General features: G+C 71.8%; 59 protein-coding genes (1 of these 59 only partly in view). 17 read left to right on the top strand and 42 right to left on the bottom strand.

Translation table 11 applies throughout. From position 1 onward, the window contains the following. The 5 genes in view from ACFQ53_RS09980 to ACFQ53_RS09960 are tightly spaced (each overlapping or abutting the next) and all read left to right on the top strand, a layout consistent with a single transcriptional unit that may run on beyond the window. Window positions 1-6113 carry the 3' portion of an amino acid adenylation domain-containing protein gene (locus tag ACFQ53_RS09980; protein ID WP_377858912.1) on the top strand. Its footprint begins 4426 nt before the window's first position, so the window shows 6113 of its 10539 coding nt (coding positions 4427-10539); its start codon lies off the left edge, out of view; the stop codon is at window positions 6111-6113. After that, window positions 6110-6328 (top strand): MbtH family protein, encoded by a 219-nt coding sequence (locus ACFQ53_RS09975; protein ID WP_377858898.1) that lies wholly within the window; start codon window positions 6110-6112, stop codon window positions 6326-6328. Before ACFQ53_RS09980 ends, ACFQ53_RS09975 begins: the two co-directional genes overlap by 4 nt. Further along, window positions 6325-7308: an ATP-binding cassette domain-containing protein gene (locus tag ACFQ53_RS09970; protein WP_377858895.1), complete on the top strand. Its 984-nt coding sequence runs from the start codon at window positions 6325-6327 to the stop codon at window positions 7306-7308. The genes ACFQ53_RS09975 and ACFQ53_RS09970 overlap by 4 nt, the downstream gene beginning before the upstream one ends. Next, window positions 7305-8102, top strand: a complete 798-nt coding sequence (locus ACFQ53_RS09965) for an ABC transporter permease (RefSeq protein ID WP_377858892.1) — start codon at window positions 7305-7307, stop codon at window positions 8100-8102. Before ACFQ53_RS09970 ends, ACFQ53_RS09965 begins: the two co-directional genes overlap by 4 nt. After that, window positions 8099-8824, top strand: a complete 726-nt coding sequence (locus tag ACFQ53_RS09960; RefSeq protein WP_377858889.1) for a 4'-phosphopantetheinyl transferase family protein — start codon at window positions 8099-8101, stop codon at window positions 8822-8824. Before ACFQ53_RS09965 ends, ACFQ53_RS09960 begins: the two co-directional genes overlap by 4 nt. A 128-nt stretch (window positions 8825-8952) precedes the next feature. Here ACFQ53_RS09960 and rpsI read toward each other — a convergent pair whose 3' ends face one another. The 3 genes from rpsI to truA all read right to left on the bottom strand — a co-directional run bounded on the left by rpsI (window position 8953) and on the right by truA (window position 11188). Beyond that, window positions 8953-9444: a 30S ribosomal protein S9 gene (rpsI, locus tag ACFQ53_RS09955; protein WP_152351821.1), complete on the bottom strand. Its 492-nt coding sequence runs from the start codon at window positions 9442-9444 to the stop codon at window positions 8953-8955. A 51-nt stretch (window positions 9445-9495) separates the two neighbouring features. Next, the gene (gene rplM / locus ACFQ53_RS09950; RefSeq protein ID WP_200501839.1) at window positions 9496-9939 is read right to left on the bottom strand and encodes a 50S ribosomal protein L13; all 444 of its coding nucleotides are present in this window, start codon (window positions 9937-9939) and stop codon (window positions 9496-9498) included. Between the two features lie 394 nt (window positions 9940-10333). Beyond that, on the bottom strand, window positions 10334-11188 hold the full coding sequence (gene truA, locus ACFQ53_RS09945; RefSeq protein WP_377858886.1) for a tRNA pseudouridine(38-40) synthase TruA: 855 nt from the start codon (window positions 11186-11188) through the stop codon (window positions 10334-10336). 74 nt (window positions 11189-11262) lie between these two features. On the opposite strand from truA, the gene purD reads away from it, so the two are divergent. From purD to ACFQ53_RS09930, 3 genes are all read left to right on the top strand, one after another. Then, window positions 11263-12546, top strand: a complete 1284-nt coding sequence (purD, locus tag ACFQ53_RS09940) for a phosphoribosylamine--glycine ligase (RefSeq protein WP_377858882.1) — start codon at window positions 11263-11265, stop codon at window positions 12544-12546. After that, on the top strand, window positions 12543-13490 hold the full coding sequence (locus tag ACFQ53_RS09935) for a phosphoribosylaminoimidazolesuccinocarboxamide synthase (protein ID WP_377858879.1): 948 nt from the start codon (window positions 12543-12545) through the stop codon (window positions 13488-13490). The genes purD and ACFQ53_RS09935 overlap by 4 nt, the downstream gene beginning before the upstream one ends. Window positions 13491-13785: 295 nt before the next feature. After that, window positions 13786-15963 (top strand): DUF222 domain-containing protein, encoded by a 2178-nt coding sequence (locus ACFQ53_RS09930; protein WP_377858876.1) that lies wholly within the window; start codon window positions 13786-13788, stop codon window positions 15961-15963. Between the two features lie 58 nt (window positions 15964-16021). On the opposite strand, the gene ACFQ53_RS09925 is transcribed toward ACFQ53_RS09930, so the two are convergent. Further along, window positions 16022-16741: an MBL fold metallo-hydrolase gene (locus tag ACFQ53_RS09925; RefSeq protein WP_377858873.1), complete on the bottom strand. Its 720-nt coding sequence runs from the start codon at window positions 16739-16741 to the stop codon at window positions 16022-16024. Between the two features lie 154 nt (window positions 16742-16895). Between ACFQ53_RS09925 and purS the strand changes: the two genes are divergently transcribed. Then, window positions 16896-17153 (top strand): phosphoribosylformylglycinamidine synthase subunit PurS, encoded by a 258-nt coding sequence (purS, locus tag ACFQ53_RS09920; protein WP_152351815.1) that lies wholly within the window; start codon window positions 16896-16898, stop codon window positions 17151-17153. Continuing rightward, on the top strand, window positions 17153-17878 hold the full coding sequence (gene purQ / locus ACFQ53_RS09915) for a phosphoribosylformylglycinamidine synthase subunit PurQ (protein ID WP_377858870.1): 726 nt from the start codon (window positions 17153-17155) through the stop codon (window positions 17876-17878). The genes purS and purQ overlap by 1 nt, the downstream gene beginning before the upstream one ends. Window positions 17879-17997: 119 nt before the next feature. Here purQ and ACFQ53_RS09910 read toward each other — a convergent pair whose 3' ends face one another. Then, entirely contained in the window at window positions 17998-18315 is a 318-nt protein-coding gene (locus ACFQ53_RS09910; protein WP_377858868.1) for a winged helix-turn-helix domain-containing protein, read from the bottom strand. Beyond that, window positions 18312-18833 carry a hypothetical protein gene (locus tag ACFQ53_RS09905; protein ID WP_377858865.1) on the bottom strand — a complete coding sequence of 174 codons (522 nt, stop codon included), beginning with the start codon at window positions 18831-18833 and terminating at the stop codon, window positions 18312-18314. Before ACFQ53_RS09905 ends, ACFQ53_RS09910 begins: the two co-directional genes overlap by 4 nt. Window positions 18834-19046: 213 nt before the next feature. On the opposite strand from ACFQ53_RS09905, the gene ACFQ53_RS09900 reads away from it, so the two are divergent. After that, entirely contained in the window at window positions 19047-20009 is a 963-nt protein-coding gene (locus ACFQ53_RS09900; RefSeq protein WP_377858863.1) for a nucleoside hydrolase, read from the top strand. A gap of 92 nt (window positions 20010-20101) precedes the next feature. On the opposite strand, the gene ACFQ53_RS09895 is transcribed toward ACFQ53_RS09900, so the two are convergent. From ACFQ53_RS09895 to ACFQ53_RS09880, 4 genes are all read right to left on the bottom strand, one after another. Then, window positions 20102-21382 (bottom strand): class I SAM-dependent methyltransferase, encoded by a 1281-nt coding sequence (locus ACFQ53_RS09895; protein WP_377858860.1) that lies wholly within the window; start codon window positions 21380-21382, stop codon window positions 20102-20104. Between the two features lie 74 nt (window positions 21383-21456). Then, window positions 21457-22482: a MaoC/PaaZ C-terminal domain-containing protein gene (locus ACFQ53_RS09890; protein ID WP_377858857.1), complete on the bottom strand. Its 1026-nt coding sequence runs from the start codon at window positions 22480-22482 to the stop codon at window positions 21457-21459. Next, window positions 22479-23819: a 3-oxoacyl-ACP reductase gene (locus tag ACFQ53_RS09885; RefSeq protein ID WP_377858854.1), complete on the bottom strand. Its 1341-nt coding sequence runs from the start codon at window positions 23817-23819 to the stop codon at window positions 22479-22481. The genes ACFQ53_RS09890 and ACFQ53_RS09885 overlap by 4 nt, the downstream gene beginning before the upstream one ends. 28 nt (window positions 23820-23847) lie before the next feature. After that, complete coding sequence (locus ACFQ53_RS09880) at window positions 23848-25215, bottom strand: acetyl-CoA C-acetyltransferase (protein WP_377858851.1); 1368 nt, start codon at window positions 25213-25215, stop codon at window positions 23848-23850. A gap of 121 nt (window positions 25216-25336) precedes the next feature. On the opposite strand from ACFQ53_RS09880, the gene ACFQ53_RS09875 reads away from it, so the two are divergent. From ACFQ53_RS09875 to rbsK, 6 genes are all read left to right on the top strand, one after another. Beyond that, on the top strand, window positions 25337-26044 hold the full coding sequence (locus ACFQ53_RS09875) for a TetR/AcrR family transcriptional regulator (protein ID WP_377858848.1): 708 nt from the start codon (window positions 25337-25339) through the stop codon (window positions 26042-26044). Continuing rightward, the gene (locus tag ACFQ53_RS09870; protein ID WP_377858846.1) at window positions 26041-28269 is read left to right on the top strand and encodes an acyl-CoA dehydrogenase; all 2229 of its coding nucleotides are present in this window, start codon (window positions 26041-26043) and stop codon (window positions 28267-28269) included. The genes ACFQ53_RS09875 and ACFQ53_RS09870 overlap by 4 nt, the downstream gene beginning before the upstream one ends. 118 nt (window positions 28270-28387) lie before the next feature. Beyond that, a complete protein-coding gene (gene purL, locus ACFQ53_RS09865; protein WP_377858843.1) occupies window positions 28388-30742 on the top strand; it encodes a phosphoribosylformylglycinamidine synthase subunit PurL in 2355 nt (784 codons plus the stop codon). Between the two features lie 5 nt (window positions 30743-30747). Further along, window positions 30748-31773, top strand: a complete 1026-nt coding sequence (locus tag ACFQ53_RS09860) for a sugar-binding domain-containing protein (protein WP_377858840.1) — start codon at window positions 30748-30750, stop codon at window positions 31771-31773. A 105-nt stretch (window positions 31774-31878) separates the two neighbouring features. Then, entirely contained in the window at window positions 31879-33264 is a 1386-nt protein-coding gene (fucP, locus tag ACFQ53_RS09855) for an L-fucose:H+ symporter permease (RefSeq protein ID WP_249478979.1), read from the top strand. A 1-nt stretch (window position 33265) separates the two neighbouring features. Continuing rightward, window positions 33266-34162, top strand: a complete 897-nt coding sequence (rbsK, locus tag ACFQ53_RS09850; RefSeq protein WP_377858836.1) for a ribokinase — start codon at window positions 33266-33268, stop codon at window positions 34160-34162. A 69-nt stretch (window positions 34163-34231) separates the two neighbouring features. On the opposite strand, the gene ACFQ53_RS09845 is transcribed toward rbsK, so the two are convergent. The 32 genes from ACFQ53_RS09845 to rpsJ all read right to left on the bottom strand — a co-directional run bounded on the left by ACFQ53_RS09845 (window position 34232) and on the right by rpsJ (window position 54750). Next, complete coding sequence (locus ACFQ53_RS09845; RefSeq protein WP_377858833.1) at window positions 34232-35734, bottom strand: peptidoglycan recognition protein; 1503 nt, start codon at window positions 35732-35734, stop codon at window positions 34232-34234. Window positions 35735-35912: 178 nt separating this feature from the next. Next, on the bottom strand, window positions 35913-36578 hold the full coding sequence (gene rplQ / locus ACFQ53_RS09840) for a 50S ribosomal protein L17 (protein ID WP_249478976.1): 666 nt from the start codon (window positions 36576-36578) through the stop codon (window positions 35913-35915). 33 nt (window positions 36579-36611) lie between these two features. Further along, window positions 36612-37607 (bottom strand): DNA-directed RNA polymerase subunit alpha, encoded by a 996-nt coding sequence (locus ACFQ53_RS09835; protein WP_152351801.1) that lies wholly within the window; start codon window positions 37605-37607, stop codon window positions 36612-36614. Window positions 37608-37719: 112 nt separating this feature from the next. Then, window positions 37720-38124, bottom strand: coding sequence for a 30S ribosomal protein S11 (rpsK, locus tag ACFQ53_RS09830; RefSeq protein WP_109274700.1), 405 nt, complete (start codon window positions 38122-38124; stop codon window positions 37720-37722). Between the two features lie 86 nt (window positions 38125-38210). Further along, window positions 38211-38585: a 30S ribosomal protein S13 gene (gene rpsM / locus ACFQ53_RS09825; RefSeq protein ID WP_200501860.1), complete on the bottom strand. Its 375-nt coding sequence runs from the start codon at window positions 38583-38585 to the stop codon at window positions 38211-38213. 275 nt (window positions 38586-38860) lie between these two features. Continuing rightward, the gene (rpmJ, locus tag ACFQ53_RS09820; protein WP_087105259.1) at window positions 38861-38974 is read right to left on the bottom strand and encodes a 50S ribosomal protein L36; all 114 of its coding nucleotides are present in this window, start codon (window positions 38972-38974) and stop codon (window positions 38861-38863) included. A gap of 73 nt (window positions 38975-39047) precedes the next feature. Beyond that, window positions 39048-39269: a translation initiation factor IF-1 gene (gene infA / locus ACFQ53_RS09815; protein ID WP_109274698.1), complete on the bottom strand. Its 222-nt coding sequence runs from the start codon at window positions 39267-39269 to the stop codon at window positions 39048-39050. 236 nt (window positions 39270-39505) lie between these two features. Continuing rightward, entirely contained in the window at window positions 39506-40348 is an 843-nt protein-coding gene (gene map / locus ACFQ53_RS09810; RefSeq protein ID WP_377858817.1) for a type I methionyl aminopeptidase, read from the bottom strand. A 28-nt stretch (window positions 40349-40376) separates the two neighbouring features. Then, window positions 40377-41012: an adenylate kinase gene (locus ACFQ53_RS09805; protein ID WP_377858815.1), complete on the bottom strand. Its 636-nt coding sequence runs from the start codon at window positions 41010-41012 to the stop codon at window positions 40377-40379. Next, window positions 41009-42310: a preprotein translocase subunit SecY gene (secY, locus tag ACFQ53_RS09800; RefSeq protein ID WP_249478972.1), complete on the bottom strand. Its 1302-nt coding sequence runs from the start codon at window positions 42308-42310 to the stop codon at window positions 41009-41011. Before secY ends, ACFQ53_RS09805 begins: the two co-directional genes overlap by 4 nt. A gap of 107 nt (window positions 42311-42417) precedes the next feature. Beyond that, a complete protein-coding gene (rplO, locus tag ACFQ53_RS09795; RefSeq protein WP_214651121.1) occupies window positions 42418-42873 on the bottom strand; it encodes a 50S ribosomal protein L15 in 456 nt (151 codons plus the stop codon). A gap of 3 nt (window positions 42874-42876) precedes the next feature. Continuing rightward, window positions 42877-43056: a 50S ribosomal protein L30 gene (gene rpmD, locus ACFQ53_RS09790; protein ID WP_214651140.1), complete on the bottom strand. Its 180-nt coding sequence runs from the start codon at window positions 43054-43056 to the stop codon at window positions 42877-42879. Further along, entirely contained in the window at window positions 43056-43754 is a 699-nt protein-coding gene (gene rpsE, locus ACFQ53_RS09785; RefSeq protein ID WP_249478971.1) for a 30S ribosomal protein S5, read from the bottom strand. Before rpsE ends, rpmD begins: the two co-directional genes overlap by 1 nt. Before the next feature lie 36 nt (window positions 43755-43790). Further along, complete coding sequence (gene rplR / locus ACFQ53_RS09780; protein ID WP_152351793.1) at window positions 43791-44177, bottom strand: 50S ribosomal protein L18; 387 nt, start codon at window positions 44175-44177, stop codon at window positions 43791-43793. Window positions 44178-44179: 2 nt separating this feature from the next. Next, a complete protein-coding gene (gene rplF / locus ACFQ53_RS09775; protein WP_152351792.1) occupies window positions 44180-44722 on the bottom strand; it encodes a 50S ribosomal protein L6 in 543 nt (180 codons plus the stop codon). 21 nt (window positions 44723-44743) lie between these two features. Continuing rightward, on the bottom strand, window positions 44744-45142 hold the full coding sequence (rpsH, locus tag ACFQ53_RS09770; protein ID WP_152351791.1) for a 30S ribosomal protein S8: 399 nt from the start codon (window positions 45140-45142) through the stop codon (window positions 44744-44746). A 76-nt stretch (window positions 45143-45218) separates the two neighbouring features. Continuing rightward, on the bottom strand, window positions 45219-45404 hold the full coding sequence (locus ACFQ53_RS09765) for a type Z 30S ribosomal protein S14 (protein ID WP_152351790.1): 186 nt from the start codon (window positions 45402-45404) through the stop codon (window positions 45219-45221). A 1-nt stretch (window position 45405) separates the two neighbouring features. After that, window positions 45406-45975, bottom strand: a complete 570-nt coding sequence (gene rplE, locus ACFQ53_RS09760; protein ID WP_152351789.1) for a 50S ribosomal protein L5 — start codon at window positions 45973-45975, stop codon at window positions 45406-45408. After that, entirely contained in the window at window positions 45975-46361 is a 387-nt protein-coding gene (rplX, locus tag ACFQ53_RS09755) for a 50S ribosomal protein L24 (RefSeq protein WP_152351788.1), read from the bottom strand. The genes rplE and rplX overlap by 1 nt, the downstream gene beginning before the upstream one ends. A gap of 1 nt (window position 46362) precedes the next feature. Further along, entirely contained in the window at window positions 46363-46731 is a 369-nt protein-coding gene (gene rplN / locus ACFQ53_RS09750) for a 50S ribosomal protein L14 (protein WP_152351787.1), read from the bottom strand. Between the two features lie 446 nt (window positions 46732-47177). Further along, window positions 47178-48938 carry an MFS transporter gene (locus ACFQ53_RS09745; protein ID WP_377858804.1) on the bottom strand — a complete coding sequence of 587 codons (1761 nt, stop codon included), beginning with the start codon at window positions 48936-48938 and terminating at the stop codon, window positions 47178-47180. A gap of 402 nt (window positions 48939-49340) precedes the next feature. Next, window positions 49341-49649 (bottom strand): 30S ribosomal protein S17, encoded by a 309-nt coding sequence (gene rpsQ / locus ACFQ53_RS09740; protein WP_377858801.1) that lies wholly within the window; start codon window positions 49647-49649, stop codon window positions 49341-49343. A gap of 20 nt (window positions 49650-49669) precedes the next feature. Continuing rightward, the gene (rpmC, locus tag ACFQ53_RS09735; protein WP_152351785.1) at window positions 49670-49900 is read right to left on the bottom strand and encodes a 50S ribosomal protein L29; all 231 of its coding nucleotides are present in this window, start codon (window positions 49898-49900) and stop codon (window positions 49670-49672) included. After that, window positions 49900-50319 carry a 50S ribosomal protein L16 gene (gene rplP / locus ACFQ53_RS09730; RefSeq protein ID WP_377858798.1) on the bottom strand — a complete coding sequence of 140 codons (420 nt, stop codon included), beginning with the start codon at window positions 50317-50319 and terminating at the stop codon, window positions 49900-49902. Before rplP ends, rpmC begins: the two co-directional genes overlap by 1 nt. 5 nt (window positions 50320-50324) lie before the next feature. Beyond that, window positions 50325-51158 carry a 30S ribosomal protein S3 gene (gene rpsC / locus ACFQ53_RS09725; RefSeq protein ID WP_200501866.1) on the bottom strand — a complete coding sequence of 278 codons (834 nt, stop codon included), beginning with the start codon at window positions 51156-51158 and terminating at the stop codon, window positions 50325-50327. A gap of 10 nt (window positions 51159-51168) precedes the next feature. Beyond that, the gene (rplV, locus tag ACFQ53_RS09720; protein WP_249478968.1) at window positions 51169-51522 is read right to left on the bottom strand and encodes a 50S ribosomal protein L22; all 354 of its coding nucleotides are present in this window, start codon (window positions 51520-51522) and stop codon (window positions 51169-51171) included. Window positions 51523-51566: 44 nt separating this feature from the next. Then, window positions 51567-51848, bottom strand: a complete 282-nt coding sequence (gene rpsS, locus ACFQ53_RS09715; protein ID WP_152351781.1) for a 30S ribosomal protein S19 — start codon at window positions 51846-51848, stop codon at window positions 51567-51569. A 15-nt stretch (window positions 51849-51863) separates the two neighbouring features. Beyond that, window positions 51864-52700 carry a 50S ribosomal protein L2 gene (gene rplB / locus ACFQ53_RS09710; protein ID WP_249478967.1) on the bottom strand — a complete coding sequence of 279 codons (837 nt, stop codon included), beginning with the start codon at window positions 52698-52700 and terminating at the stop codon, window positions 51864-51866. Window positions 52701-52746: 46 nt separating this feature from the next. Further along, window positions 52747-53049, bottom strand: coding sequence for a 50S ribosomal protein L23 (gene rplW, locus ACFQ53_RS09705; RefSeq protein WP_377858793.1), 303 nt, complete (start codon window positions 53047-53049; stop codon window positions 52747-52749). Beyond that, on the bottom strand, window positions 53046-53744 hold the full coding sequence (rplD, locus tag ACFQ53_RS09700; protein WP_377858790.1) for a 50S ribosomal protein L4: 699 nt from the start codon (window positions 53742-53744) through the stop codon (window positions 53046-53048). Before rplD ends, rplW begins: the two co-directional genes overlap by 4 nt. A gap of 5 nt (window positions 53745-53749) precedes the next feature. Continuing rightward, window positions 53750-54430: a 50S ribosomal protein L3 gene (gene rplC / locus ACFQ53_RS09695; RefSeq protein ID WP_249478966.1), complete on the bottom strand. Its 681-nt coding sequence runs from the start codon at window positions 54428-54430 to the stop codon at window positions 53750-53752. An 11-nt stretch (window positions 54431-54441) separates the two neighbouring features. Beyond that, a complete protein-coding gene (rpsJ, locus tag ACFQ53_RS09690; protein ID WP_050668652.1) occupies window positions 54442-54750 on the bottom strand; it encodes a 30S ribosomal protein S10 in 309 nt (102 codons plus the stop codon). Window positions 54751-55257 lie beyond the last annotated feature (507 nt).

The following is a 55257-nucleotide window of genomic DNA, read 5'->3' as shown; positions in this document are numbered from 1 at the left end:
ATCTCCTGGTCGACGTCACCGCACCGGAGGGCGAGGACGGTCCGCTCGCCGTGGCGCTCGGCTTCGACCGGGCACTGTTCGACGCCTCCACCGTCGAGAGGATGCGCGACTCGCTGGAGCGCGTGCTCGCACAGCTCGTGACGGACCCGTCGACCCGCCTGAGCGATCTGCCCACGGCCTCGCCCGCCGAGCTGCGCGCCCTGACGGCACGCGACCGCGGTCCGGAGCACGGCGCGCCCCTCACGATCCTGGAGCGTCTCGCCGCCGCCGCACAGACCCGGCCGCAGGATCCCGCGCTGGTCGACGCCCATGGTGCGCTCACGGCGGCGGAGCTGCTCGCGCGCGTCGACGAGATCGCAGCGGGACTGGCCGGGATCGGGATCGCGCGAGGGGACCGGGTCGCTCTCGCCCTCCCTCGCGACAGGGACGCCATTGCCGTCCTGCTCGGCGTGCTCCGGGCCGGCGCTGTCGCCGTCCCGCTGGACGCCTCCCACCCCGATGCGCGCCTCGCACGCACCCTGGTCTCGGCGGACCCGCGTGTCCTGCTGACCGGCGATCCCGCGCGGTTCCGCGCCCTGCGTCAGCAGGTGGCCGACGGCCAGGCCGAGCCCGGCGCGACGATGAACGTCCTCGCGCCGGGTGATCTGCCGTCGGGCGGATCGGTGCCCGCGCAACCGGGCATCGAGGACACGGCCTACCTGGTCCACACCTCCGGGACGACCGGCGATCCCAAGGGCGTGCAGGTCTCGCACGCCGCGCTCGGCACCCTTCTGCGTCACCACGAGAGGACGCTCATCGGCCCCCTGCGGGACCGTCTGGGCCGAGCACCCCGGATGCTGCACGTCTCCGGCCTCGCCTTCGACGCCGCCTGGGACCCGGTCCTCTGGCTGGTCGCCGGCAGCACGCTGATCATGGCGGACGAGGACGTCCAGGCCGACGCCGAGGCGGTCCTCGACGCGATCGGCCGCGAGTGCATCGACGTGCTCGAGACGACCCCCTCGTACGGGACGCGGCTCGTCGAGGCCGGCCTCGAGGACGCCGCCCTCAGAGGGACAGGCTCCCTGCTGCTGGCGCTCGGCGGCGAGGCCGTCCCTCCGTCCCTCTGGGACCTGATCGCCCGCAGCGAGGTCCTCGAGGGGCGGAACCTGTACGGCCCGAGCGAGGCCACGGTCGACGCCCTGGTCGCGCCGATCCGCTCCAGGGCCGTGGTCCTCGGGCGCCCCGTCGACGGGGTCGCGATCCGCGTGCTCGACGATCTGCTGCGTCCCGTCCCCGCCGGTGTCGAGGGGGAGCTCTACCTCTCGGGCGCGACCCTCGCCGACGGCTACCGCGGCCGCTCCGCGGAGACCGCCTCCCGCTTCATCGCCGACCCCACCGGCGACGGCGAGCGGATGTACCGCACGGGCGACGTGGTCCGCCGTGGCGCCGACGGCTCGCTGCGCTTCGTGCGCCGTACGGACGACCAGGTCAAGCTGCGGGGCTACCGCATCGAGACCGGGGATGTCGAGAGCGCCCTGGAGCGCTCGGCCGGCGTGCGTGCCGCCGTCGTCCGGGTGGTGGCGCCGGGCGGTGAGGGCACGGAGCGGATCGCCGCCTGGGTGAGCGGGGAGGTCGACCCGGACGAGGTGCGCCGGCGCGCCCGGGACGAGCTGCCCGCCTACATGGTCCCGACGAGCGTGCTCGTCCTCCCGGAGCTGAGCCTGAACGCGAACGGCAAGGTCGACGTCCCGGCGCTCCCGGATCCCCAGCGGTCCGCCGGCCCGCATCGCGCCCCTCGCGACGAGGCCGAGCAGCGGATGTGCCGCGTGCTGGCGGAGGTGCTCGCCGTGACGGAGCCCGGACCGGACGAGGACTTCTTCGAGCTGGGGGGCCACTCGCTCCTCGCCGTCCGCCTCGTCGGCAGGATCCGGGAGGAGTTCGGCGCGGCGCTCCCCGTGCGTGCAGTCTTCGACCACCCCACCGCGGCACAGCTGCTGGCCGACGTGAGGGCGCAGGGGACCGGGACCGAGGGCGTGACCCCGCGGCACCAGGACTCGTCCGATGCCCCGTCCTCGGGTGAGGGCACCGCCGTGTCGGGGCGGCTGCGGGCGTGGGTGCGGGACCATCCGCGCCCTCGCGACGAGGAGCTCCCGCTCTCCCCCGACCAGGAGCGCCTGTGGTTCCTGCACCGACTCGACCCCTCGTCGGCCGAGTACACGGTGCTGCTCGAGTGCGACCTCGAGGGGGCCCTCGACGTCGAGGCGCTCGGCGGTGCGATCGACGACCTCGTGGCCCGCCACGAGATCCTGCGCACCGTCTTCCCCGAGGTGGAGGGCCGAGGAGTCCAGCGCGTCCTCGACCCGCCCGTCGGCATCCTCCAGGACGGCCCGATCGACGTCACCGCGGGATTCGACCTCGCCGCGCGCATCCCCCTGCGCGCCGGGCTGGAGCGGACGGGCGCCGAACGCTGGCATCTGACCCTCGCGATCCACCACATCGCGACCGACGGCGCCTCGCTGAGACCGCTCACGCGCGACCTGTCCACGGCCTACAGCGCCCGCTCCGGCGGCATGCGCTCGGCGACCCGCCCGCTGGCCGTACAGTTCGCCGATCACGCCCGTCACCAGCGCATGCGCCACGCCGAGGACCCGGCGCGGGACCCCCGTCCCGCCGCCTGGGCGGATCGGCTCGAGGGCGCACCCGAGGAGCTGGACCTGCCTGCGGACGGCCAGCGGGGAGAGGCCGGCACCCGTCCCGCGCACTCCCGGACGTTCACGATCCCCGCCGAGGTCGCCGCGCCTCTCCTGCATCAGGGGCGTGCCGCCGGCGGCACCGGCTTCCACACCTGGCTCGCCGCGCTCGTCTCCTATCTGCAGCGCATCGGGGCGGGCGACGACATCGTGATCGGGGCGCCCTCCGCCGGGCGGGACGACCCCGACCTCGCCGACCTCGTCGGGTTCTTCGTCACCACTCTTCCGCTCCGGATGCAGGTCGACGGGGCCATGACGTTCGGCGACGTGGTGGGGCGCGCCCGCGAGGCCGCTCTGGCCGCGATGGAGGACGACGGCATCCCCTTCGAGCGCATCGTCGAGGCCGTAGCCCCCGCACGCCGGTTCGGACGCCATCCGCTGTTCCAGACCATGCTCTCCCTCGAGGAGACGGACGGGGCCGTCCTGGACCTGCCGGGCGTCGCCGTCACCCGCGGCGCCCCCGAGACGACGGGCGCGGCCAAGGTCGACCTCTCGTTCACGCTCCGACCGGACGCCGAGGGCGGCATGGAAGGGATCCTCGAGTACGACGCCGAGCTGTTCAGCGACCTGGCCGCTCGCGGTCTCATCGACCGCTGGCTCGCCTTCCTCGGCGGCATCGCCGGGGACCCCGGGTCGCGCGTCGACAGGATCCCCGCGGGGCCGCCGTCGACGCCTCTGACCCCCTGGCCCGCGACGGCACCCGCGCAGAGCGTGCTCGCGGCTCTCGCGGACTCCGCCGCCTCGCGCCCGGACGCAACGGCGCTCGTCGGCCCGGATCGTGCCCTGACGACCGCCGAGCTCGCCGCTCGCGTCGACGGGATCGCCGGAGGCCTCCGCGCCGCCGGCGTCGTGACCGGGGACCGCGTCGCTCTGGCCGTGCGCCGCGGCAGCGACTCCGTGGCCGGGATGCTCGGCATCTGGAGGGCGGGCGGGGTCGTGGTCCCGCTCGACATCGGCCTGCCTGCCGAGCGGGTCATGGCCATGATGCGCGCATCGGCGCCACGCCTTCTGCTGCACACCGGACATGCCGACGAGCAGGACGCCGCGGCGAGCGCGCGTGCGTCGGGGCTCGACGCCGAGCGCATCCTGCCGATCGACGCCCTCCCCGCCGGGGAGCCTCCGCAGCACCTGCCGGGTCCCGAGGACGGCGCCTACATCATCTTCACCTCGGGCACCACCGGGACGCCGAAGGGCGTCCGGGTTCCCCACCGTGCGCTCACGCGACTCCTGACCAGCCACCGCTCGACCCTCCTGCCCGATCCCGCACGCCGCCGTCTGCGGCTCGCCCACACCACGGGTGTCGGCTTCGACGCCTCGCTCGATCCCGTCCTGTGGTGCGTCGCGGGGCACGAGGTCCATGTGGTCGACGACCTCGTGCGCAGGGACCCCGAGGCCCTGGTCTCCCTGTTCGCGCGGGAGCGGATCGACGCCTGGGAGGCCACCCCGGGCCATGTCGACGCCCTGCGCGGGCAGACCGGGCTCTCGGACCTGCTCGATGCCCGGGACCCGGAGGATCCCTTCCTCCTGCTGCTGGGCGGGGAGCCCGTCGACCCCGGTCTGTGGGACTGGGTGCGCGAGCGCCGCGCGGTCCAGGGGTGGAACCTGTACGGGCCCACCGAGGCAGGGGTCGACACCCTGGTCGCTCCCCTCGCCGACAGCGTGCGGCCCGTCCTCGGAGCGCCCACCTGCGGGACCGTCGCCCGGGTCCTGGACGCGGATCTGCGTCCGGTGCCCGTCGGCAGCTTCGGCGAGCTCTGGCTCAGCGGCCCTCAGCTCGCCGACGGATACCTCGGGGATCCGGCCGCGACCGCCGGGCGCTTCGTCGCGGACCCCTTCGCGGGGGACGGCAGCCGCATGTACCGCACCGGCGATCTCGTCTCCGTGCGGGACGCGGAACCGGGGCGCAGAGCGCCCGTCATCGCCCTCGGACGCATCGACGACCAGGTGAAGATCCGCGGGCATCGGATCGAGCCCGGCGAGATCGCCGCCGTCATCACGGCGCAGGACACCGTCGCGCAGGCGGTCGTGCGCACGGTCGACGGCGCCCACGGCACCGCGCTCGCCGCCTGGGTGGTGCCGGCGCCCGGCGTGGAGGTCGACGGACTGCGCGGCCGGCTCGAGCAGTCGCTCGCCGCGCGGCTGCCCGAGTACATGCTCCCCTCGTCGATCACTCCGATCCAGGACATCCCGCTGACGTCGAACGGGAAGGTGGACGCGCGCGCCCTTCCCGAGCCGACGTCCGCCGGCGGTGCGGGGTGCGCCCCGCGGCCGGGCACCGAGACCGTGATCGCCGAGGCCTTCGCCGACGTGCTGGAGGTCGAGGACGTCCGGGCCGACGACTCCTTCTTCGCACTCGGAGGGCACTCCTTCGTCGCCCGTCCTGCGACGGCGGCGATCGGCAGGGCGCTGGGACGCGAGGTCCCGATCCACGCCCTCCTGCGCACCCCGACCGTGGCGGGACTCGCCGCGGCGCTCGACGCCGCCGAGCCCGCCACAGGGCCCGCGGCCGAGGACGACGCGCTCGGCGTCGTGCTGCCGCTGCGGCCCGACGGCCGGGGCGATCCGCTGTTCGCCGTCCATCCGGCCAGCGGTCTCGCGTGGGCCTTCTCCGGTCTCCTGCCCCATCTGAGCACGACCCGGCCGGTGATCGGGCTGCAGGTCCCGGGCCTCGCCCCGTCGGCCGACGGGGACGACGCGACGGACGTGGACGAGACCCTCGATGACCTGCTGGACCACTATCTGCGCGCCATCCGATCCGTCCAGAGCCACGGCCCGTACCACCTGCTGGGGTATTCGCTCGGAGGGCGCATCGCCCATCGGATCGCCGCCCGCCTGCAGAGCGCCGGCGAGGAGGTCGCACTCCTCGCGGTCCTCGACGCCTACCCGGGTCAGGACGCGCTGCACGGCGTCCGCGACGAGCAGGAGCGCTGGCGCGCATTCCTCGACGCCCAGGGGACGTCCATACCGGAGGGCCGACTGGAGGTCTCCACCGTCCTCGCGACCCTCAGGGCGGCCGGCAACGCCCTGGGGAACGTCCCCGCCGCAGCGGCCCGGCGCATGGCGGCCCGCTTCCCGCAGGTGGCGGCGCTCCTGGACGACGCCGCCCTGCCGGTCGTCGACGGCGACCTGGAGCTGATCGAGGCCACCGCCCAGGTGCCGCAGGGCCGACCCGCACCGGAGGCGTGGGCGCCGTACGTCCGCGGGGCCGTGACCGTCGAGCGGGTCGCCTCACGGCATTCCGACCTCCTGTCCGATCCGGCGGCGCGCGAGGTCGCGGCGTGGCTCGACACGATCCTCCCCGGCGCGGAATCGCACCGAACCGGATCGCCGAGCGCTCCGAACCACTCTCGAACCCGACCTGACGACGGCAGAGGAAGCGCATGATGACCAACCCCTTCGACGACCCCGACGGCACCTTCCGAGTTCTCGTGAACGAGCGCGGCCAGCACTCGCTGTGGCCCGAGTCCGCGGACCTTCCCCGCGGCTGGGTCGCGGTCTTCGGGCCCGGCTCGCGCGCCGACTGCCTCGGCCACGTCTCGGCCTCCTGGTCCGACATCACTCCCTCCCGGTCCGACGACGGAGCGCGAGAGGCCTCGTGATCGCCCTGCACGGCCTCGTCAAGCGGTTCGGCGGGCGGACGGCACTGGACGGCGTCGACCTCGAGGTCCCCGCCGGCACGGTGCACGGCCTGCTGGGGCCCAACGGCGCGGGCAAGACCACGATCGTGCGTGTCCTGACGACGCTCCTCTCCCCGGACGCCGGCGACGCCGTCGTCGCCGGCCGCTCCGTGCGTTCGCATCCCGACGACGTGCGGCGCAGTCTCGGCGTCTCCGGCCAGTACGCCGCGGTCGACGAGCGCCTCACCGGCTTCGAGAACCTGCGGATGGTGGCACGGCTCTACGGCATGCCCCGGCGCACGGCCGTCGAGCGGGCCCGGGGACTGCTGGCCGACTTCCGCCTCGAGGACGTCGCCGACACGCTGCTGGCCGGCCAGTACTCCGGTGGCATGCGCCGACGCCTCGACCTCGCCGGTGCGGTGATCGCGCGCCCTCCGGTGGTCATCCTCGACGAGCCCACGACGGGCCTGGACCCGCGAGGGCGGCGCGACACGTGGGATGCGGTGGGCTCCCTCACGGCGGACGGGGTGACGGTCCTGCTGACCACCCAGTACCTCGAGGAGGCGGACCGGCTCGCCGACTCGATCTCGGTGATCGACCGGGGCCGCATCGTCGCGGAGGGGACGGCCAGGGAGCTCAAGTCCCGCGCCGGGGGCTCGCGCATCGACGTCTCGTGCACGAGGGCCGACCAGGTGCGCACCGCCCGCACGGCTCTCGCCCGGCACGGTCTCGAGGCCGACGCGGACGACCGCGGGCATCGGCTCACCCTGAGCACCGAGGAGGGCGTCGGCGGCCTCGGCCGCGTGCTCCGCGCTCTCGAGGAAGCAGGCATCGACGTCGAGGAGGCGTCCCTGCGACAGCCCACGCTCGACGAGGTCTTCCTCGCCCTGACCGGGGACCAGGAGTCGGGCGGCCGTCCGAGCGGCTCCCGGCGGTCGCCGGAGTCGGAGCCCGCACGATGAGGGCCCTGAGGGCCCTCGGCGACGGCGGCGTCATCGCCCGGCGCAACCTCATCGGTCTGCGGCGCACGCCGGGCGCTCTCGTGACCGGGATCGCGCAGCCGATCCTCTTCGTGCTCATCCTCGCCTTCGTGTTCGGTGGCGCGCTCGGCGGCGATCAGTACCGCGAGTTCCTGATCGGCGGGATCCTCGCGCAGACCCTCACCTTCAACTCTTCGTTCACCGCGGTGTACCTCGCGAAGGATCTGCAGTCCGGCCTGATCGACCGATTCCGCGCCCTGCCCATGTCGCGCGTCGGGGTCATCCTGGGCAGGACCGTCTCGGACCTCGCCACGAGTGCCATCTCGGTTCTCGTCATCCTCGTCTGCGGGCTCGCCATCGGCTGGCGACCCACCAGTGGGATCGGCTCGATCCTGCTCACCTGCGCCCTGCTGATGCTGTTCGCCTTCGCGGTCTCTTGGGTGGGTGCGCTGATCGCCCTGACGGCGCGCTCGGTGGAGGTCGCCCAGAGCGTGGGCCTGCTGTGGCTGTTCCCCGTGTGCTTCGTCTCGGGCGCGTTCGTCTCGGCGGACATGCTCCCCTCCGCGCTGCAGGCCGTCGCCCGCTGGAACCCCGTCACGGCGGTCGCGACCGCCGCACGAGAGGGCTTCGGGAACTCGGCCCCTGCGGGCTTCGTGGCGCCCGGCGGCTGGCCGGCGGACCATCCCGCCCTCTACGCGACGCTGTGCTGCATCGCCCTCATCGCGGTGTTCGCGCCCCTGGCGGTCGTGCGCTATCGGAGCATCGGCCGTCGGTGATCGCCACCCTGCGGACCACGGTCGGCGCCGTCGCGGAGGCTGTGCTCCCCCTCGGCGGTCTGCCGTCGCTCGCCGCGCCCGAGGACCTCGTCGTGGCGGGCGCACGCCGCGGGGCCCATGCCGAGCGCACCCTGGCCGGTCGCGTCGCGCTGCGTCTTCTTCTCGCGCACGTGCTGGGCGCTCCTGCTGCGGAGGCGCCGCTGCTGCCGATCGAGCGCACATGCGACGTGTGCGGCGAACCCCATGGCCGGCCCAGGACAGCCGGTGCCGCTCTCTCCGGATCCGCCTCCGGCCCGCATGTCCTCGTCGCCGTGGCGGCGTGCGAGGACGGCGCGGAGGAACCGCCTCCGCTCGGCGTGGACATCCAGGAGCTGCCGCGGACGCTGTGGGACGGCTTCGACGCCGCGGTCCTCCACCCGGATGAGCACCTCACGGAATCCGCTGGTCCGCGGGCCCGCGTGGATCTGTGGACCCGCAAGGAGGCCGTCCTGAAGGCCGCGGGCGTCGGCCTCCGCATCGATCCGCACCGGCTCCGCCTCGTGCCCCGCCTAACGCGCGGCGTGCGGCAGTGGGCAGTGCACGAGTGCTCTCCCCGCCCGACCCTCGGTCTCGTCGTCGAGGACCTGCCCGGGGAGGTCCCCTGTGCGCTCGCGACGAGCGCCGACAGCCGTCGGCCGATGCGCGCGCACGACCTCGGCCCGCTCCTGCCCGCGCCACGATGACCGGCCGTAGGTGCACCGCCCCGCACGCGCGGCTCGTTCTCGCCCGCACCGGTCCACCGTCGCCGGACGCACAGGACCCCGGCACCGTTGCGGTGCCGGGGTCCTGTGAGAAGACGTGATCGGGTCGATCAGCGCTTCGAGTACTGCGGGGCCTTGCGGGCCTTCTTGAGACCGGCCTTCTTGCGCTCGATGACGCGGGCGTCGCGGCTCAGGAAGCCGGCCTTCTTGAGCGCGGGACGGTTGTTGTCCCGGTCGATCTCGTTGAGCGCGCGGGCCACGCCCAGGCGCAGGGCGCCGGCCTGGCCGGAGGCTCCGCCGCCGTTGATGCGGGCGACGACGTCGAAGCGGCCCTGGAGGTCGAGCACCTTGAAGGGCTCGTTGACCTCCTGCTGGTGCACCTTGTTCGGGAAGTACTCCTCGAGGCTGCGGCCGTTCACGGTCCAGGTGCCGGTGCCGGGCACCAGGCGGACGCGGGCGACGGCCTGCTTGCGGCGACCGGTGCCGCCACCGGGGGCGGTGATCGACTGGCCGGTGCCGACAGCCGCCTCAGCGGTGGACTCGGTCGTGAAGTTGGTGGGGGTCTCGTCGAGGGTCTCGACGGTCTCGGTGGTCTCTGTCACGGTTCTCCTCAGTATGTTCCGTGCGGCAGGGCGAGCGCGGGGCGCGCCCGCTTACTGCGCCACCTGGTCGAAGGTGAATTCGGTGGGCTGCTGTGCCTTGTGGGGGTGCTCCGGGCCGGCGTAGACCTTGAGCTTCTTGAGCTGCTGGGTCGCCAGCTTGTTCTTCGGGAGCATCCCGCGGACAGCCTTCTCGACCGCGCGCTCGGGGTAGGTCTCGAGGAGCTCGGAGTAGGGGATGGCGCGGAGGCCGCCCGGGTAGCCGGAGTGGCGGTATGCCAGCTTGGCCTCGCGCTTGTTGCCGGTCAGGGCAACCTTGTCAGCGTTGATGATGATGACGAAGTCGCCTGCATCCACGTGGGGTGCGAAGACCGGCTTGTGCTTTCCCCGCAGGAGCTGAGCAGCCTGGGAAGCGAGCCGGCCGAGGACGACATCCGTTGCGTCGATGACGTACCAGGAGCGCTCGACATCGTCGGGCTTCGGGGTGAACGTACGCACTCGTGCCTTCTTCTCTCGTCGTGTGTGCCCCGCATGGATCAGGGGCGCGCGGATGCACGCCCCCCGGGGGCACGATTCGATCTGGACCGTGGACACGCTTCCTTCGGTTAAAGCATGGCCGTCTCGTCGCGCCTGGACCTCTGCCCGTCGGTCGCGGGCCGCGGTGATGAAGCGCGGATCGCTGCTGACGGTGAGGCCCTCGATGTGTGTGAGGAACCCTGCTCGCGCCGGCGTGAGCTTCGGCTGCGGTTCGGGTGCACATCTGGGCACGACGACTCGTCATGATAGCCGGGCGGACAGAGGCCGGTCAATGCCGCCCGTGCCTGCCGACCTGCGGGAACGCTCGCTGTGGTCGATTCCACTCCGAGCTCTCGCCCGCGCGGCCGCCGAGCCGTCACCCGCGCAGCCGCCGGGCCGCCTCCGCCTGCGCGGCGAGATCGCCGTCGGCCGGGTACTCGACGCTCTCGAGCGTGAGCCCCTCCGGCGGCGCCATCGGGGCGGCGCCGGGCGCCGTGCGGGTCGCGGCCTCGCGGGTGCGGGCACGCAGGATCTCGAGCGGCCGGTCGCTGCCCCGTCGGCCCTCGCCGACGGCGAGCATCGCGCCCACCAGGGAGCGCACCATGTGGTGGCAGAAGGCGTCGGCCCTCACGGTCGCGACCACCAGATGCTGGTCGCGCCTGCCCTCGCCGGGGCGCTGCCAGGAGAGCTCGCGCAGGGTGCGGATCGTGGTCGCCCCCTCGCGCGGGCGGCAGAAGGACAGGAAGTCGTGCTCGCCCAGGAGTGCGGCGCTCGCCTCCCCCATCGCGTCGACGTCGAGCGGGCGGCGATGGCGCAGCACGTCGCGCCGCAGCGGGTCGTGGACGAGCGGCCCGTCGGAGATGCGGTAGCGGTACGTCCGGGCGATCGCCCCGAAGCGCGCGTCGAAGGCCTCGGGGACCTCTCGCGCGGAGCGGACGACGACATCCGCCGGCAGCACGCCGCCCAGTCGCGCGACGAGGGCGTCGGCGGGAGAGCGGTCGCTGCGCCCGGGAAGCACGGCGACCGCCCGGTCAGGGAGGTCGAGATGGGTGACCTGGCCCCGGGCGTGGACCCCCGCGTCGGTGCGTCCGGCGACCGTGACCGGGACGTCGGTGCGCGTCACGCGCTGCAGCGCCTCCTCGAGCACCCCCTGCACTGTGCGCTGCCCGGGCTGGGCGGCCCAGCCGTGGAAGTCGGTGCCGTCGTAGGCGAGATCGAGGCGCAGACGCATGGGAGCGAGCGTAGTCGTCCCGCTCCCCGGCACCGCCCCGGGCCGATCACCGGTCGGCCGGTAGGGTGTGCCGCGTGAAGATCCTCGTCATCGGCTCCGGGGGCCGCGAGCACGCCATCGTGCGCCGCCTCTCCCGCGACTCCCCTGCCCCGGTCCTCCACGCCGCTCCCGGCAACCCCGGCATCGGCGACCACGCGACCTGCCACGACGTCGCGCTCGACGACCACGAGGGCCTCCTGGCCCTCGCCCGCGAGCTCGAGGTCGACCTGGTCGTCGTGGGTCCCGAGGCGCCGCTGGTCGCGGGCCTCGCGGACGTGCTGCGCGAGGACGGCATCGCCGTCTTCGGGCCGTCGGCCGAGGCGGCCCGCCTCGAAGGGTCGAAGACCTGGGCGAAGGAGATCATGGAGGCCGCGGGCGTGCCCACGGCCCGCTCCGTGTCCGTCTCCTCCGGCGACGAGGTGCTCGCCGGCCTGGACCGGGTGAACCCGCTGCGCGACGTGCCCTTCGTGGTGAAGGCCGACGGCCTCGCCGCGGGCAAGGGCGTCGTGGTCACCGACGACATCGAGCACGCGGTCGCCCACGGCCGCGCCGTGATCGGCGCGGGCGGATCGATCGTGGTCGAGGAGTTCCTCGACGGCCCCGAGGTCTCCCTCTTCTGCGTGAGCGACGGGACGCGCGTGGTGCCGCTCGCCCCCGCGCAGGACTTCAAGCGCGCCCTCGACGGCGACGAGGGCCCGAACACGGGCGGCATGGGTGCCTACTCGCCCCTGCCCTGGGCGGACGCGGACCTGGCCCGCGAGGTCGTCGCCACCGTCGCCCAGCCCACGATCGACGAGCTCGCCCGGCGCGGCACGCCCTTCGTCGGCATCCTCTACTGCGGCCTCGCGCTCACCGCGCGCGGCGTGCGCGTGGTCGAGTTCAACGCCCGCTTCGGCGATCCGGAGACGCAGGTCGTCCTCGAGCGCCTCACCAGCCCCTTCGGCGAGCTGCTGCTCGCGGCCGCGCGCGGCGACCTGAGCGCCGTCGCCGAGCCCACCTGGTCGGACGACGCCGCGGTCACCGTGGTCCTCGCGGCCCCCGGCTATCCCCGTCGGCCCCGGACCGGTGACCATATCTCCGGCTTCGACGAGGCCGCCGCGCAGGGTGCCGTCGTGATCCACGCCGGCACCGACGTCGACCCCGAGGGCCACCTCGTGAGCTCCGGCGGGCGCGTCCTCTCGGTCGTCGGCGTCGGCCCGACACTCGAGGCCGCGAGGACGGTCGCCTACGCGGGCATCGATCGGATCGACCTCCCCGGCTCGCACCACCGCACGGACATCGCGCAGCAGGCAGCTGCGGACGAGGCGGCCGGGGCATGAGCCCATCGGCCCCGGACCTCACGCCGCGCTTCGCGCCCCTGATCGCCGCCCCTGCCCTGCCGGGCTGGGACCACGCGGTGAGCGGCAAGGTCCGCGAGCTCTACGTGCCCGCTGGCGAGGACCTCGCGGGCGCCCGCGAGGTGCTCGTCGTCGCGACCGACCGCATCAGCGCGTACGACTTCTCCCTCGCCCCCGGTATCCCCGACAAGGGACGCGTGCTCACGGGCATCTCGCTGTTCTGGTTCGAGCAGCTGGCGGACATCGTCCCGAACCATGTGATCTCGGCCGATGACGTCCCCGAGCAGGTGCGCGGCCGGGCGCTGCGCTGCCGGGCGCTCGACATGATCCCGCTCGAGTGCGTGGTGCGCGGCTATCTCACGGGCTCGGGCCGCGCGGACTACGAGCGCGACGGCGCCGTGGGCGGCCACACGCTGCCCGCGGGCCTCGTGGAGGCCTCGCGCCTGCCGCGCCCCCTGTTCACCCCGTCGACCAAGGCCGAGCAGGGGGAGCACGACGAGAACATCACCGTCGACCAGGCACGCGAGCGCCTGGGCGGCGAGCTCGTCGACCGCCTGGACGAGCTCACGCGCGCCGTCTACGTGCGCGCGCAGCAGATCGCGGCCGAGCGCGGGATCCTGCTCGCGGACACGAAGCTCGAGTTCGGCTTCTCGCGGGCCGACGGGACGCTCACGCTCGGAGACGAGGTGCTCACCCCGGACTCCTCGCGCTTCTGGTCGGCCGACGCCTATCGCGAGGGCGTCACCCAGCCCAGCCTCGACAAGCAGTTCGTGCGCGACTGGCTGACGTCCGACGCCTCGGGCTGGGAGAGGGCCTCGGGCCAGGAGCCTCCGCAGCTGCCGGCCGACGTGGTCGCGCAGACCCGCGACCGCTACATCGAGGCGTTCGAGCGCCTGACCGGGCGGGCGTTCGACCCCGAGGGATGAGTCATGCGGGATGTGGGGTGGCGAGAGTCTGAACCCTCGGACCGCCGGCCCGCGTCACCTCCTCCGTCCCGCGTGCTCCGCTTCCCTCGATTCCACCGCTCGTTCCGCGCTCGCTCCCTCGTCCTGCCTCGTCCTGCCTCGTCGCCCCTCTTCGGCACCCCTCCGAAATGTGCCCCAGTTCACTTTCCACATCCGGCTCCTCAGCGCTTCGAATGTCGGGGCCCCCGAGGAGCATGGGTGCATGGACGAGGAAGACCGGGGCGCGGCGACCGCGCGGGCACCGAGGAGCGGCGGGATGACCACCGCCGCCTCGGCCTCGGTCACGGCCGACGGTCGGGTCCTCCTGCATCCCCGTCCTGTCGCCTCTGCCGATGTCCCCTCAGCTGGTGCTCCGTCGACCGCCGACGCGGACTCTCCCATCCGTGACGAGCTCCTCGACCTCGGTGCCGTCGCCGACGCGCTCGGCCGGGTCGCGCTCTCGACCGACGTGTCCTTCACGGGCGCCGGATCCGGCCTCGATGCCGCAGCGCTCTCGCAGGTCCTGTCCGTGATCGACCGCGCGCACTCGGCGCTCTCCGCGCTCGAGATGCGGACCATGACGGCACTCGACACCGCCGTGCGCGGTCAGGATATCGCCGAGGGCGCGCCCGCCCGTGACCAGGGCCGCCGCACCGCCGACGAAGTCCGGATGGCATCGCGCATCTCCCCCGCCCTGGCCTCCCGCCGCCTGCGCGCCGGAGAGCGCCTGGTCCGGGAGATGCCGCGCATGTTCGAGGCCCTCGCGTCCGGTGCGATCACCTCCGAGGCGGCCTACGCGATCGGTCGTGCGGCCGGTCCGGTCCAGCCGGATCTCCGCTCAGAGGTCGACGAGGTCCTTGACCAGCACCTGCCGGACCTCGAGGGCGCGAGCACCTCGCGCTGGTCCCGGGAGGTCGATGCGCTCGCACAGACCCTCGACCCGCAGGGCGCTCCGCGCCGCCACCGTCGCGCCGAGCAGGAGCGATCCGTGACCGTGCGCGCCGGAGCGCACGGGATGGGCACCGTGACTGCCCATCTCTCGGGACTCGACTGCCAGGCGATCCGTCGGCGGCTGTCCCTCGAGGCGGAGAAGATGCGCGCCGCCGGCGAGGACCGCACCCATGGCCAGCTCATGGCCGATCTGCTCTCCGACACGATCCTGGGCCGCCACGGCGCCGTCGATCCCGTGACCCTGCAGATCGGCGTCGTCATCTCCGAGCGCGCCCTCTTCTCCCCCGCGCACGGCGAGCCCGCCATGATCGAGGGCTACGGGGTGATCGACTCCGGCCAGGTGCGCGACCACGTGCTCGGCCAGGACATCGATACCCGACGCGAGCCGGCGCAGGCCGAGCCCGCGCAGCCGACCCTCGACGAGGATCTCCCGCTGCCGGACGCGATCGCGGACCTCGTGGACCTCGAGACGCCCGCCCAGCGCCGCACGCAGCAGGTCGACGCGATCACGGCGCACCTGCGCGCGGCGCGGGGCGCCCCGCCCGCGGAGGATCTGCGGGCCCAGGGCCCACCGGGGTCGGGCTCGTCGACGACGGAGCCGTCGAACGACCTCCCCTGCCCTTCCGACGCTTCGCATCCGGACGCGGTCCGCTCCGGCACCGATGCCGCCGTGCTCAGCCCCGGCGAGCGGTATAGGCGCGCGCTGCAGCTGCTGGAGGCCGAGGAGGGGACGGCCGACGAGTTGCGCCGGCTGTTCACGCATCCCACCACGGGTGAACTGGTGGCGATGGAGTCGCGCTCACGCGCCTTCCCACAGGGTCTCGCTCGCTACATGCGCATCCGCGAGATCCTCTGCGGCGGGCCGTACTGCGACGCCTCGATCCGGCATGCGGACCACATCCGCCCCCACGCCGAGGGCGGGCTGACCAGCGCGCTCAACGGGCAGGCGCTGTGCGCGCACTGCAACCTGACCAAGGAGACGCCGGGCAGCGCCGAGCATGTTCCCGCCGAGGACGGCAGCCACCGCGTCACCTGGACCTCCCGCCTCGGCGCCACGGCGACCGTGACGCCCGGCGCCCAGACCGGGCTTCCGATGTCGCGGACCGCCGTGCAGGCGCACGCGCTGGACGCAGATCCCCGGTCCTGGTTCGATCGCGACGCGGTCGACGGCCAGACCCGCGGGAAAGGCCGCTCCCACCTGCGCCTCCTCATCGAGGAGCCCGAGCTCGAGCCCGTCGAGGACCTCATAGCACGCGACCACTGCGCGGGGCGCTCCGCCTCCGACGAGGACCGCATGCACCAGGCAGCGATGGACGCCTTCGGCCCGGCCTTCTCCGGCTGCGATCACGACTGGGACGAGTTCGACATCCTCGATGAGTTCGACCGGCTCGACGCCCTCGGCCGGCCCGACGAAGACCTGGGAGGCCTCCGCTCGTCGGCCCGAGCGCCCAGCACGTCGGCTCCGGAGCCCAGCACATGCGCCCGGCGACGCGACGCCGGCTGAACGGCGCGACGCCGGCTGAGGACACCCGCCCCGCGTCGCGGGCCCACCCGAGGTCCCGTCACCCCGCGGCAGCGACCTCCACGACTCGCTCGCCCTCCGGCCAGTCGCGGACCTCGGTGCCCTCGGGTGCGAGGTTCGTGGACTGGGCGATGAAGATCGTCCGACCCTGCGGGCTGACGACGTTGTCGTGCACCGGCAGCGCGAGCACCGGACGGACCGCACGCAGGAAGTCGATGGTCTCCTGCATCTTCGACCAGGGGGCGACCACGGCGAACGCGAGCACGTCGATGCCCGCGAACTCCGGCACCACCTCGAGGGAATCACCGGTCACGCCGAGCCGCGGCTCGCCCGGCGCAGATATGACGAGGCCCGAGTTGCCGACCCGAGGGATGTCCGGGTGGATGATCGCATGCTCCCCGCCGACGGCCCCCACCTCGATCTCGCCGATCCGCTCCACTGCTCCCGCGGGCAGCTCGACCAGCTGATCGGCACCGAGCTCGCCCTCGAACGCGCCTCCCGGCAGCTCCCGCTCCCCGCGCAGCCCCGCCGCGGTCTGCGGCTCCGCCAGCACGCGAGCCTCGGGCGAGGCCTCGAGCACGCGGGCGAGCAGCGCGGGCGCGACATGGTCGGCGTGCTGGTGGGTGATGGCGACCGCGTCGTAGGGCCCCGCGGCGAGCACCGCGTCCGGGTCGCTGAACGACCCGGGGTCCACGAGCAGCCGCAGACCCGCGGCCTCGACCGCGAGGCAGGAATGTCCCAGGTGACGGATCTTCATCATGCGCTCCTTCGACGTTCTGGCAGACGCCCCGCGGACACCGTGCGCATCCGCGGTCCGTGCGCCTCTAGGATGAAGGCTCGCACACCGCCGCGCGAGCGCGCACGTGCGCGCTCTCGCTGGTCCGCCGGAGCCCGCCACCCCGACAGGAGAACCCATGCCACGCGTCGTGGTCCACGTCATGCCGAAGCCCGAGATCCTGGACCCCCAGGGCAAGGCGGTCGCCGCCGCGCTCCCCCGGCTGGGCTTCGAGGGGATCGCCTCCGTGCGACAGGGCAAGCGATTCGAGCTCGAGCTCGAGGGCCCGGCCGACGAGGCCGCGCTCGCGCGGGTGCGCGAGGCCGCCGAGACGCTGCTGTCGAACCCCGTCATCGAGGACGTCGTCGCCGTCGAGACCGTCGAGGAGCAGGCCTGATGCGCATCGGCGTCGTCACCTTCCCGGGCACTCTGGACGACCGCGACGCGCTGCGCGCGATCGCGCAGGTGGGCGGCGATCCCGTCGCCCTCTGGCACGGCGAGGACTCCCTGCGGGACGTCGACGCCGTGGTCCTGCCCGGGGGCTTCTCCTACGGCGACTACCTGCGCGCGGGCGCCATCAGCCGCTTCGCCCCGGTCATGGACCGCGTGGTCGACGCCGCGAACGGCGGCATGCCCGTCCTCGGCATCTGCAACGGCTTCCAGATCCTCTGCGAGACGCACCTGCTGCCCGGCTCGATGATCAAGAACGCCCACCGCGCCTTCATCTGCCGCGACCAGCCGCTGCGCGTGGAGAGCACAGCGAGCGCGTGGACCTCGGAGTTCGCCGAGGGCGAGGTCATCCGCATCCCGCTGAAGAACCAGGACGGCCAGTACGTGGCCGACGAGCGCACCCTCGCCCAGCTCGAGGAGGAGGGCCGCGTGGTCTTCCGCTACGTGGCCGGTGCGACGCACGGGCCCGAGGGATTCGAGGAGAACCCCAACGGCTCCCGGCACGACATCGCCGGGGTCCGCAACGAGCGCGGGAACGTCGTCGGCCTCATGCCGCATCCCGAGCACGCGGTCGAGCCCGGCTTCGGCCCCGACGAGCCCGGCCGCGGCACCCGCACCGGGACCGACGGGCGCCGCTTCTTCACCTCGGTGCTGGGGTCGCTGGTCGCCTGAGCGCACGATTGCCGCCGCGACCATCTGCGTGAGGTCGCGAGCGGGGAAGGGCGCCGATGGATCCCATGATCCGTCGGCGCCCTTCTGTCTCTCCCTGCCTCTCCCTGTCTCTCCCCGCATCACTCCGCGGGCGGCCCCGCGATCGCCCTCAGGTTCGCCAGGTGATCGCGCCAGCGGCGCAGCCCGTCCCTGGTGAGCGAGAGGGTGGTGCGCGGCCGCTTGCCCACGAATCCCTTCGCGGCCTTCACGAACCCCGCCCCCTCGAGCTCGGTGATCTGTTTGGAGAGCACCGAGTCGCTGACCTGCAGCTCGTCGCGCAGCTCGCCGAACGCGATCGACTCGACGGGCGCGAGAGCCGCGACGATCGAGAACCGGACCGGATGCGCGAGCTCGGACTCGAGGTGGAAGCGGGGATGGTCCTTCGCGGTCGCGCTCATCGCGCCTGCACCTCCTCGCGCCCGGCTCCCTGACGGCTGTGCGTCTTGAGGGCCGCGACCTCGCCGGTGACGGCGATGACGAACAGGACGAAGAACAGCGGGGCGATGACGAAGGCGAGCGTCGTGGTCGCGAGGAACATCCCGGCGATCCAGAGCACGCCCCAGACCGCCATCAGCGCGACCCAGCGACGGCCCAGTCCGCGACGCCAGCGGTCGCGGAAGATCCACAGCGGGACCATCGCGACGCCCACCCAGACCAGGGAGAACACGAGCACGAGCAGGTTCGGGGAGAAGTCGGCCGACTCGGGCACGAGCGCCGCCAGGTGCAGGCCGATCACCGCGAAGGCGCCGATCACGCACAGCATGCCGAAGGTGATGAAGGCCGCCGGGATGGCGGCCGGGAGGGTGCGGGAGCGCCCCTCGGCCTCGGCGAGGAGCCTGCAGGCCTGGTGGTCGTCGGGTGCGCCCGGCGCGTCACTCGGGACGGGGTCCGGGGTCCTGTCGTTCGCGGTGCTCATGGCGGGTTCCTCTCGTCGTGGTCCTCCCGCGCCCTGGGTCGGGGCTGCGGCGTCATCGCTCGGGGTCTCTCGACCGCCGATGCGGACATCACATCAAGTACTTTCCATTTCGTCAAGTACTTTCTGAAGACCCGACCCTTGTGCGGGTGCCGTCTCCGCACCCCTCCGGGGCTCCGTTTCGGGGCCCCGAGGCGCGGCCCGTACGATGACCCGGTGACCTCCCCGCGGATCCCGCTCCTGCTCGACTGCGACACCGGCATCGACGACGCCATCGCCCTGACGTACCTGGCCAGCAGGCCGGAGGTCGAGCTCGCGGGCATCGTCTCGACGGCGGGGAACGTGACCACGGAGCACGTGCTCGACAACAATCTCGCGCTCGCCGACATGCTCGAGCTCGATGCCCCGGTGGCCCGCGGGGCCGACGCACCGCTCGTGCAGGAGCTGATGACGGCCGAGGACACCCACGGCCCCACCGGCATGGGCCACGGGCAGCTGCCCGCGACGACCCGCTCGGCCGATCCCCGCAGCGGCGCGCAGCTCTGGGTCGACGCGGCCCGAGAGCATCCCGGTGACCTCGTCGGCCTGGTCCTCGGCCCGCACACGAACCTCGCGCTCGCCCTGGAGATCGAACCCGAGCTGCCGCAACTGCTCTCGCGCCTGCACATCATGGGCGGTGCGATCAACCACCGCGGCAACACCCTGCCCACCACCGAGTGGAACATCGCCGTGGACCCCGAGGCCGCCCAGCGGGTGCTCGCGGCCTTCTCCTCGGCGCCCCGGAGACCCGTGCTCGCGCCGCTCGACGCGACCGAGTCGGTGCGCTTCACGCAGGAGACCCTCGACGCCCTGCGGGCGATCTCCGATCATCCGGTGATCGCGGCCCTCGCCGAGGCACTGCGCTGGTACTTCGAGTTCCACGAGGCCGACGGCTTCGGCTGGATGGCGCACGTGCACGACCCGCTGGTCGCGGCGCACGCCCTCGTGCCGGAGCTCGCGAGGACGGCTCCGCTCGCCGTCGACGTCGAGCTCGAGGGCACGCTGACCCGGGGCCAGACCGTCGGCGACTGGTTGGGCCGCTGGGGCAGGCAGCCGAACGTCGACGTGATGACCGAGGTCGACGCGGACTGCTTCGTCGCGCACCTGCTGGCGGTGCTCCGGGCGCGGTTCGGCGCCTGAGCCGCGCCGGTTCTCCCCGCGCTCCGTTCAGCCGCGCCGTCTCGCCCGCCCTCCGCTCAGCCCCGCGGGTCCGCTCAGCCGCGCGGGTCCGCTCAGCCCCGCGTGGACTGCAGCACGGTGAAGCGACGGTCCCGAGCGCGCTGGCGGACCGGGCCGACGCGATGCTCCAGTTCGCTGCGGTAGCGCAGATGGGAGTTGTGGACGAACCACAGCTCGCCGCCGGGACGCAGCACGCGGGCCACGGCATCGAGCAGACCGTGCACGAGCGTCGCGTCCACGGCGGTGCCGTCGTGGAACGGCGGGTTCAGCAGCACGAGGTCCGCGCTGCCCGCCGCCTGGCCCGCGAGCGAGGACTCCCAGAGCACACGCGCGCCGGGACCTGCCGCTTCGCCTGCACCTTCATCGGCGGCCGCACCCGCACCCCCCTCGAGCGTCGCACGCGTCGAGGCGACGGCGTCGAGGTCGTCGTCGGTCGCGAGCACTCGCGCCTCGGGGAACGCACGCCGCAGGTAGACGGTCAGCAGCCCGTTGCCGCAGCCCAGATCCACGGCGGCGAGAGCGCCTCCGCCGGCAGCGCCCGGCGCGTCTGCCGTGCCCCGCGTTCCCGGCGCGTCTCCCGCGTCCTCCGCAGCCGCTGCCCCGGCGACCTCGCCCGCGAGCACCGCGCGGTCGAGGGCGTCGAGCAGCAGCAGGCTGCCCGCGTCGGCCGACGCTCCCCCGAACACCCCGCCGATGCCGCGCAGCGGGACCCGGACCTGCTCGCCGCGAATGAGGACGTCGGCGCCGCCCTCGTGGACGGGCGCCGACCGTCCCTCGGCGCGCGGAGCGCGAGCGACCAGAGCCCGGGACTTGCCGATCCCGCGCGTCGCGTGGACCTCGTCGAACGCGCCGGCCAGGACGTCGTTCTGGGTGCGCGTCATGTGCTTGACGCGCCCTCCCGCGACGAGGGCGGGCACTCCGGCCCGGGCGAGCGCGTGCGCGCGGTGGTCCAGAGCGGCGAGCGCCTTGGGCAGTCGCGCCAGGGCGACCTGCGGGGCGCTCCCCTCGAGCAGCCCGCCGATGTCCTCGGGAGTCCCGTCGAGTCCCGCGATCACGAGCCGTCCCTCCCTGCGCGCTCCCGCGTTCGCCTCGGCGAGCGCGAGCGCCCGCTGTGCGGAGGCCTCGTGCACGAGGACCCGGGAGGCGCCGCTCCCGACCTCCTCCAGGGCGGCGGAGGTCAGCGCGCCGGTGGCGTCGTCCAGGATCACCAGGTCGCCGCGGTCCAGCGGCCCCAGCTCCGCACGGGCGCTCTCGAGGATGACGCGATCGGTCTGATCTGCGCGGTCGTCGCCGGGGGCAGGCGATGCAGCAGGTGCGGGAGAGGTGGAGTCCATCCGATCAGTCTGTCGCCTCGATGCACCCCGGTCCACTCCCGCGGCCCGACCGCCGGCCGGACGTGCTCAGGCACTCACCCGCGGTCGGCCGGGCTCACCTCGAGGGTGAAGTGCCGACGGGCGGGCTTCCCGCTGCGCGCCGACTTCCAGCCCACGCAGCGGGTGGTGCCGTCCTCGTCGTCCTCGTAGCGCACGAGCACGGTGCCGGGCAGCGTCACGGGCGCCTCGAAGCGCACGTCCCACTGCAGGGGTCGGGTGAGGTCGGGGCGCGACTCGGTGAAGGCGCGCGAGGCCGTGAACATCCCGTGGGCGATCGCGCGGGGGAACCCGAAGGCGCGTGCCGAGAGCGCGGACATGTGGATCGGGTTCGCGTCGCCCGAGACCTCCGCATAACGGCGACCCGTGCCCGCATCCAGGTGCCAGCGGCCCGTCGGGGCCGGCGGGACGAAGTCGCGGCGCGAACGGCCGGAGGAGCCCTCGCCCGATCCCGACCGGCTCCCCGGTCCCGCCCCCTCGCCGGATCCCGAGCCCTCGCCCCCGCCCTTGGCCAGGTACGTCGAGACGTCGGTCGCGACGATCTCGCCGTCCGCGGAGAGGAACGTCGTCACCGCCTCGAAGGTGCGGCCCCTGCGGTGGGGCCGCAGATCGCGGGTGCGGCACTCGACGTCCACGAGCTCCCCGACCCGCACCGGCCGATGCTGCAGCAGGCGGTTCTCGGTGTGCACGAGCCCGAGCAGGCCCACGGGGAAGTCCGAGCGGGCCATCAGCGAGAGGCTCACGGGGAAGGCGAGCACGTGCAACACGCCCGGGTGGACGAGGTCGGTCGCGGCTCCGCCCATCAGGTGGTCGAAGGCCGCGGCCCGCGCCGGATCGATCCGCACCCGGCGCACGCGGTGGGCGACCTCGGGCAGCTCGCGCGAGCGCCGGGCGCCGGGCCGGCGGCTCAGCGCCGCCGCGTAGACGGCGGGGAACGAGGGGACGTCGGCGAGGTCCCGGATCCTCTCCCCCTGCTGCAGGGTGCCCTTTCCCTTCCGCACGGTGCTCCCGGTGCTCCTCGTGCGCTCGACGCTCCCCGCGCTCTCGGTGCTCTCCCTGCTCATCGGCCCACCAGGTTCTGGCCGCACACGCGCACGGTCTGTCCGCGCACGCCGCCCGCGCCGGGCGAGGCGAGGAAGCCGATGGCCTCGGCGACGTCGAGCGGGAGGCCGCCCTGCTGCAGGGAGTTCGCACGCCGGGCGATCTCGCGCTGCAGCGGCGGGATCTTCGCGGTCATGTCGGTCTCGATGAAGCCCGGCGCGACGGCGTTCGCGGTCCCGCGCTCGCCGAGCCGGCGCGCGAGGGCGTCGACGAAGGCCATCACGCCGGCCTTCGAGGTCGCGTAGTTCGCCTGTCCGCGGTTGCCCGCGATGCCGCTCGTCGAGGCCAGCGAGACGACCCGGAGATCGGACCCGACGACGGGCTCGTCGCTGGACAGCAGCGCCTCGGCGAGGGCGATCTGGCTCGAGATGTTGACGGCGATCACGGCGTCCCAGCGGTCCGCCGTCATGTTCGCGAACATCTTGTCGCGGGTGATGCCCGCGTTCAGCACGAGCACGTCGAGCACGATGCCGCGCTCCCGCAGAAAGGCGATGACGCGGTCACCGGCCTGCGGCGAGGTCACGTCGAGCTGCAACGGGGTCGCGCGCAGCTCGTTCGCGACACCGCTCAGCTCGCTGCCGGAGGCGGGCACGTCCAGGAGCACGAGCTCGGCGCCGAGTCCGGCGAGGGTGCGGGAGATGGCCGCGCCGATGCCGCGCGCGGCCCCGGTGACCAGTGCGGTGCGTCCTGCGAGGGGTCGTTCCCAGTCCTCTGGGAGGGCGCCGTCCTGGCCCGCGACGCCGACGATCTGCCCGTCGACGAAGGCGCTGCGGGCCGAGAGCAGGAAGCGCAGGGTGCTCACCACTCCGGGCGCCGTCAGCGGCACCCCGTCGGCGACCTGGATGCCGTTCGCGGTGCCGCCCTTGCGCATCTCGTGGCCGAGCGTGCGCACGAACCCCTCGACGCCGCCGCGCGCGGCATCCCGGGCGAGGTCCTCGCCCGTCGGCGGACGCGAGATCGTCACCACCCGCGATCCGGGCAGCAGGGAGCGCATGGCGCCCGCCAGGGGCAGCACGGTCGTGCCGAGGTCGGCGGGCTTCGCCAGGTCGTCGAGCACCACGACCACGGAGCCGACGCTCGCGGTCTCCTCGAAGCGTCGACGCACGTCGGCGCCCCAGTCGAGGAGCAGAGCCGCGACCTCGTCGGCCCCGGGCGTGGCGCCGAGGACGACGACGGGACCGAGGACCGGCTGCGGTCGATCGGCGTGGCGCGGGAGACGCGGCGGGTTCGGCAGGCCCGTCCGCTTGACGAGCGGCCGCCCCAGGGCGGAGCGGGTGAATCGGGTGTAGGCGTCGGTCATCGACGCTCTCCTCTCTGTGCGGGGCGGGTCACTCGCCGTCGGACTCGAGCAGGACCACGGTCCCCTGCCCGCCGGCGGCGCACACGGAGACGAGGCCCCGCTGGACGGCGCCCTTCTCGCGGGCGCGGGCGTGCAGGAGCTTCGCGAGGGTCGCGATGATGCGGCCGCCGGTCGCCGCGAAGGGATGACCGGCGGCGAGGGAGGATCCGGCGATGTTCAGCCGGCTGCGGTCCACGGTGCCGTAGGCGCCGTCGCGGCCGAGTCGCTCGCGCCCGAACTCCTCGGACTCCCAGGCGGCGAGGGTGGTCAGGACCGTCGAGGCGAAGGCCTCGTGGATCTCGATCAGGTCGAGGTCGTCGAGGCCCAGACCGTGCGCGTCGAGCAGGGCGGGGACGGCATAGGCGGGGGCCATGAGCAGACCCTCGTCGCCGTGCACGTAGTCGACGGCGGCGGCGCGCGTGTCGACGATCCGCGCCAGCGGTGTGTGCCCGTGCTCGGCCGCCCACTCACGACTGGCGACCAGCACGCTCGAGGCGCCGTCGGACAGGGGCGTGGAGTTGCCGGCGGTCATCGTCGGCTCGGCCACGGCGGGGTTCGAGGTGCCGAAGACGGGCTTCAGCTTCGCGAGCTTCTCCATCGACGAGTCGGGGCGCAGGTTCTCGTCACGTCCCAGCCCGCGGTAGCCCGTGACCAGGTCGTCGAGCAGCCCCGCCTGGTAGGCGGCGGCGAGGTTCCGATGGCTGGCGAGCGCGAGCTCGTCCTGCGCCTCGCGGGTGATCCCCCACTGCGAGGTGGTGATGGCCTGGTGCTCGCCCATCGACATGCCGGTGCGCGGCTCCGCGTTGCGCGGAGGCAGCGGCGCGAGATCGCCGGGGCGCAGCGCCGCCAGGGTCTTCGCGCGCTGCATCGGCGTGCGGGTGCGGCTGAGGCGGTGCAGCAGGCGGCGCAGGCGCACCGAGACCTCGATGGGCGCGTCGGACGCGGAGTCGACGCCGCAGGCGACGCCCACGTCGATCTGTCCGAGCCGGATCCGGTTGCTCACGTGCATCACCGTCTCCAGGCCCGTCGCGCATGCCTTCGACATGTCGACGGCGGGGGTGCGCGCGTCGAGCGGCGTGCCCAGCACGCACTCGCGCGTGAGGTTGAGGTCCCCGGCGAGCTTGAGCACGGCGCCGCCGGCGACCTCGCCGAGCTGCGCGCCCTGGAGGCCGAAGCGGGCGACGAGCCCGTCGAGCGCGGCGGTGAGCATGTCCTGCTCGGAGACGCCCGCGTAGGCGCCGCCGGAGCGGGCGAAGGGCAGGCGGTTGCCGCCGAGGACCACGGCGTCGCGCGGGGATCCGGCAGTGCCGGGGTCGGTGCGGGTGGGGTCGGTCGGGGACGCGGGAGCGTCGGTCACGGGACACCTCTTCGGGTCTGCGAGTCGGGAGCGGCGCTGTCGCGGGCGGACGAGGGTCCGCCCCGCTGCGCCTCGACGAAGACTTTACATGCAACCGCCGGTACTTGATACCTTTGGTTTCGTGAACGCAAGGATGCACGCGGCCGACGCCGCCACGACGCTCCGGACGGCCCCGTCCGCCGGGGGCTCCCCGTCGGTCGGCTCTCCGTCGGACGCCTCTCCGTCGCCCCCGGCGGAGAGCGACGGGCGCACGGCCCGCTGGGCGCGCCATCGCGAGCAGCGCCGTGCCGACCTGCTCGACGTCGCCCGCCACCTCATCCACGAGCGCGGGCCCGACGTGACCATGGAGGAGATCGCCTCGGCCTCGGGGACCTCGAAGTCCATCATCTACCGGTACTTCTCCGACAAGGCCCATCTGCAGCGGGCGCTGGGCCTGCACATCCTCAGCGCGATGCAGAAGCGCCTCACCGAGGAGGTGCGGGAGCTCGCGAGCACCGCGGCGAGCGCGGGCGAGCGGGGCGTCTCCCCCGAGGCCCATCTGCGGGCGATGATCTCCACCTACGTCGACACCGCGCAGCGATCCCCGCACGTCTACGCGTTCGTCACCCGGCCCAGCGACGGGCTGAACCATTTCCTGGACTCCGCGACGCGTCTCGCCGCCGCCGCGCTCCCCGCGGGCCACCCCGCTCCCGGCATCTGGGCGGCCGGCGCCGTCGGCTTCGTCGAGCGCGCCGTGGACCGCTGGATGCGCGGCGAGGACGACTCCCGTCCCAGCGCCGACGATCTCTCCGACCACCTCGTGACATGGCTGATGAAGGGCATGCGATGACCACCTCGACCCAGAACCACGCTCAGAACCCCACGGATCCCGCCCAGGACCGGGCCCCGGGCTCGACACCGGGCTCGACCGCCGGCGCGGCGACGAGCCGCGCGGCGACGCGGTCCACCACGCCGACGGGGCCGATCCCGGTTCCCCGCGACGGCGACCCGCGCCTCGACGTCGACGCCGTGACCCGGGCCCTGCTCGGGAAGTGGGCGGAGACCCGCCTCGAGGCCCGCGAGCGCGCGGCGCGCCCGGAGATGCACCGTCCGCTGGACGCGAGCGTCGCCGAGCACCGTGACCGCGTGTTCGGTCAGCTGCGGACCCTCGCCGAGGAGCAGGTCTCGCTGCCCATGCTCCCCGAGCACCTGGGCGGACCCAACGACAACGGGGCGAACGTCGCGGGCTTCGAGGAGCTCGTCGTCGCCGACCCGTCCCTGCAGATCAAGGCCGGCGTGCAGTGGGGCCTGTTCACCTCGGCGATCGTCCAGCTCGGCGACGAGGACCAGCAGCGGCGCTGGGTGCCCGACGCCATGAGCCTGGAGATCCCCGGCGCCTTCGCGATGACGGAGATCGGCCACGGCTCGGACGTGCAGTCACTGGGGACCACCGCGACCTTCGACCCCGAGGGCGGGGACGACGGGGAATGGGTGATCCACACGCCCTTCCGCGCCGCCACCAAGGACTACCTCGGCAACGCGGCGGTCCACGCGCGGGCCGCGACGGTGTTCGCGCGCCTGATCACCCGCGGCGTCGACCACGGGGTGCACTGCTTCTACGTGCCCGTGCGCGACGAGAAGGGCGAGATGCTCCCCGGCGTGCGCAGCGAGGACGACGGCGAGAAGGGCGGCCTCAACGGCATCGACAACGGCCGCCTCGCCTTCGACCACGTCCGCGTGCCCCGCACGAACCTGCTGAACCGCTACGGGGACGTCGCGGCCGACGGCACCTACTCCTCCCCCATCGAGTCGCCCGGCCGGCGCTTCTTCACGATGCTCGGCACGCTCGTCCAGGGCAGGGTCTCCCTCGACGGCTCGGCGAACCGGGCGAGCCAGCTCGCGCTCACGATCGCCCTGACCTACGCCTCCCAGCGCCGGCAGTTCACGGCCGCCTCGCCCACCCAGGAGACGGTGCTGCTGGACTACCAGAGCCACCTCGCGCGGCTGCTCCCCAAGCTCGCCGCGACCTACGCGGGGGCCTTCGCCCACGAGCAGCTGCTGCGGGCCTTCGACGACGTCTTCTCGGGCCGCGGGGACACCCCCGAGGGCCGCGAGGACCTGGAGACCCTCGCGGCCGCCCTCAAGCCGACCTCCACGAGGCTCGCCCTGGACACCATCCAGGAGTGCCGCGAGGCCTGCGGCGGGCAGGGTTTCATGGCCGAGAACCAGCTGGTGGGCCTCCACCAGGACCTCGACGTGTACGCGACCTTCGAGGGCGACAACACGGTGCTGCTGCAGCTGGTCGCCAAGCGCCTGCTCGCCGATTACACGAGCGAGCTGCGCAGCATCGACCGCGCCGGGATCGGCCGGTTCATCGCGCAGCGGGCCGACGTCCTCGCCCACCGCCACACCCCGTGGGGGCGTCTCGTGCAGACCGCCTCGGACGCGGGCAACGCCCGGCGGTCCTCCGAGACGCTGCGTCAGGCGGACGTCCAGGAGCACCTGCTGGCCGAGCGCGCACGCGTGAAGGTCGAGGAGGTCGCTCTCGCGCTGCGCGCGGGCGCGCGGATGGCTCCGGCCGACGCCGCCGCCCTCGTGAACAAGCACCAGGTCGAGCTGCTCGATGCGGCGCGCGCCCACGCCGATCTCGTGCGCTGGCGCGCCTTCACCGCGGGTATCGAGTCCGTCGAGGACGAGGCATCGCGCGAGGTCCTCACCGACGTGCGCGACCTGTTCGGCCTCTCCCTCCTGCAGGACGATCTGGCCTGGTACCTGCTGAACGGCCAGCTCTCCGCCCAGCGCGGCCGGCAGGTCTCGGCGGACATCAAGCGCCTGCTGTGGCGTCTGCGCCCGCACGTGCTGGATCTCGTCGACGCCTTCGACGTGCGGCCGGGGCACGTGCGCGCCCCCATCGCGCTGGGCGCGGAGCAGGAGCGCCAGGACGAGGCGGCGGCCTTCTTCCGCGCCCAGCGCGCATCGGCCGATGCGCCCGTGAGCGAGAAGGCGCTGCGCGCGAAGGAGAAGGCCGAGAAGAAGGCCCGGGACACGCAGGCACCCAAGAGCGCCCGGCGCTGAGGCGGGCCGCGAAGGGGACCGATCCCGTGCGGTGGGCGGGCGCGCCCGCCGCACGCGCGCGCCCGTAGACTGGCCCGGTTCCCTCCACCGTGCGCGACGAACGGACGCAGACGAAGCGATGACCGCCCCAGCACCCCTCTCCGAGCACCACGACCCGCACGACCCGCTCGATGCGGCCGACGCCCGCTCCGACATCGACACCGTCGAGGACGCGATCGCGACGCCCGCGCAGGAGCAGCCGTTCGCGGCGCTCGGCCTGAAGGACGACGAGTACGCGCGCATCCGGGAGATCCTGGGCCGCCGTCCCACCAACGCCGAGCTCGCCATGTACTCGGTCATGTGGTCCGAGCACTGCTCGTACAAGTCCTCGAAGATCCACCTCAAGACCTTCGGCGACCACATCACGCCCGCCATGACGGAGCACCTGCTGGTGGGCATGGGCGAGAACGCGGGCGTCGTCGACATCGGCGACGGCTGGGCGGTGACCTTCAAGGTCGAGTCCCACAACCATCCCTCCTACGTCGAGCCCCACCAGGGCGCGGCCACGGGCGTGGGCGGCATCGTGCGCGACATCATCGCCATGGGCGCGCGGCCCGTCGCCGTCATGGACCAGCTGCGATTCGGCGCGATCGACCACCCGGACACCGCGCGCGTGGTGCACGGCGTGGTCTCCGGCGTGGGCGGCTACGGCAACTCCCTGGGCCTGCCGAACATCGGCGGGGAGACGGTGTTCGACGCCGCCTACCAGACGAATCCGCTCGTGAACGCGCTCGCCGTGGGCGTGCTGCGCCACGAGGACATCCACCTGGCGTCGGCCACCGGCACCGGCAACAAGGTGGTGCTGTTCGGCGCCCGCACGGGCGGGGACGGCATCGGCGGCGCCTCGATCCTCGCCTCGGAGACCTTCGAGGAGGGCGGCCCCGTGAAGCGCCCGAGCGTGCAGGTGGGCGACCCCTTCATGGAGAAGGTCCTCATCGAGTGCTGCCTCGAGCTGTTCCACGGCGGGGTGGTCGAGGGCATCCAGGACCTCGGTGCCGCGGGCATCTCGTGCGCGACCAGCGAGCTCGCCTCCAACGGCGGCTCCGGCATGCACGTGGACCTCGAGAACGTGCTGCTGCGCGACCCCACGCTGAACGCCGGCGAGATCCTCATGAGCGAGTCGCAGGAGCGCATGATGGCGGTGGTGACGCCCGAGAACCTCGAGGCATTCCTCGCGATCACCGCGAAGTGGGACGTGGAGACGGCGGTGATCGGCGAGGTCACGGGCGACGGCCGCCTCACCATCGACCACCACGGTCGCCGCATCGTCGACGTCGACCCGGTGACGGTCGCGCACGGCGGACCGACCTACGACCGCCCGTTCGCCCGCCCCGACTGGCAGGACGCGCTGCAGGCCGACCGCGCCGAGGAGCTGGCGCGGCCCGCCTCGGCCGAGGAGATCGGCGGCGCGCTGCGCGCGCTCGTCGCCTCCCCGAACCTCGCCTCCTCCCACTGGGTCACCGACCAGTACGACCGCTACGTGGGCGGGCAGACGGCGCTCGCCATGCCCGACGACGCGGGCGTGCTGCGCGTGGACGAGACCACGCACCGCGGGGTCGCGATCGCGACCGACGCGAACGGCCGCTACACGAAGCTCGACCCCCGCACGGGCGCCCGCCTCGCCCTCGCGGAGGCCTACCGCAACGTCGCGACCGTGGGCGCACGGCCGCTCGCGGTGACGGACTGCCTGAACTTCGGCTCCCCCGAGGACCCGGGCCCCATGTGGCAGCTGGTCGAGGCGATCCACGGGCTCGCCGAGGCCTGCGAGACGCTCGGCGTCCCTGTGACCGGCGGCAACGTCTCCCTGTACAACTCGACAGGAGAGGCGGGGCGCATCGACTCCGCGATCCACCCGACGCCCGTCGTCGGCGTGCTCGGCGTGATGGACGACGTCACCGCGCGCACGCCCTCGGGCTGGCACGAGGCCGGTCAGTCCGTCGTGCTGCTGGGCGCCACGCGCGAGGAGCTCTCGGGCTCGGCGTGGGCACAGGTCGCGCACGACCACCTGGGCGGGATGCCTCCGCAGGTCGACCTCGAGGCCGAGCGGGCGCTCGCCGAGGTGCTGATCGGCGCCGGCACGAGCGGCCTCGCGACCGCCGCGCACGACCTCTCCGAGGGCGGCCTCGCCCAGGCGCTCGTCGAGGCGACCACCCGGTTCGGCGTCGGCGCGCAGGTCGATCTCGCGGACGTGCTCGCGCGCGACGGGATCGACCTGTTCACGGCCCTCGTCTCCGAGTCCCAGGCCCGGGCCCTCGTGGCCGTCGACGCCGCGCGCGAGAACGAGCTGCTCGACCTCGCGGGCGAGCACGGCGTGCCGGCGCTGGTCATCGGCAGCACGGGCGGCGAGGACCTCTCGATCGCCTCCCTCGAGGCCCTCCCCCTCGCCGAGCTGCGCTCCCTGCGCGAGGGGACGCTGCCGCAGCACTTCGGCTGAGCACGATGCACGAGGCGCCCGGCAGGGCACCGGGCGACGGCGGGGCGCCCGACGGCGGAGTCCCGCCCGTCGGGGAGGTCGATCGGGAGCAGCTGCCGCTGAGCACGCGCGACGCCCTCGCCCTGGACGCAGCCAAGCTCGCCCACGGCCGCGGGCTCTCCCAGCAGCGGATCGCCGAGGCCCTGCACGTCTCCCGTCCGCAGGTCTCGAAGCTCCTGGCGACAGCGCGCGCGAAGGGGTTCGTGCGCACCCTCGTGCTCGACCCCCGGGAGTCCGACCGCGCCCTCACCCACGGCCTGCGCGAGCGCTTCGGCCTGAGCGACGTGCGCCTCGTGGTGCCCGCGGGCCGCGGCCCCTCCGATCTGGACCAGGCACTGGGCCACGGCGCCGCCGAGATGCTCGACGCCGCCGGCGCCATGGAGGGTGCGACGCTCGCCGTGTGGTGGTCGAGCGCCGTGCGGTCGACCCTCGAGTCGGCTCTCGATCGCCTGCGCGTGCGGCCCGGCTCCCTCGTCGTCCTCGGCGGCCAGGACCGGGCCGGCGGCCCCGACCCCGCGTTCGAGGCCTTCGTCGGCCGCACCGCGGTCCCCGTCCATCGCGCGCCCGCGCCCACCGTCCACGCGTCGCTCGCCGCACGGATCGCCCGCGACGAGCAGGCGGACTCCCGGGGGCACGAGGCGCTCGTCCACGGGGCGGGCGTCCTCCTGTTCGGCGCCGCTCACGCGGACCCGCTCGCGCTGACGGACCCCGGGCTCCTCACGGACGCGGAGCGCGCGCAGATCCGGGATCGCTCCATCGGCCGGATCTGCGGCCGCTTCCTCGACGCCGACGGGCGGATCGTCGCCCCCACGCTCAGCCAGCGCACCTCGGGCCCCACCCTCACCGCGCTGCGCAGGACCGGCCGCACGGTGCTCGTCGCGGGCGGGGCGGAGCAGTTTGCCGTGATCCGGGCGGCGCTCGCCCGACGCTACGCGAACCACCTGGTCACGGACCTCGCCACGGCCCGGCGTCTCATGACCGACGACGACTGACGACTCCGACACCCGCTCCCCCGCATCGGCACATATGTGCCGTCTCGACGTTGCGCCCTGCGGCACCGGACACCTTCACTGAGGTGTCCGAACAAAGGAGTTGGAATGACCACCGCGAAGACCGCCGTGGGCGAGGAGGGCGTGCCCAACACGTCCTGGGGCGTCATCAAGGACCGCTCCCGTCAGCTGAAGGACGGCTACCTCGACCGCACGCCGCTGTTCCAGTTCATCCTGCTGTCGATCTGCTTCCCCATGTGGGGCATGGCGGCCAGCATGAACGACATCCTCATCACCCAGTTCAAGGCCGTCTTCACGCTCTCGGACTTCGCCTCCGCCTTCGTGCAGTCGGCGTTCTACGGCGGCTACTTCCTGGTCGCGATCCCCGCCAGCCGGGTGATCCGCCGCACCAGCTACAAGACGGGTCTGCTGGTCGGGCTCAGCGTCTACGTGCTGGGCTGCGTGCTGTTCTTCCCCGCCTCGCAGGTCGCGACGTACTCGGTGTTCCTGTGCTCGCTGTTCGCGATCGCCATCGGACTGTCGTTCCTGGAGACCTCGGCGAACACCTATTCCTCGATGATCGGTCCCCGGCGCCGCGCGACGCTGCGGCTGAACATCTCCCAGACCTTCACCGCCTTCGGCTTCCTGGGCGGCGCACTGCTGGGCAAGTTCCTCGTCTTCACCGACGGTGACGCCCTGCACGAGCGCGTCGCCAGCGCCTCCTCGGAGTCCGAGCGCCTCGCGATCACCTCGGAGGCGCTCGGCCGCACGCTCGAGCCGTACAAGGTGATCCTCGTGCTGCTGCTCGTGCTCGTGGCGCTCATCGCCATCACCCAGTACCCGCACTCCAAGCCGCTGCGCGAGGACGCGACCGAGCAGAAGGCCTCGATCGGCGAGACCCTCGCCTACCTGCTGCGCAACCGGATCTTCTGCGCGGGCATCGTGACCCAGTTCCTGTACGTGGGCATGCAGACCGCCCTGTGGTCCTTCACGATCCGCCTGGCCCTGGTGCTCGACGACTCCCTCAACGAGCGCGCGGCCGCCTCGTATCTGATCGCCGCGTTCATCGCCTTCTTCGTCGGCAAGTTCGTCGCGAACCTGCTGATGACGCGGTTCGACGAGGACCTCGTGCTCATCATCTACTCGGCGCTCGGCATGGCGACCATCCTGTACGTGGTCGCGGCCCCGAACTTCACCTCGGTGTACGCGGCGATCGTCGCCTCCGCGCTGCTGGGCCCGTGCTGGGCGACGATCTTCGCCCGCAACCTCGACGTCATCGAGGACAAGCGCTTCACCGAGACCGGCGGCGCGATCATCGTCATGTCGATCATCGGCGGCGCAGTGATCCCCGCCGTGCAGGGGCTGATCTCCGACACCACGGGCTCGATGCGCTTCAGCTTCATCGTGAACCTGTTCTGCTTCGCCGCGGTGCTCGTGTACTTCCTGATCCTGCGTCGGCGCGGCCGACGGACGACGACCGGCGAGGAGATCTGAGATGGCGCACGCGACGAGGATCGCCGTCGTCGGCTCGAACATGGTCGACCTCATCTCCTACATCCACCGGATGCCCGGCGAGGGCGAGACGGTCGAGGCGCCGGACTTCCGCATGGGCTGCGGCGGCAAGGGCGCGAACCAGGCGGTGGCCGCGGCGCGGCTGGGGTCCGAGGTCGTGATGGTCACGCGCGTGGGCGACGACGTCTTCGCCGAGACCACGCTGAAGAACTTCGAGGACAACCGCATCGGCACCGACCACGTGCTGCGCACACGGGCCTCCTCCGGGGTCGCCCCGATCTTCGTGGACCCCGAGTCGCGCAACTCGATCCTCATCATCAAGGGGGCGAACGCCCTGCTCACCCCGCAGGACGTCGAGGAGGCGCGGGACGCGATCGCGCGCTGCGAGCTCATCGTCCTCCAGCTGGAGATCCCGCTGGAGACGGTCGCGGCCGCGATGGCGCTGGGGGCCGAGCTCGACATCCCCGTGCTGCTGAACCCCGCTCCCGCCTCCCCCGACCTGGACCTCTCCCGCATCACCGGGGTCGAGTTCCTGGTGCCCAACGAGTCGGAGCTCGAGCTGCTCACCGGCATGCCGGTCGACGGTATCGAGGACATCCAGCGCGCCGCCGAGGTCCTGCTCGCCGCGGGCATCCGCAACGTCATCGTCACCCTCGGTGCGCGCGGCGCTCTGTGGATCCACGAGGGCGGTCGCGAGCTCATCGACGCCCCCGCGGTGCGGGCCGTGGACACGACGGGCGCCGGCGACGCGTTCATCGGCTGCTTCGCGACGCAGTGGGTGCGCACCCGTGACGTCGCCGAGGCGATCCGCGCCGGCACCGCCTACGCGGCGGACTCGGTCACCCGCCAGGGCACGCAGTCCTCCTACGTGTGGGCCTGAGGGCCCGGGCCCGGGCCGGATCGGTCCGGCACAGCACGGACCACCGGACCGGACCGGGCCTTCCGTCGCTCAGGAGCGCGTGAACGTCTCCTCGCCGTCCTCGCGCACGGCCTGGCCGTTCGAGAAGTCCTGGATGCGGCGGCCGTCCACGACCCGTGAGGCGGCGAGCGGGAGACCCCATGCCGTGGTCCAGGTGCGGAACTGGGTCGCGCGGGCATCCTTCGCGCCGGACGCGCTGGAGATGACGAAGCCCTTGGTCAGCCGCGTGACGTAGTACGCCCCCTCGACGTGGACGAGCTGGGTGACGGTGCCCAGCGTCTTCTCCCCCGGGCTCGCGAAGGCGTCCAGGTGCAGCCTCCACGCGCTCGAGATCGCGGAGGTCGTGCTGCTGCGCATCCCGGACAGCTTCGGGTAGAACGCGTTGCCCGGGCATTCGGTCGCGTTCACGTCCCGGTGGCCGAAGATGCGCCGCAGGTGCGCCGTCTCGCCCTCGTCGTACAGGCTGCCGCCGCCGGTCACGGTGGAGACCCAGTCGAACTGCTGACTCGCGTTCGTGCGGAAGGCGCCGAGCAGCTTCCAGGCGGCGACCTTCTGCACCGCGGAGATCGCTGCGCTGGGCGGCGCGCTCGAGGTGAAGGTGCCCATCACGCTGACCCCGCAGCTGAAGGTGTTGAAGCCGTAGGCGTGCGCCCCGATGATGTGCTTGTGCAGCCCGCCGTGGCGCCCCTCGTAGATCGTGCCGTACCTGTCGACGAGCAGGTTGTAGCCGATGTCCGCCCAGCCCAGCGTCTTCGTGTGGTAGCTCAGGATGCCCCGCAGGAGCTGGGGCGCATCGGCCTTCGCGTACGAGTTCGAGCCCGCAGTGTGGTGGACGACGACGGCCCGCAGCTCGCTCGCGGAGCTCACCGAGCCCACGAGCGACTCGTCGGCGCCCCAGGCGCTGCGGCGCACGATCGTGGGGGCGCCGGGTCCGAGCTCGACGGCGTCGCCGGCGGCGACCGCCCGGGTGCTCATGCGCTGAAGGGCCGACGGGGCGGCGCCGTCCTTCTCCTCCTCGCGCGGGGAGGTGGTGAGGACATGGGCGGTGAGCTCGTCGCTGACATCCTCGCCGTCGCGGACCGCGACCAGTTCGATCTCGTCGGCCGCGCCCAGCCAGGCGGGCTCCGCGGCGCCGAGGGACGTCCCGTCCTCGGGATCCTCGGCGATCTCGAGCGGGAACCAGGAGCTCCACTCCGCCCCGCTCGCGCGGCCGCGCACCCGCAGGACGTCGGGCTCCGTGCCGCTCCAGCTGGCGCCGACCATCGTTCCGGCGGCGTCCTCGATCACGCGAGCTCGGGCGCCCTGGTCGCTCGCGCGTCGGGGCAGGTCCGCGAGGGGCACGTCGCGCGTACGGGTCTCTCCGCCCGTGACCGAGGGGTCGGCGTGGACCGGCGCGGCGAGGGCGAGGGCGCCGCCTCCGGCGAGTGCGAGGGGGAGGGTGAGGGCGCCGGCGCGCAGCAGGCCGCGGCGGCCGATGTCCTGCGTCGTGGGCTCTGGGATCGTGGGGCGCGGGTACGTGGATCGCGGGGTCATGGCAGGTCTCCTGGGGGGAAGGGATCCGGCTCGGACGCTCCCCACGCTAGCGGACGCGGGCGAGGCGGCGCCTCCCCTGGGACGGCCACGGACCTGCCCGGGATGACGAAGGGCCCGCCGAGCAGCGGCTCGGCGGGCCCTTCGTGCGTCGGACGACGCGGAGTCCGGATGGCCTGGATCAGGCCTCCTCGGACTCCTCGTCGGCGCTCTTCACCGCGTTGACGAAGCCGGCCTTCTCGGCGGCCTCGGCGGTGCGGAACCAGACCTCGGCGACGGTGCGGCCGTACCAGGGCGAGTCCGGCGCGTGGAACTTCATCGAGTCCTCGTTGCCCTTGATGTCGAAGCCCTCGGGCGGGTTCTCCCCGCGGAAGGAGTCCTCGCCGTAGGGGGCCTCGGTCGCGGCCTCGTCGGCCTTCGCGGCGTCGGCCTTGGCAGCGCCCTTGGCGGCGCCCTCGGCCTCCTTCACGACGGCCTGCTTGGGCGAGTACGCCTCGCTGACCAGCTCGATGACGGCCATCGGGGCGTTGTCGCCCTTGCGGGGGCCGACCTTGGTGATGCGGGTGTAGCCGCCGGGACGCTCAGCGAGGGTCGGGGCGATCTCCTCGAAGAGCACGTGCACGACGCCGCGGTCGCGGATGGTGCGCATGACGCGACGGCGCGCGGCCAGGTCGCCCTTCTTCGCGAAGGTCACCAGACGCTCGGCGTACGGGCGCAGCCGCTTCGCCTTGGTCTCGGTGGTGGTGATGGACTTGTGACGGAACAGCTCGGTCGCGAGGCTCGCGAGGATCATCCGCTCGTGGGCGGGGGATCCACCGAGGCGAGCACCCTTGGTGGGAGCAGGCATGGTCGTTCTCCTAGAAGATGGAAAGACGGAAGGTCAGTACTGGTCGCCGTAGTCGTCGTCGTAGGTCGCGATGGCCGAGGGATCGAAGCCGGCCGGCGAGTCCTTGAGCGACAGACCGAGGTCGGCGAGCTTCGCCTTGACCTCGTCGATGGACTTCTGCCCGAAGTTGCGGATGTCCAGCAGATCGGCCTCGGAGCGGGAGGTGAGCTCACCGACGGTGTGCACGCCCTCGCGCATGAGGCAGTTGTACGAGCGGACCGTGAGGTTCAGGTCGCTGATCGGCAGGGCGAGGTCCTGCGCGAGCGCCTGGTCCGTCGGCGAGGGGCCGATCTCGATGCCCTCCGCCTCGTTGTTCAGCTCGTGGGCCAGGCCGAACAGCTCGACCAGGGTCTTCCCGGCCGACGCCAGGGCGTCGCGCGGGGAGATGGCCGGCTTGGTCTCGACGTCCACGATGAGACGGTCGAAGTCGGTGCGCTGCTCGACGCGGGTCGCCTCGACCTTGTAGGTCACCTTGAGCACGGGCGAGTAGATCGAGTCGACCGGCACGCGGCCGATCTCGGCGTCCACGCCCTTGTTCTGCGCGGCGGAGACGTAGCCGCGGCCGCGCTCGACGACCAGCTCGATCTCCAGGCGGCCCTTCGACGAGAGGGTCGCGATGTGCAGATCCGGGTTGTGGATCTCGACGCCGGCCGGCGGGGTGATGTCGGCGGCGGTCACGTCGCCCTCACCCTCCTTGCGCAGGTACATCACGACGGGCTCGTCGTTCTCCGAGGAGACGACCAGGCCCTTGATGTTGAGGATGACCTCGGTGATGTCCTCCTTGACCCCGGGGACGGTGCTGAACTCGTGCAGCACGCCGTCGATGCGGATCGAGGTGACCGCGGCACCGGGGATCGAGGACAGGAGGGTGCGGCGCAGCGAGTTGCCGAGCGTGTAGCCGAACCCGGGCTCGAGCGGCTCGATGACGAACCGGGAGCGGTACTCCGACACGACCTCTTCGGTCAGCGTGGGGCGCTGTGCAATGAGCACGGTGTGTCCTTTCTGCGAGCGTCCGCCATATGACGCTCATGAGGGGTGGATGACCACGGGTCGTCGTCCCTGCGCACTCCCTCAGCGGGAGCGCGCGGGAACGACGGCTGCATCAGACGCGACGACGCTTCGGGGGGCGGGTGCCGTTGTGGGCCTGGGGGGTGACGTCCTGGATGGAGCCGACCTCGAGGCCGGTCGCGGTGAGCGAGCGGATCGCGGTCTCGCGGCCCGAGCCCGGGCCCTTCACGAAGACGTCGACCTTCTTCAGGCCGTGCTCCTGCGCGCGGCGGGCGGCGGCCTCGGCGGCCATCTGCGCGGCGTAGGGGGTGGACTTGCGCGAGCCCTTGAAGCCGACCTGGCCCGCGGAGGCCCAGGAGATCACGGCGCCGGTGGGGTCGGTGATGGAGACGATGGTGTTGTTGAACGTGCTCTTGATGTGAGCCTGGCCGTTCACGATGTTCTTGTTGGACTTGCGGCGCGGCTTGCGCGCCGCCGCCTGGCGGGTCTTCGTAGCCATGAGGCGGAGCTCCTCGGTTCAGTTCAGGTGATCGATGCGCCGTGAAGAGGCGGCGCGGAGTTGCTGCAGGGCGCGCGGAGCGCTGATCAGCGGGCCTTCTTCTTGCCGGCCACGGTGCGCTTGGGGCCCTTGCGGGTGCGCGCGTTGGTCTTCGTGCGCTGGCCGTGCACGGGCAGGCCACGACGGTGGCGCAGGCCCTGGTAGCTGCCGATCTCGACCTTGCGGCGGATGTCCGCGGCGATCTCGCGGCGCAGATCGCCCTCGTGCTGGTAGTTCGCCTCGATGTGATCGCGCAGCTTGACGAGGTCCTCGTCGCTGAGGTCGCGCACACGGATGCTCGGGTCCACGCCGGTGGCGGCGATGGTCTCGAGGGCGCGGGTGCGCCCGATTCCGAAGATGTACGTCAGGGCGACCTCGACGCGCTTGTCGCGCGGCAGGTCAACGCCAACCAGACGTGCCATGGTGCAGTTCTCCTACTGTCTCGGAGGCCTGAGACGACACCTCGCACCCGTGGTGCGCCGCAGCCTCCGTCTGCGGGTGTCCGTCGGGGTTTCCCCCGTCGGCGGTGCCGGCTCTTCTGTTGTGTCGGGGCCGTGGCCCCGTGCCCCGGATGCTCCGGGACTCCCGGATCACCGGGATGCCCGCTCGCCTCCCTCGTCGATCCGCAGGAAAGCGGATCTCGGGACGCGGCGCGGGCGCGGCTGCTCGCGCGGCCAGGGATTCTCGGGGGACCCGATCAGCCCTGACGCTGCTTGTGCCGCGGGTTCTTGCAGATGACCATGACCACGCTGTGGCGACGGATCACCTTGCAGCTGTCACAGATCGGCTTCACGCTCGGCTTGACCTTCATGACTTCCTTCTCGCGGGTTCAGGGGAATCTCTTCCCCGCCCGGCGGACCGCGCACGGGTGCGCGGCGCCGGGATCACTTGTAGCGGTAGACGATGCGGCCCTTGTCGAGGTCATAGGGGCTGAGCTCGACGACCACGCGGTCCTCGGGCAGGATGCGGATGTAGTGCTGCCGCATCTTCCCGGAGATGTGCGCAAGCACCTTGTGCCCGTTGTCCAGCTCGACCCGGAAACGCGCGTTGGCGAGCGCCTCCTTGACCGTGCCTTCGACCTCGATCACGCCGTCCTTCTTGGCCATGCCTCCCCTATCTCCTCGCCGCCGCGGTCGCGGGGCGGGGTTTCGCGTCGGTCTCCGGGCGCATCGCACACGGACCGGGCGGGCCCGGTTCCGGTGAGAGGCGCCTGGGCGCGCCCGAACGCGAACGGAGCACACCCGATCGACCATCCTACCGTCGAACTCGCGCAGGACCGAGGGGCGGAGGGGATGAACCCCGTCACGCCGCGGGCGCGGGTCGGGCGCGGAGCAGGTCCGGGTCAGGCCCCGAGCGGATCCGGCGCGGCGGCCACCCCGCGGGCGGCGAGCTCGGAGGCCCCGCCGTCGGCCGCGGTGAGGACCACGAGCCCCTGCTCGGTGACCGCGGTCGAGTGCTCGACATGGGCGGCGCGGCCGCCGCCAGTCGCACGCACCGTCCAGTCGTCGGCGAGCATCTCCCACTCCGCCGGGCCCTGGACGAGCATCGGCTCGATCGCGAGGCACATCCCGGGGACGATCCTCGGACCGCGGTCGCGGGTGCGGAAGTTCATGACGTCGGGGGCCTGGTGCATGGCCGTGCCGATGCCGTGGCCGCCGAACTCCTCGAGGTGGCTGAGCTCGCCGAGCGCCTCGGCGTCCACGTGGTCCTCGATGGCGGCGCCGATCTCGCCGACCCGGTGCGCGCTCGCGAGAGCGACGATGCCCTGCCAGAGTGCCTCGCGGGTCACCTCGACGAGGTGCCGATCGGCCTCGGAGTGGAACTCCCCGACCACGTGGGTCCGGGCGGCATCCGAGTGCCAGCCCTCGACGATGCAGCCGCCGTCGATCGAGACCAGGTCGCCCTCCTGGAGCACCTGGGCGCCCGGGATGCCGTGGACGATCACCTCGTTCACGCTGATGCACACGGTGGCGGGGTACCCCTGGTACCCCTTGAAGTTCGGCAGCGCGCCCTCGTCGCGGATCATCTCCTCGGCGAGGCGGTCGAGCTCGCCGGTGGTGACGCCCGGGCGGATGTGGTCGGCGAGCATGTCGTGCACGCGCGAGAGCAGCAGACCGCTGCGCCGCATGAGGGCGATCTGCTCCGGGGTCTTGATTTCCGGGCGTTCGCGGCGCAGAAGGCTCATCGGGTCGACCCGGCTCCGGTGCGCCGGCTCAGCGGGCGCCGAGGACGCTCAGCAGCTCCTCGGTGACCTCGTCGATGGAGCGCATGCCGTTCACCCGGTGCAGGATGCCGCGCCGCTCGTAGACGTCGACGAGGGGCGTCGTCTGCTCCGCGTACACCTCGAGGCGGCGGCGGATGGTGTCCTCGGTGTCGTCGGAGCGGCCCTGCTCGGCGCCGCGCGCGACGAGCCTCTGGATGACGGCGTCGTAGTCGACCTCGAGCATGAGCACCGCGTCGACGCCGCCCTCGCCGTCCTCGAGGATGCCGTCGAGCGCCTCGACCTGGTCGAGGGTGCGCGGGTAGCCGTCCAGGAGGAAGCCGCCGCGGGCGTCGCTCTCCGCGAGGCGGGAGCGCACCATGTCGTTGGTGACGGAGTCGGGGACGTACTCGCCCTTCTCCATGTACGACTTCGCGAGCTTCCCGAGCTCGGTCTCCTGGGAGACGTTCGCGCGGAAGATGTCGCCCGTGGAGATGGCGGGGATGCCGAGCGCGTCGGCGATCCGGCCCGCCTGGGTGCCCTTGCCCGCACCGGGGGCGCCGATGATCAGCAGGCGGCGGGCGCCGGCCGCGGCCGCCGACGTCTCCGGGGAGGAGCCCTGCGCGCTCGTGGTGGGCTGATCGGTCATCGGAGGATCCCTTCGTAGTGGTGCTGCTGGAGCTTCGCGTCGACCTGCTTCACGGTGTCGAGGCCGACGCCGATGATGATGAGCAGGGACGCGCCGCCGAGCGGGAAGTTCTGATTGGCGCCCAGGTAGACGAGCGCGAACAACGGGATCAGGGAGATCACCGCGAGGTAGACGGCGCCCGGGGTCTGGATGCGGTTGATGACGTACTGCAGGTAGCGCTCCGTGGGCTTGCCCGCGCGCACGCCCGGAACGAAGCCGCCGTACTTCTTCATGTTGTCGGCGATCTCCTCCGCGTTGAAGGTGATCGAGGTGTAGAAGAACGCGAAGAAGACGATGAGCGCCACGTAGACCGTCGCGTAGATCCAGGAGAAGGTCGCGCCCATCACGAGGTGGGCGTTGACCCACTGCACCCATCCGGCCGACGGGTCCCCGAACGAGGAGATCAGCTGCGGGAGGGCGAGGATGGAGCTCGCGAAGATCACCGGGATCACGCCGGCCTGGTTGACCTTGACCGGGATGTAGGTGGAGGTGCCGCCATACATGCGCCGGCCCACCATGCGCTTGGCGTACTGGACGGGGATGCGGCGCTGGGACTGCTCCACGAAGACGACGCCCACCATCACGACGAGCGCGACGAGGATGATCAGCGAGAAGGTCATCCAGCCCTGCAGCTGCCAGATCTGGCCCATGGAGGACGGGAACGCCGCGGCGATCGAGGTGAAGATCAGCAGGGACATGCCGTTGCCGATGCCGCGCTCGGTGATGAGCTCGCCCATCCACATGATCAGCACGGTGCCGACGGTCATCGTGAGCACCATCAGGACCAGCGTCAGGATCGCCTGGTCGGGGATCACCTGGAGGTTGCAGCCGGCGAAGAAGCTGCCGGTGCGCACCATGGTGATGATCGTGGTGGCCTGCAGCACGGCGAGGCCGATGGTGAGGTAGCGCGTGTACTGGGTGAGCTTGGCGGTGCCCGCCTGGCCCTCCTTGTGCAGCTCCTCGAACCGCGGGATCACCACGCGCAGCAGCTGGATGATGATCGAAGCGGTGATGTAGGGCATGACGCCCAGGGAGAACACCGACATCTGCAGCAGCGCGCCGCCCGAGAACAGGTTCACCATCCCCAGGACGCTGCCGCTGCCCGTGGAGGCCTGCTCGGCGCACGCGGTGACGTTGGTGTAGTCGAACCCGGGGGTGGGCACGAAGACACCGAGCCGGTAGATCGCCATCAGAGCCAGGGTGAAGAAGATCTTCGCCCGCAGCTCGGGGGTGCGAAACGCTCGGACGAACGCGTTCACGTGACTCCCTTCTCAGGGGCCCGTCGATGGGGCCCGGACATGCCGACAGGGCACCGCAGGAAGAGTATTTCCCCCTGCGGCGCCCCGTCAAAGAAGCGCGAGCGCGCTCACGCGGTGCGGGCCGTCCCGCCAGCCGCCGTGATCTTCTGCTCCGCCGAGGCGGAGAACTTCTGCGCGGTGACGTCGAGCTTCACGCTCACGTCGCCCGTCCCCAGCACCTTCACGGGCTGATTCTTGCGCACGGCGCCCTTGGCGACGAGATCCTCGACCGTGACCGTGCCGCCCTCGGGGAACAGCTCGGACAGGGTCGCCAGGTTCACGACCTGGTACTCGACGCGGAAGGGGTTGGTGAAGCCGCGCAGCTTCGGGAGCCGCATGTGCAGGGGCATCTGGCCGCCCTCGAAGCCCGCGGGCACCTGGTAGCGGGCCTTGGTGCCCTTGGTGCCGCGGCCGGCGGTCTTGCCCTTCGAGGCCTCACCACGGCCGACGCGGGTGCGCGCGGTCTTGGAACCGGGCGCGGGGCGCAGGTCGTGGAGCTTCATCGGGTTCTGCGAATCAGTCATGTGTCAGTCCACCTCTTCGACCGTCACCAGGTGGGTGACGGCGCGGATCATGCCGCGGATCTCAGGGCGGTCCTCCTTCACCACCGTGTCGCCGATGCGCTTGAGGCCGAGGCCGCGCAGGGTCGCACGCTGGATCTGGTTCTCGCCGATGAGGGATCGGGTCTGGGTCACCTTCAGCTGCATCACGCACCCACCTTCTCGGAGGCCTTGGCCTCGCGAGCGGCGGCGCGGCCTGCGGCCTGGGCGCGCAGCAGCGGGGCGGGGACGACGTCCTCGACCGGGAGACCGCGACGGGCCGCGACGGCCTCCGGCTCCTCGAGCTGCTTGAGCGCGTCGATGGTCGCACGCACGATGTTGATCTGGTTGCTCGACCCGAGCGACTTCGAGAGCACGTCGTTCACTCCCGCGCACTCGAGGACGGCGCGGACCGGGCCGCCGGCGATCACACCGGTGCCGGGGGCGGCAGGACGCAGCAGGACGGTGCCTGCGGCGTCGTGGCCCTGGACCTGGTGCACGACGGTGCCCTGGATGCGGGGGACGCGGAAGAAGTTCTTCTTCGCCTCCTCGACACCCTTGGAGATTGCCGAGGGGACCTCCTTGGCCTTGCCGTAGCCGACGCCGACGGTGCCGTCGCCATCGCCCACCACCACGAGAGCGGTGAAGGAGAAGCGGCGGCCGCCCTTGACGACCTTCGAGACGCGGTTGATGTTCACCACGCGCTCGAGGAACGCGGACTTCTCCGCTTCCTGCTGGCGGCCGCGGCCCTCGCCGCGACGCCCACCGCGCCCGCGGTCGTTGCCGCCGCTGCGCGAATCGTTGTTGGAGTTCTCGCCCCGACGGCCGGAGGCCGCGGGACCGCTGTTCCGCTGCTGTGCAGCCATATCAGTTCCTCTTCTCGTCCTGTGTCCGGGGGGCGATCACAGTGCCAGGCCGGCCTCGCGAGCGCCGTCGGCGACGGCGGCCACGCGGCCGTGGTACTTGTTGCCACCGCGGTCGAAGACGACCGCGTCGATGCCGGCGGCCTTGGCGCGCTCGGCGACGAGGGTCCCGACGGTGCGGGCCTTGTCCGACTTGGTGCCCTCGGCCCCGCGCAGGTCCTGCTCCATGGTGGAGGCCGACGCCAGGGTGATGCCCTTGGCGTCGTCCACGACCTGGACGAACATGTGGCGCTGCGAGCGGGTGACCACCAGACGGGGGCGCTCGGCGGAGCCGACGATGCGGCGGCGCACGCGCAGGTGGCGACGGCCGCGGGCGCGCAGGCGGCTGCCGCGGGAGCCGGTCGTGTGCTTCTCTGCGTAACCCATGATCACTTACCAGCCTTTCCGGCCTTGCGCAGCACGACCTCGTCCGCGTAGCGCACGCCCTTGCCCTTGTACGGCTCGGGCGGGCGGATGCCGCGGATCTTCGCTGCGACCTGGCCCACCTGCTGCTTGTCGATGCCGGCCACCGCGAACTTGGTGGGCGACTCGACGGAGAAGGAGATCCCCTGGGGGGCCTTCACGATGACGGGGTGGGAGAAGCCGAGCGCGAACTCGAGGTCGGTGCCCTTCGCGGTCACACGGTAGCCCGTGCCCACGATCTCCAGCTTCTTCTCATACCCCTCGGTCACGCCGAGGAGGATGTTGTTGACGAGCGTGCGGGTGAGGCCGTGCAGCGCACGGTTCTCCTGCTCGTCGTCGGGACGGCGCACGACGAGCTCGCCGGCGTCGTTGCGCTCGATGGTCAGGGGCTCAGGCACGGTGTGCGAGAGTTCGCCCTTGGGACCCGTCGCCGTGACGGTGCGGCCATCGATGGTGACGTTCTGGACGGCTGCCGGCACGGGGACCGGTCGGAATCCGATGCGGGACATTTCGGTGTGCTCCTCTCCCGCTCACCAGATGTAGGCGAGGACTTCCCCACCCACACCCTTCTTGGCAGCCTGCTTGTCGGTCAGGAGGCCGGAGGACGTGGACAGGATCGCCACGCCCAGGCCGCCGAGGACCTTGGGCAGATTGGTGGACTTGGCGTACACGCGAAGGCCCGGCTTCGAGATGCGACGGACGCCGGAGATGGCGCGCTCGCGGCTCTGGCCGTACTTGAGCTCGAGAACGAGGTTCTTGCCCACCTCGGCCTCTTCCTCGTGCCAGCCGAGGATGTAGCCCTCGGACTTCAGGATGTTCGCGATGCCGCTCTTCAGCTTCGAGTACGGCATGGTGACGGAGTCGTGGTAGGCGCCGGAGGCGTTCCTGACACGCGTCAGCATGTCCGCGATCGGGTCGGTCATGGTCATGTCTTAGTGCTTCTTCCTCACCTGGTTTCCTGCCGCGGCGCCGTGGCGCTCTTCGCAGGACCTGTGGTGATAGTCCTTACCAGCTGCTCTTCGTGACGCCGGGGAGCTCACCGCGGTGAGCCATCTCGCGCAGGCACACGCGGCAGAGCCCGAACTTGCGGTACACCGAGTGCGGACGACCGCACCGCTGGCACCGGGTGTAGGCGCGCACGCCGAACTTCGGCTTGCGCTCCTGCTTCTTGATCAGCGCTGTCTTTGCCATGTCAGTTCTCCTTGAAGGGGAAGCCGAGCAGCTTGAGCAGGGCGCGTCCCTCGTCGTCGGTCTTCGCGGTGGTCACGACCGTGATGTCCATGCCGCGGACGCGGTCGATCTCGTCCTGGTCGATCTCATGGAACATGACCTGCTCCGTGAGGCCGAAGGTGTAGTTGCCGCTGCCGTCGAACTGCTTGGCCGACAGACCGCGGAAGTCGCGGATGCGGGGCAGCGCGGTGGACAGCAGACGGTCCAGGAACTCCCACATGCGGTCGCCGCGCAGCGTCACGTGGGCGCCGATCGGCATGCCCTCGCGCAGCTTGAACTGGGCGATGGACTTGCGGGCCTTGGTCACCTGGGGCTTCTGACCGGTGATGGTGGCGAGGTCGCGGATCGCGCCGTCGATCACCTTCGAGTCGCGAGCGGCGTCGCCGACGCCCATGTTCACGACGATCTTTGTCAGGCCGGGGACCAGCATGACGTTCTCGTAGCCGAACTGCTCGGTGAGCTTGGCCTTGATGTCGTCACGGTAGGTGCTCTTCAGGCGCGGGGTGGGCGCCTCGGTCGTCACGGTGCTCATCAGATGTCCTTCCCGGAGCGCTTGGCGTAGCGCACGCGGACCTGCTTGGTGCGGCCGTTCTCGAGCTCGAGGGTCTCCACGCGGTAGCCGACCTTGGTGGGACGGTTGTCCTCGGGGTCGACGAGCGCCACGTTCGAGACGTGGATCGGAGCCTCGCGCTGCTCGATGCCACCGGCGCCGCCCTGCTGGGTCGGACGCAGGTGGTGGGTGCGGCGGTTGACGCCCTCCACCAGCACGCGCTGCGTGTCGGTGAACACCTCGAGCACACGGCCCTGCTTGCCCTTGTCGCCCGGCTCGAGCCCGCGCTTGGCGGCCTTGTCGCCATCGCTCGTGCGGCCGGTGATGACCTGGACCAGGTCACCCTTCTTGATCTTCATGCCTGCCATGTCACAGCACCTCCGGCGCCAGCGAGATGATCTTCATGAACCGCTTGTCGCGCAGCTCGCGGCCCACGGGGCCGAAGATGCGCGTGCCTCGCGGCTCGCCGTCCGTCTTGAGGATCACGGCGGCATTCTCATCGAAACGGATGTAGGAACCGTCGGCGCGGCGGCGCTCCTTGGTGGTGCGCACGACGACGGCCTTGACGACATCGCCCTTCTTGACGTTGCCACCGGGGATGGCGTCCTTGACGGTCGCCACGATGGTGTCGCCGATGCTTGCGTAACGGCGACCGGAGCCACCGAGAACGCGGATGCAGAGGATCTCCTTCGCACCCGTGTTGTCGGCGACCTTCAGTCGCGACTCCTGCTGAATCACTCAGTACTCCTGTCGTCTCGCCGGTTCTCGCCACCCGGGACGGGGGAGCCAGCCTTGCGGAACGGATATGGACCGTTGCCCGCATCCCCGGCCTCGGGGGCCGGAGCGCGGTGCGGAGCACGGCGGGCATCAAAAAACCCTCCGGCGGACTCGGACACACCCGGGGCTCACGAGGAGCCGATGGTGCGCGGTCTCCGACGGGGGATGGACGCTGCGGTCCGCATCCTCCGTGCGCGCCCGAGGGCGTGCACGAGATCAGCAACTGTTCAAGTGTACGGGCCGAGCGGGCTCCTGCGGAAGGGCGTCGGCGACCAAAGAGCTGTGTCCTTGCTCATGCGGGGCGCGCGGACGCCGATGGGCCCGGCCGACGAGCATTCGTCGGCCGGGCCCACGATCGGGAGGTGCGCTCCCCCGCGTCCTTCACGAGGCCTCGAGCACCGGGTCCGTCAGGAACCCGCCCCCACGCGATCCGCGCCCGAGGCTCCGCTGCCGTCGCGGCCCTCGTCCTCGAGCTGCGCGTCAGCTTCGGAGGGAAGCCCCGCGCCGGGGACGTCCATCGCGGCCTCGATCTCCGCCTCCATCTCAGGATCGACCACGATGGGCATCTCCGAGGTGTTCAGGAGCGGGTTCTCGTCCTGGTGGGCGACGAGCTCCCGCGCCTCCTCGGCGGTCTCGACCGAGGGGAAGGAGCCCAGCAGGGGCCGCTTCGCGCTCTCGCTCATGAAGATCACGGCGATGCCGGCGACCAGGCCGAAGAACATGAGCCAGAAAGCGGGCATGTAGCTGTTGCCCGTCCACTTGATGAGCGTCTGGGAGATCACCGGGGTCGTGCCGCCGAACAGCGAGACCGAGATGTTGTAGGCGATCCCCATCGCGCCGTAGCGGGCGGCCGTCGGGAACAGCGCAGGGAGAGCCGCGGCCGAGGGGCCCACGAACAGAGCGACCGGGAGCGCGACGATCAGCATCGCCACCTGGATCTCCAGGAACGAGCTCTGGTGCATGAGCCAGAACGCCGGAAGCATGAGGACGACCGCACTCGCTGACGCCGTGAAGTACACGGCCCGACGCCCGAAGCGATCGGAGGCCTTGCCGGCGAGCGGGATCATCCCGCACAGGATGAGCAGAGCCGGGATCGTGGTCGCGGCGCTGGTCATCTCGTTGTACCCGAACTGCGTCCCCAGATACGTGGGCATGTAGCTCGTGAGCGCGTAGCCCGTCGTGTTCGTGGCTGCCACGATCGCGACTGCGATGAGAAGCTCGCGCCAGTGGTAGCGCACGATGTTGATCGGGCCCTTGCGCGCGTGCAGGGAGCTTGAATCCTCCGCGGCGGACCCGCCCTGTGCCTCCTGCTCGGCCTCGGAGGCCTCGAACGCAGGAGTCTCGGGGATACGGGCGCGGAACCAGATGGCGACCGCGCCGAGCGGGATCGCGATGAGGAACGGCACGCGCCATCCCCAGGCGAGCATGGCATCGGGGCCCCAGACCGCCGAGGTGATGAGGTGCGTGAGGGCCACGGCTCCCGCGCCGAGGGCGAAGCCGAAGTACGAGCCGACGTCGAGCGTCGAGGCGTAGAACCCGCGCTTCTTGTCGGGCGCGTACTCCGAGACGTAGGTCGTGGCACCCGCGTACTCGCCGCCCGTCGAGAAGCCCTGCACGAGCTTCAGGGCGTACAGCAGGAACGCCGCCCAGACGCCGATGTCGGAAATCGTCGGCAGCACGCCGATCAGGGCCGTAGCGAGAGCCATCATGGCCATCGTGAAGAAGAGGACCTTCTGACGGCCGATCTTGTCGCCGAGGGGCCCCAGCACCAGACCGCCGAAGGGACGGACGAGGAAGCTCACCGCGAAGCCCAGGAGGCTCAGGATCTGGTCGAGCGACTCGCTGCCGGTGTCGAAGAACAGCTGCGACAGCATGATGGCCATGTAGCCGTAGACGCCGAAGTCGAACCACTCCATGACGTTCCCGACCACGGTGCCGCCGATCGCGGTGCGCACCTTGGAGCCCTTGACGACGAGGACGTCATCGACCTCGAGGCGCGGCTGCTTGGGCTTGCGTCCGAGGAGCCGACGGCCCGGGCGGCGCGCTCCGCCCGGACGGTCGCCGTCCGAGCGGGCCTCGGGCTGCGCATCGGCCTCGGAGCCGAGCTGGGGGTCGGCACCGAGCGTGGGCTCGGCGCCGGGCAGAGATGAGGGCTCTGAAGAGGACATGGACCTGCCTTCGTGGGGCTGAGGTGCCGAGGGGTCGTCGCTCTGCCACGAGAGCGGCCGACGCTTCCTTCCTCGTGCCCCGGGGGAGATCCGGCGACGAGCCGTCGGAGGTCCCGAGGAGCGGGCACGGCGCACTAGGAAAACAGGTTTCGAGCCCGATGTCAGGTCCATGACCTGGATCGATGCTCGAAACCGGGGGTTGACCAGTGCATACGTGAATGTCTCACACGGCGTGTCGCGCTTCACATCCGGACGGTTCTCGGGGGCCTCGCACAGGGTGCTCCGCCGGGTGCCGCGGGTCGCCGGCAGCCGCCCTCGGACATGCGAGAGGCCGGCCGCCCCGGGTGGGGGCGACCGGCCTCAGCGGCGCATGACGCCGGTGATCCGCGAGGGATCAGAGGGTCACTTGGCCTTCTCGATGATCTCGACCAGGCGCCAGTGCTTCGACGCCGAGAGCGGGCGCGTCTCCATGAGGAGGACCTGGTCGCCGATGCCGGCGGTGTTCTCCTCGTCGTGCGCCTTGAACTTCTTGGTCTTGGTCATGACCTTGCCGTACAGGGAGTGCTTCACGCGCTCCTCGACCTCGACGACGATGGTCTTCTCCATCTTGTCGGAGACGACGTAGCCGCGCAGGGTCTTGCGGTAGGGACGGTCGTGCGAGGAGGCGTGGTGCCCCTCGACGGCTGCGTCCTCGTGGACGTTGTCGTTCATGTGTTCTCCTCGCTTCGCGGTCACTCGGCGGTCGGGGCCTGGCGGATCCCCAGCTCGCGCTCACGCAGGATCGTGTAGATCCGCGCGATGTCCTTCTTGACGGACCGCAGGCGGCCGGAGCTCTCCAGCTGGCCGGTCGCGGACTGGAAGCGGAGCTTGAACAGCTCGTCCTTGGCCTTCGACAGCTCGTCGGCCAGCTTCTGGTCGTCCAGCTTGTCGAGCTCCTCGGCGGTGAGCTTGGTCGCTGCCATCAGATGTCACCACCCTCTCGGCTCAGGAGGCGGCACTTCATCGGCAGCTTGTGCGCTGCCAGGCGCAGCGCCTCACGAGCCACCTCATCGGACACACCGGCGACCTCGAACATGACGCGGCCCGGCTTGACGTTGGCGACCCACCACTCCACGGAGCCCTTGCCCGAGCCCATGCGGACCTCGGCAGGCTTCTTGGTGAGCGGTCGATCGGGGTAGATGTTGATGAACACCTTGCCGCCGCGCTTCATGTAGCGGGTCATGGCGATACGCGCGGCCTCGATCTGGCGGTTGGTGACGTACGCCGGCGCGAGCGCCTGGATGCCGTACTCGCCGAACGCGAGATCGTTGCCGCCCTTGGACATGCCGCTGCGGGTGGGGTGGTGCTGCTTGCGGTGCTTGGTCCTGCGGGGGATCAGCATGTCCCTCAGGCCTCCGTTCCGGACTCAGCGGGCGCAGCGCTCTGCTCGGCGGCGGCGGGAGCGGCCTGCTCGGCCTGCTCGGGACGCTGCTGACGGGCGGCGGCGTTGCGCTCGTTGCGACGGCCGCGCGGACGCTCGGCACGCGGGCCCCGACCGGAGCGGGGACCCTGCGAGGCGGCCTGCTGGGCCGCGAGCTCCTTGGCGGTGACGTCGCCCTTGTAGATCCACACCTTCACGCCGATGCGGCCGAAGGCGGTGCGGGCCTCGTAGAAGCCGTAGTCGATGTTCGCGCGGAGGGTGTGCAGAGGCACGCGACCCTCGCGGTAGAACTCGCTGCGGCTCATCTCGGCGCCGCCGAGGCGGCCGGAGACCGCCACGCGGATGCCCTTGGCGCCGGCGCGCTGCGCGGACTGCATGCCCTTGCGCATCGCACGGCGGAAGGACACGCGAGCGGCGAGCTGCTCGGCGATGCCCTGCGCGACCAGCTGCGAGTCGGCCTCGGGGTTCTTGACCTCGAGGATGTTCAGCTGGATCTGCTTGCCGGTGAGCTTCTCGAGCTCGCCGCGGAGGCGCTCGGCCTCCGCACCGCGGCGCCCGATCACGATGCCCGGGCGGGCGGTGTGCAGGTCGACGCGGACACGATCACGGGTGCGCTCGATCTCGACCTTGGAGATGCCGGCACGCTCGAGCCCCTCAGACATGAGCTTGCGGATCGCGACGTCTTCCTTCACGTAGTCGCGGTACCGCTGCCCCTCCTTGGTGGAGTCGGCGAACCACCGGCTGGTGTGCTCCGTGGTGATCCCGAGGCGGAACCCATTGGGATTGACCTTCTGGCCCATACGGGACTCCTTACTTGTTCACGGGAGCGACCACCACGGTGACGTGGCTGGTGCGCTTCTTGATCTGGAAGGCACGACCCTGAGCTCGCGGCTGGAACCGCTTCATGGTCGGACCCTCGTCGACGTACGCGGCGGAGACGACGAGCTCCTGCTCATCGAAACGCTCCCCCGCCTGATCGGCCTTCACCCTGGCGTTGGCGATCGCGGACTGCACGAGCTTCAGGACGGGCTCGGAGGCCACCTGCGGTGCGAACCGCAGGATGTCCTGAGCCTCCACCGTGCTCTTGCCACGAATCAGGTCCACAACGCGCCGGGCCTTCATGGGCGACATGCGGAGATACCGCACCTGCGCCTTGGCTTCCATTGCTGTCCTCTCTTCGAGAGAAGTGCTGCCGTCACTGACTCGCGTCAGCGACGACGGCCCTTCCGGTCGTCCTTCTCGTGGCCCTTGAAAGTCCGCGTGGGGGCGAACTCGCCGAGCTTGTGGCCCACCATCGACTCGGTGACGAACACCGTGACGTGCTTGCGGCCGTCATGCACTGCGAAGGTGTGGCCGAGGAAGTCCGGTGTGATGACCGAACGACGCGACCAGGTCTTGATGACGTTCTTGGTGCCCTTCTCGTTGGCGACGTCGACCTTCTTCTGAAGGTGGTCGTCGATGAACGGGCCCTTGGCAATACTGCGAGGCATACTTCTGGCTCCCTATCAGCGCTTCTTGCCCGTGCGGCGACGACGGACGATGAGCTTCTCGCTCTCCTTGTTCGGACGCCGGGTGCGGCCCTCGGGCTGGCCCCAGGGCGACACCGGGTGACGACCACCGGAGGTGCGGCCCTCGCCGCCGCCGTGCGGGTGGTCGACCGGGTTCATGACCACGCCGCGCACGTGCGGGCGCTTGCCCTTCCAGCGCATGCGGCCGGCCTTGCCCCAGTTGATGTTCGACTGCTCGGCATTGCCGACCTCGCCGATGGTCGCGCGGCAGTCCGCGTCGACGTTGCGGATCTCGCCGGAGGGCATGCGCAGCTGCGCGAAGCGGCCCTCCTTGGCGACCAGCTGCACGGAGGCGCCGGCCGAACGGGCGATCTTCGCTCCGCCGCCGGGGCGCAGCTCGATGGCGTGCACCACGGTGCCCAGCGGGATGTTGCGCAGGGGCAGGTTGTTGCCCGGCTTGATGTCGGCGCCGGCGCCGTTCTCGACCCAGTCGCCCTGACGGAGCTTCGCGGGTGCGAGGATGTAGCGCTTGTCGCCGTCCGCGTAGTGCAGGAGTGCGATGCGAGCGGTGCGGTTGGGGTCATACTCGATGTGAGCGACCTTGGCGTTCACGCCGTCCTTGTCGGCGCGGCGGAAGTCGATCACGCGGTAGGCGCGCTTGTGGCCACCGCCGCGGTGACGCGAGGTGATGCGACCGTTGGAGTTGCGGCCGCCGCTCTTGGAGAGCGGGCGGACCAGCGACTTCTCGGGCTCACTGCGAGTGATCTCGACGAAGTCGGCGACGCTCGAGCCGCGACGGCCCGGCGTGGTCGGCTTGTGCTTGCGAATTCCCATGGTGGGTTTCCCTCTGACTCTCTTCGGATCCTCGGCGATCGGTCGCTCAGGCGACCGACCCTCCGAAGATGTCGATGGTTCCGTCGGTCAGGGTGATGACAGCGCGCTTGGTGTCCTTGCGCTTGCCGGTCCCGTAGCGGGTGCGGCGCGCCTTGCCCTGGCGGTTGATCGTGTTCACCGAGGCGACCTTCACGTCGAAGATCTTCTCGATCGCGATCTTGATCTCGGTCTTGTTGGCGCGGGGGTCCACCTCGAAGGTGTACTTGCCCTCGTCCATCAGCCCGTAGCTCTTCTCGGAGACGATCGGGGCCAGGACGATGTCCCGCGGGTCCTTGGTCAGCGTGGTCACTTGGACTCCTCCTCGACGCCCGCGCTCTTCGCCGCGGCGAAGGAGGACGTGGGCAGGGACAGGGTGGCGCGCGCGACGAAGTCCTCGAGGCCGCCGGAGGTGAACACGACGTCGTCGCTCAGCATGACGTCGTAGGTGTTCAGCTGGTCGGCGAACAGGACATGCGCCGTGGGCAGGTTGCGGGTGCTCAGGGCGCCCAGCTCGTCGTCGCGACGGATCACGACGAGGACGTGCTCGCGCTCGGAGATGCGGCCCAGCGCGGTGCGGGCGGCCTTCGTCGAGGGCGCGTCGCCCTCGAGCAGCGAGCTCAGGACGTGGACGCGGCCGTTGCGCGCCCGGTCCGAGAGGGCGCCGCGCAGCGCGGCGGCCTTCATCTTCTTGGGGGTGCGCTGGCTGTAGTCGCGCGGGACCGGCCCGTGGACGATGCCGCCGCCGGCGAACTGAGGAGCGCGGATCGAGCCCTGACGAGCGCGGCCGGTGCCCTTCTGCTTGTACGGCTTCTTGCCGCCGCCGGCCACCTCGCCGCGGGTCTTCGCCTTGTGCGTGCCCTGACGGGCGGCCGCGAGCTGGGCGACGACGACCTGGTGGATGAGCGGGACGTTGGTCTGCACGTCGAAGATCGACGCGGGGAGCTCGGCCGTGCCGGACTTCTTCCCGGCCGGGTCGAGGACGTCGACGGTCAGGTTCTCTGCCATCGGGCTCAGGCCTCCTTCACGGGGCTCTTGACGGCCGAGCGGACCAGCACGAGACCGCCCTTGGGGCCGGGGACGGCACCCTTGACGAGCACGAGGCCCTTCTCGACGTCGACCGCATGCACGGTCAGGTTCTGGACACTGGTGCGGACGTTGCCCATGCGGCCGGCCATGCGCAGGCCCTTGAACACGCGACCAGGGGTGGAGGCGCCGCCGATCGAGCCGGGCTTGCGGTGGTTGCGGTGCGCACCGTGGGAGGCGCTGACACCGGCGAACCCGTGGCGCTTCATGACGCCCGCGGTGCCCTTGCCCTTGGTGGTGCCGACGACGTCGACCTTCTGGCCGGCCTCGAAGACCGAGGCGTCGATCTCCTGGCCGACGGTGAAATCACCGGCGTCGGAGGTGCGCAGCTCCGCGAGGTGACGGCGCGGGGTCACGCCGGCCTTCTCGAAGTGGCCCTTGAGCGGCTTGCTCACCTTGCGGGGATCGATCTGGCCGTACGCGATCTGGACCGCGTCGTAGCCGTCGACCTCCACGGAGCGCACCTGGGTGACGACGTTGGAGTCGGTCTGGACGACGGTGACCGGCACGAGCTTGCCGTTCTCGTCCCAGACCTGGGTCATGCCGAGCTTGGTGCCGAGCACGCCGGCGACGGCGCGGGCAGCCTGCCCTGTCAGTTCGTTGCTCATATCGGCCTGCCTCAGAGCTTGATCTCGATGTTGACGTCCGCCGGCAGATCGAGGCGCATCAGCGAGTCCACGGCCTTGGGCGTGGGATCGACGATGTCGATCAGACGCTTGTGCGTGCGCATCTCGAAGTGCTCGCGGGAGTCCTTGTACTTGTGGGGCGAACGGATCACGCAGAACACGTTCTTCTCGGTCGGCAGCGGCACGGGGCCGACAACGGTCGCACCCGCACGGCTCACCGTGTCGACGATCTTGCGCGCCGAGCTATCGATGACCTCGTGGTCGTACGACTTCAGCCTGATGCGGATCTTCTGTCCCGCCATGGCGTCCTGTCTCTCTCTCGTCTGGACATTCATGCAGTCGGCACCGGTACCCGAGGACGGGCGTGTCGCACTCCCTAGGGGACGAAGCCCCATGGGCGAGTGACCGTTGCCGGCTGGTCCGTGCTCTCCCTCTTCACGATGCGCTCTCGACGCGGTGGCGCCGTTCGCATCCTGGGGCTGGGCCTCATCCGGTGATCATTCGCCGCGTCGCGCAGAGCGCGGGAGCGGAGAACGGAACCGGGCATGTCGGCCCGCACAGACAACTCCCCCAGTCTGCCATCCCGCATGCTCCCCGTCGAGGGCAGGACAGGTGGAGCGAGTCACACGGCACAGTCCTGTCTGCGAGCGCGGGGACGGCCCGCGGAGGTCGCACCGACATCGCACCGACATCGCACCGATCCCGCGCGGGAGGTGGGGGCGCCGGTGCCCGGAGCAGAGCGGCGGCGCCCGGTGCTGATGACGTCGACGGGCCGATGGTGGGGAGCCGTGGCGATATCGCCACGGCTC

Source organism: Brachybacterium sp. NPDC056505 (assembly GCF_042794925.1).
Taxonomy (GTDB): domain Bacteria; phylum Actinomycetota; class Actinomycetes; order Actinomycetales; family Dermabacteraceae; genus Brachybacterium; species Brachybacterium kimchii.
The sequence above is the reverse complement of the archived record's forward strand: the minus strand, read 5'-3'. Positions and strand labels throughout refer to the sequence as shown.

Coding starts and splice junctions, on each gene's coding strand:
- ACFQ53_RS09975 (WP_377858898.1), top strand. CDS start 6,110: ATGATGACCAACCCCTTCGACGACCCCGACGGCACCTTCCGAGTTCTC.
- ACFQ53_RS09965 (WP_377858892.1), top strand. CDS start 7,305: ATGAGGGCCCTGAGGGCCCTCGGCGACGGCGGCGTCATCGCCCGGCGC.
- truA (WP_377858886.1), bottom strand. CDS start 11,188: ATGCGTCTGCGCCTCGATCTCGCCTACGACGGCACCGACTTCCACGGC.
- ACFQ53_RS09935 (WP_377858879.1), top strand. CDS start 12,543: ATGAGCCCATCGGCCCCGGACCTCACGCCGCGCTTCGCGCCCCTGATC.
- ACFQ53_RS09930 (WP_377858876.1), top strand. CDS start 13,786: ATGACCACCGCCGCCTCGGCCTCGGTCACGGCCGACGGTCGGGTCCTC.
- ACFQ53_RS09925 (WP_377858873.1), bottom strand. CDS start 16,741: ATGATGAAGATCCGTCACCTGGGACATTCCTGCCTCGCGGTCGAGGCC.
- purS (WP_152351815.1), top strand. CDS start 16,896: ATGCCACGCGTCGTGGTCCACGTCATGCCGAAGCCCGAGATCCTGGAC.
- purQ (WP_377858870.1), top strand. CDS start 17,153: ATGCGCATCGGCGTCGTCACCTTCCCGGGCACTCTGGACGACCGCGAC.
- ACFQ53_RS09910 (WP_377858868.1), bottom strand. CDS start 18,315: ATGAGCGCGACCGCGAAGGACCATCCCCGCTTCCACCTCGAGTCCGAG.
- ACFQ53_RS09905 (WP_377858865.1), bottom strand. CDS start 18,833: ATGAGCACCGCGAACGACAGGACCCCGGACCCCGTCCCGAGTGACGCG.
- ACFQ53_RS09895 (WP_377858860.1), bottom strand. CDS start 21,382: ATGGACTCCACCTCTCCCGCACCTGCTGCATCGCCTGCCCCCGGCGAC.
- ACFQ53_RS09890 (WP_377858857.1), bottom strand. CDS start 22,482: ATGAGCAGGGAGAGCACCGAGAGCGCGGGGAGCGTCGAGCGCACGAGG.
- ACFQ53_RS09885 (WP_377858854.1), bottom strand. CDS start 23,819: ATGACCGACGCCTACACCCGATTCACCCGCTCCGCCCTGGGGCGGCCG.
- ACFQ53_RS09870 (WP_377858846.1), top strand. CDS start 26,041: ATGACCACCTCGACCCAGAACCACGCTCAGAACCCCACGGATCCCGCC.
- purL (WP_377858843.1), top strand. CDS start 28,388: ATGACCGCCCCAGCACCCCTCTCCGAGCACCACGACCCGCACGACCCG.
- ACFQ53_RS09860 (WP_377858840.1), top strand. CDS start 30,748: ATGCACGAGGCGCCCGGCAGGGCACCGGGCGACGGCGGGGCGCCCGAC.
- fucP (WP_249478979.1), top strand. CDS start 31,879: ATGACCACCGCGAAGACCGCCGTGGGCGAGGAGGGCGTGCCCAACACG.
- rbsK (WP_377858836.1), top strand. CDS start 33,266: ATGGCGCACGCGACGAGGATCGCCGTCGTCGGCTCGAACATGGTCGAC.
- ACFQ53_RS09845 (WP_377858833.1), bottom strand. CDS start 35,734: ATGACCCCGCGATCCACGTACCCGCGCCCCACGATCCCAGAGCCCACG.
- rplQ (WP_249478976.1), bottom strand. CDS start 36,578: ATGCCTGCTCCCACCAAGGGTGCTCGCCTCGGTGGATCCCCCGCCCAC.
- rpsK (WP_109274700.1), bottom strand. CDS start 38,124: ATGGCTACGAAGACCCGCCAGGCGGCGGCGCGCAAGCCGCGCCGCAAG.
- rpsM (WP_200501860.1), bottom strand. CDS start 38,585: ATGGCACGTCTGGTTGGCGTTGACCTGCCGCGCGACAAGCGCGTCGAG.
- rpmJ (WP_087105259.1), bottom strand. CDS start 38,974: ATGAAGGTCAAGCCGAGCGTGAAGCCGATCTGTGACAGCTGCAAGGTG.
- infA (WP_109274698.1), bottom strand. CDS start 39,269: ATGGCCAAGAAGGACGGCGTGATCGAGGTCGAAGGCACGGTCAAGGAG.
- map (WP_377858817.1), bottom strand. CDS start 40,348: ATGAGCCTTCTGCGCCGCGAACGCCCGGAAATCAAGACCCCGGAGCAG.
- ACFQ53_RS09805 (WP_377858815.1), bottom strand. CDS start 41,012: ATGACCGATCAGCCCACCACGAGCGCGCAGGGCTCCTCCCCGGAGACG.
- rplO (WP_214651121.1), bottom strand. CDS start 42,873: ATGACTGATTCGCAGAACCCGATGAAGCTCCACGACCTGCGCCCCGCG.
- rpmD (WP_214651140.1), bottom strand. CDS start 43,056: ATGCAGCTGAAGGTGACCCAGACCCGATCCCTCATCGGCGAGAACCAG.
- rpsE (WP_249478971.1), bottom strand. CDS start 43,754: ATGGCTGCACAGCAGCGGAACAGCGGTCCCGCGGCCTCCGGCCGTCGG.
- rplR (WP_152351793.1), bottom strand. CDS start 44,177: ATGGGTTACGCAGAGAAGCACACGACCGGCTCCCGCGGCAGCCGCCTG.
- rplF (WP_152351792.1), bottom strand. CDS start 44,722: ATGTCCCGCATCGGATTCCGACCGGTCCCCGTGCCGGCAGCCGTCCAG.
- rpsH (WP_152351791.1), bottom strand. CDS start 45,142: ATGACCATGACCGACCCGATCGCGGACATGCTGACGCGTGTCAGGAAC.
- ACFQ53_RS09765 (WP_152351790.1), bottom strand. CDS start 45,404: ATGGCAAAGACAGCGCTGATCAAGAAGCAGGAGCGCAAGCCGAAGTTC.
- rplE (WP_152351789.1), bottom strand. CDS start 45,975: ATGAGCACCGTGACGACCGAGGCGCCCACCCCGCGCCTGAAGAGCACC.
- rplX (WP_152351788.1), bottom strand. CDS start 46,361: ATGGCAGGCATGAAGATCAAGAAGGGTGACCTGGTCCAGGTCATCACC.
- ACFQ53_RS09745 (WP_377858804.1), bottom strand. CDS start 48,938: ATGTCCTCTTCAGAGCCCTCATCTCTGCCCGGCGCCGAGCCCACGCTC.
- rpsQ (WP_377858801.1), bottom strand. CDS start 49,649: ATGAACGACAACGTCCACGAGGACGCAGCCGTCGAGGGGCACCACGCC.
- rpmC (WP_152351785.1), bottom strand. CDS start 49,900: ATGGCAGCGACCAAGCTCACCGCCGAGGAGCTCGACAAGCTGGACGAC.
- rplP (WP_377858798.1), bottom strand. CDS start 50,319: ATGCTGATCCCCCGCAGGACCAAGCACCGCAAGCAGCACCACCCCACC.
- rpsC (WP_200501866.1), bottom strand. CDS start 51,158: ATGGGCCAGAAGGTCAATCCCAATGGGTTCCGCCTCGGGATCACCACG.
- rplV (WP_249478968.1), bottom strand. CDS start 51,522: ATGGAAGCCAAGGCGCAGGTGCGGTATCTCCGCATGTCGCCCATGAAG.
- rpsS (WP_152351781.1), bottom strand. CDS start 51,848: ATGCCTCGCAGTATTGCCAAGGGCCCGTTCATCGACGACCACCTTCAG.
- rplB (WP_249478967.1), bottom strand. CDS start 52,700: ATGGGAATTCGCAAGCACAAGCCGACCACGCCGGGCCGTCGCGGCTCG.
- rplD (WP_377858790.1), bottom strand. CDS start 53,744: ATGGCAGAGAACCTGACCGTCGACGTCCTCGACCCGGCCGGGAAGAAG.
- rplC (WP_249478966.1), bottom strand. CDS start 54,430: ATGAGCAACGAACTGACAGGGCAGGCTGCCCGCGCCGTCGCCGGCGTG.
- rpsJ (WP_050668652.1), bottom strand. CDS start 54,750: ATGGCGGGACAGAAGATCCGCATCAGGCTGAAGTCGTACGACCACGAG.